At 57.9% G+C, this 56053-nt stretch carries 56 protein-coding genes, 4 tRNA genes and 1 pseudogene (1 of these 61 cut by a window edge); 26 read left to right on the plus strand and 35 right to left on the minus strand.

What is annotated here, in order from left to right:
- The first annotated feature begins 106 nt into the window (after nt 1–106).
- The 3 genes from B9Z45_RS03100 to B9Z45_RS03110 all read left to right on the plus strand — a co-directional run bounded on the left by B9Z45_RS03100 (nt 107) and on the right by B9Z45_RS03110 (nt 2118).
- Nucleotides 107–1399, plus strand: a complete 1293-nt coding sequence (locus B9Z45_RS03100) for an AAA family ATPase (RefSeq protein ID WP_108405780.1) — start codon at nt 107–109, stop codon at nt 1397–1399.
- Between the two features lie 88 nt (nt 1400–1487).
- Nucleotides 1488–1910: a DUF5681 domain-containing protein gene (locus B9Z45_RS03105; RefSeq protein WP_108405781.1), complete on the plus strand. Its 423-nt coding sequence runs from the start codon at nt 1488–1490 to the stop codon at nt 1908–1910.
- On the plus strand, nt 1897–2118 hold the full coding sequence (locus tag B9Z45_RS03110) for a hypothetical protein (protein WP_108405782.1): 222 nt from the start codon (nt 1897–1899) through the stop codon (nt 2116–2118). Before B9Z45_RS03105 ends, B9Z45_RS03110 begins: the two co-directional genes overlap by 14 nt.
- A 206-nt stretch (nt 2119–2324) precedes the next feature.
- On the opposite strand, the gene B9Z45_RS16865 is transcribed toward B9Z45_RS03110, so the two are convergent.
- From B9Z45_RS16865 to uvrC, 9 genes are all read right to left on the minus strand, one after another.
- Nucleotides 2325–2561 carry a hypothetical protein gene (locus B9Z45_RS16865; protein WP_146180869.1) on the minus strand — a complete coding sequence of 79 codons (237 nt, stop codon included), beginning with the start codon at nt 2559–2561 and terminating at the stop codon, nt 2325–2327.
- 279 nt (nt 2562–2840) lie between these two features.
- Nucleotides 2841–2916 (minus strand) — tRNA-His (locus B9Z45_RS03120).
- Nucleotides 2917–2942: 26 nt separating this feature from the next.
- Nucleotides 2943–4874 carry a SurA N-terminal domain-containing protein gene (locus B9Z45_RS03125; protein WP_108405784.1) on the minus strand — a complete coding sequence of 644 codons (1932 nt, stop codon included), beginning with the start codon at nt 4872–4874 and terminating at the stop codon, nt 2943–2945.
- 61 nt (nt 4875–4935) lie between these two features.
- Nucleotides 4936–5011: transfer RNA gene (locus tag B9Z45_RS03130), tRNA-Val, on the minus strand.
- Nucleotides 5012–5027: 16 nt separating this feature from the next.
- Nucleotides 5028–5300 carry an HU family DNA-binding protein gene (locus B9Z45_RS03135; RefSeq protein WP_108405785.1) on the minus strand — a complete coding sequence of 91 codons (273 nt, stop codon included), beginning with the start codon at nt 5298–5300 and terminating at the stop codon, nt 5028–5030.
- Between the two features lie 257 nt (nt 5301–5557).
- On the minus strand, nt 5558–6643 hold the full coding sequence (locus B9Z45_RS03140; protein ID WP_108405786.1) for a tartrate dehydrogenase: 1086 nt from the start codon (nt 6641–6643) through the stop codon (nt 5558–5560).
- 84 nt (nt 6644–6727) lie between these two features.
- A complete protein-coding gene (locus B9Z45_RS03145) occupies nt 6728–7636 on the minus strand; it encodes a DMT family transporter (RefSeq protein WP_108405787.1) in 909 nt (302 codons plus the stop codon).
- Nucleotides 7633–8202 carry a CDP-diacylglycerol--glycerol-3-phosphate 3-phosphatidyltransferase gene (pgsA, locus tag B9Z45_RS03150; protein WP_108405788.1) on the minus strand — a complete coding sequence of 190 codons (570 nt, stop codon included), beginning with the start codon at nt 8200–8202 and terminating at the stop codon, nt 7633–7635. Before pgsA ends, B9Z45_RS03145 begins: the two co-directional genes overlap by 4 nt.
- Before the next feature lie 54 nt (nt 8203–8256).
- Nucleotides 8257–10200, minus strand: coding sequence for an excinuclease ABC subunit UvrC (gene uvrC / locus B9Z45_RS03155; RefSeq protein ID WP_108405789.1), 1944 nt, complete (start codon nt 10198–10200; stop codon nt 8257–8259).
- Nucleotides 10201–10258: 58 nt separating this feature from the next.
- Between uvrC and earP the strand changes: the two genes are divergently transcribed.
- The 5 genes from earP to B9Z45_RS03180 all read left to right on the plus strand — a co-directional run bounded on the left by earP (nt 10259) and on the right by B9Z45_RS03180 (nt 13933).
- Nucleotides 10259–11356, plus strand: a complete 1098-nt coding sequence (earP, locus tag B9Z45_RS03160; protein WP_108405894.1) for an elongation factor P maturation arginine rhamnosyltransferase EarP — start codon at nt 10259–10261, stop codon at nt 11354–11356.
- A gap of 35 nt (nt 11357–11391) precedes the next feature.
- Nucleotides 11392–11865: a YeeE/YedE family protein gene (locus B9Z45_RS03165; RefSeq protein ID WP_108405790.1), complete on the plus strand. Its 474-nt coding sequence runs from the start codon at nt 11392–11394 to the stop codon at nt 11863–11865.
- On the plus strand, nt 11862–12302 hold the full coding sequence (locus tag B9Z45_RS03170; protein ID WP_108405791.1) for a DUF6691 family protein: 441 nt from the start codon (nt 11862–11864) through the stop codon (nt 12300–12302). Before B9Z45_RS03165 ends, B9Z45_RS03170 begins: the two co-directional genes overlap by 4 nt.
- 98 nt (nt 12303–12400) lie before the next feature.
- A complete protein-coding gene (efp, locus tag B9Z45_RS03175; RefSeq protein WP_108405792.1) occupies nt 12401–12955 on the plus strand; it encodes an elongation factor P in 555 nt (184 codons plus the stop codon).
- A 105-nt stretch (nt 12956–13060) separates the two neighbouring features.
- Entirely contained in the window at nt 13061–13933 is an 873-nt protein-coding gene (locus tag B9Z45_RS03180) for a TIGR00730 family Rossman fold protein (RefSeq protein WP_108405793.1), read from the plus strand.
- On the opposite strand, the pseudogene B9Z45_RS03185 reads toward B9Z45_RS03180, so the two are convergent.
- The 11 genes and pseudogenes from B9Z45_RS03185 to B9Z45_RS03235 all read right to left on the minus strand — a co-directional run bounded on the left by B9Z45_RS03185 (nt 13930) and on the right by B9Z45_RS03235 (nt 25682).
- Nucleotides 13930–15092 (minus strand): annotated as a pseudogene (locus B9Z45_RS03185) (MFS transporter). The gene B9Z45_RS03180 and the pseudogene B9Z45_RS03185 overlap by 4 nt on opposite strands.
- A gap of 22 nt (nt 15093–15114) precedes the next feature.
- A complete protein-coding gene (locus tag B9Z45_RS03190; RefSeq protein ID WP_108405794.1) occupies nt 15115–16464 on the minus strand; it encodes a DNA recombination protein RmuC in 1350 nt (449 codons plus the stop codon).
- A complete protein-coding gene (locus B9Z45_RS03195) occupies nt 16461–17447 on the minus strand; it encodes a D-glycerate dehydrogenase (RefSeq protein WP_108405895.1) in 987 nt (328 codons plus the stop codon). The genes B9Z45_RS03190 and B9Z45_RS03195 overlap by 4 nt, the downstream gene beginning before the upstream one ends.
- A complete protein-coding gene (locus tag B9Z45_RS03200; RefSeq protein ID WP_108405896.1) occupies nt 17447–18871 on the minus strand; it encodes a sodium:proton antiporter in 1425 nt (474 codons plus the stop codon). The genes B9Z45_RS03195 and B9Z45_RS03200 overlap by 1 nt, the downstream gene beginning before the upstream one ends.
- A 57-nt stretch (nt 18872–18928) precedes the next feature.
- On the minus strand, nt 18929–20113 hold the full coding sequence (pncB, locus tag B9Z45_RS03205) for a nicotinate phosphoribosyltransferase (protein WP_108405795.1): 1185 nt from the start codon (nt 20111–20113) through the stop codon (nt 18929–18931).
- 77 nt (nt 20114–20190) lie between these two features.
- Nucleotides 20191–20871 (minus strand): ABC transporter ATP-binding protein, encoded by a 681-nt coding sequence (locus B9Z45_RS03210; RefSeq protein WP_108405897.1) that lies wholly within the window; start codon nt 20869–20871, stop codon nt 20191–20193.
- A complete protein-coding gene (locus tag B9Z45_RS03215) occupies nt 20840–21676 on the minus strand; it encodes an ABC transporter ATP-binding protein (protein WP_108405796.1) in 837 nt (278 codons plus the stop codon). Before B9Z45_RS03215 ends, B9Z45_RS03210 begins: the two co-directional genes overlap by 32 nt.
- The gene (locus B9Z45_RS03220) at nt 21673–23544 is read right to left on the minus strand and encodes an ABC transporter permease (protein ID WP_108405797.1); all 1872 of its coding nucleotides are present in this window, start codon (nt 23542–23544) and stop codon (nt 21673–21675) included. The genes B9Z45_RS03215 and B9Z45_RS03220 overlap by 4 nt, the downstream gene beginning before the upstream one ends.
- A 25-nt stretch (nt 23545–23569) precedes the next feature.
- On the minus strand, nt 23570–24307 hold the full coding sequence (locus B9Z45_RS03225) for a nitroreductase (RefSeq protein ID WP_108405798.1): 738 nt from the start codon (nt 24305–24307) through the stop codon (nt 23570–23572).
- The gene (locus B9Z45_RS03230; RefSeq protein WP_108405799.1) at nt 24304–24756 is read right to left on the minus strand and encodes a thioesterase family protein; all 453 of its coding nucleotides are present in this window, start codon (nt 24754–24756) and stop codon (nt 24304–24306) included. Before B9Z45_RS03230 ends, B9Z45_RS03225 begins: the two co-directional genes overlap by 4 nt.
- The gene (locus B9Z45_RS03235; protein ID WP_108405800.1) at nt 24753–25682 is read right to left on the minus strand and encodes a histone deacetylase; all 930 of its coding nucleotides are present in this window, start codon (nt 25680–25682) and stop codon (nt 24753–24755) included. Before B9Z45_RS03235 ends, B9Z45_RS03230 begins: the two co-directional genes overlap by 4 nt.
- A gap of 194 nt (nt 25683–25876) precedes the next feature.
- Here B9Z45_RS03235 and B9Z45_RS03240 point away from each other — a divergent pair, with 194 nt between their 5' ends.
- Complete coding sequence (locus B9Z45_RS03240; protein WP_108405801.1) at nt 25877–26410, plus strand: phasin family protein; 534 nt, start codon at nt 25877–25879, stop codon at nt 26408–26410.
- A 148-nt stretch (nt 26411–26558) separates the two neighbouring features.
- On the opposite strand, the gene B9Z45_RS03245 is transcribed toward B9Z45_RS03240, so the two are convergent.
- Nucleotides 26559–27431, minus strand: a complete 873-nt coding sequence (locus B9Z45_RS03245) for a patatin-like phospholipase family protein (RefSeq protein WP_199221830.1) — start codon at nt 27429–27431, stop codon at nt 26559–26561.
- 176 nt (nt 27432–27607) lie between these two features.
- Between B9Z45_RS03245 and B9Z45_RS03250 the strand changes: the two genes are divergently transcribed.
- The 8 genes from B9Z45_RS03250 to hemP all read left to right on the plus strand — a co-directional run bounded on the left by B9Z45_RS03250 (nt 27608) and on the right by hemP (nt 35083).
- Nucleotides 27608–28651: an extracellular solute-binding protein gene (locus tag B9Z45_RS03250; RefSeq protein WP_108405803.1), complete on the plus strand. Its 1044-nt coding sequence runs from the start codon at nt 27608–27610 to the stop codon at nt 28649–28651.
- A 172-nt stretch (nt 28652–28823) separates the two neighbouring features.
- Entirely contained in the window at nt 28824–31118 is a 2295-nt protein-coding gene (locus tag B9Z45_RS03255; protein WP_108405804.1) for a TonB-dependent siderophore receptor, read from the plus strand.
- A gap of 22 nt (nt 31119–31140) precedes the next feature.
- Nucleotides 31141–31830, plus strand: a complete 690-nt coding sequence (locus tag B9Z45_RS03260) for a Fe2+-dependent dioxygenase (protein ID WP_108405805.1) — start codon at nt 31141–31143, stop codon at nt 31828–31830.
- 25 nt (nt 31831–31855) lie between these two features.
- Nucleotides 31856–32965, plus strand: a complete 1110-nt coding sequence (locus B9Z45_RS03265; RefSeq protein ID WP_108405806.1) for an alpha-hydroxy acid oxidase — start codon at nt 31856–31858, stop codon at nt 32963–32965.
- A 20-nt stretch (nt 32966–32985) separates the two neighbouring features.
- Nucleotides 32986–33723: an energy transducer TonB gene (locus tag B9Z45_RS03270; protein WP_108405807.1), complete on the plus strand. Its 738-nt coding sequence runs from the start codon at nt 32986–32988 to the stop codon at nt 33721–33723.
- A 58-nt stretch (nt 33724–33781) separates the two neighbouring features.
- Nucleotides 33782–34480, plus strand: coding sequence for a MotA/TolQ/ExbB proton channel family protein (locus B9Z45_RS03275; RefSeq protein ID WP_108405808.1), 699 nt, complete (start codon nt 33782–33784; stop codon nt 34478–34480).
- Nucleotides 34470–34883 carry a biopolymer transporter ExbD gene (locus tag B9Z45_RS03280; RefSeq protein ID WP_108405809.1) on the plus strand — a complete coding sequence of 138 codons (414 nt, stop codon included), beginning with the start codon at nt 34470–34472 and terminating at the stop codon, nt 34881–34883. Before B9Z45_RS03275 ends, B9Z45_RS03280 begins: the two co-directional genes overlap by 11 nt.
- The gene (gene hemP / locus B9Z45_RS03285; RefSeq protein WP_108405810.1) at nt 34880–35083 is read left to right on the plus strand and encodes a hemin uptake protein HemP; all 204 of its coding nucleotides are present in this window, start codon (nt 34880–34882) and stop codon (nt 35081–35083) included. Before B9Z45_RS03280 ends, hemP begins: the two co-directional genes overlap by 4 nt.
- Nucleotides 35084–35140: 57 nt before the next feature.
- Here hemP and ahpF read toward each other — a convergent pair whose 3' ends face one another.
- The 3 genes from ahpF to B9Z45_RS03300 form a co-directional block, all read right to left on the minus strand.
- A complete protein-coding gene (ahpF, locus tag B9Z45_RS03290; protein ID WP_108405898.1) occupies nt 35141–36691 on the minus strand; it encodes an alkyl hydroperoxide reductase subunit F in 1551 nt (516 codons plus the stop codon).
- A 192-nt stretch (nt 36692–36883) separates the two neighbouring features.
- Nucleotides 36884–37447, minus strand: a complete 564-nt coding sequence (ahpC, locus tag B9Z45_RS03295) for an alkyl hydroperoxide reductase subunit C (protein WP_108405811.1) — start codon at nt 37445–37447, stop codon at nt 36884–36886.
- Nucleotides 37448–37587: 140 nt separating this feature from the next.
- Entirely contained in the window at nt 37588–38007 is a 420-nt protein-coding gene (locus tag B9Z45_RS03300; protein WP_233252057.1) for a DUF423 domain-containing protein, read from the minus strand.
- A 134-nt stretch (nt 38008–38141) separates the two neighbouring features.
- Between B9Z45_RS03300 and B9Z45_RS03305 the strand changes: the two genes are divergently transcribed.
- Nucleotides 38142–38270: a DUF3149 domain-containing protein gene (locus B9Z45_RS03305; protein WP_199221831.1), complete on the plus strand. Its 129-nt coding sequence runs from the start codon at nt 38142–38144 to the stop codon at nt 38268–38270.
- 10 nt (nt 38271–38280) lie between these two features.
- On the opposite strand, the gene cfa is transcribed toward B9Z45_RS03305, so the two are convergent.
- Nucleotides 38281–39450 (minus strand): cyclopropane fatty acyl phospholipid synthase, encoded by a 1170-nt coding sequence (gene cfa / locus B9Z45_RS03310; protein ID WP_108405813.1) that lies wholly within the window; start codon nt 39448–39450, stop codon nt 38281–38283.
- A 205-nt stretch (nt 39451–39655) separates the two neighbouring features.
- Between cfa and B9Z45_RS03315 the strand changes: the two genes are divergently transcribed.
- From B9Z45_RS03315 to B9Z45_RS03325, 3 genes are all read left to right on the plus strand, one after another.
- Nucleotides 39656–40414, plus strand: a complete 759-nt coding sequence (locus B9Z45_RS03315) for a 3-hydroxyacyl-CoA dehydrogenase (protein WP_108405814.1) — start codon at nt 39656–39658, stop codon at nt 40412–40414.
- Nucleotides 40415–40548: 134 nt separating this feature from the next.
- The gene (locus B9Z45_RS03320; protein WP_108405815.1) at nt 40549–42357 is read left to right on the plus strand and encodes a gamma-glutamyltransferase family protein; all 1809 of its coding nucleotides are present in this window, start codon (nt 40549–40551) and stop codon (nt 42355–42357) included.
- A 127-nt stretch (nt 42358–42484) separates the two neighbouring features.
- On the plus strand, nt 42485–43468 hold the full coding sequence (locus tag B9Z45_RS03325) for a tripartite tricarboxylate transporter substrate binding protein (protein ID WP_370445800.1): 984 nt from the start codon (nt 42485–42487) through the stop codon (nt 43466–43468).
- A 142-nt stretch (nt 43469–43610) separates the two neighbouring features.
- On the opposite strand, the gene acs is transcribed toward B9Z45_RS03325, so the two are convergent.
- The gene (acs, locus tag B9Z45_RS03330; RefSeq protein ID WP_108405817.1) at nt 43611–45572 is read right to left on the minus strand and encodes an acetate--CoA ligase; all 1962 of its coding nucleotides are present in this window, start codon (nt 45570–45572) and stop codon (nt 43611–43613) included.
- A 177-nt stretch (nt 45573–45749) separates the two neighbouring features.
- On the opposite strand from acs, the gene B9Z45_RS03335 reads away from it, so the two are divergent.
- Genes B9Z45_RS03335 through murI form a run of 3 tightly spaced genes read left to right on the plus strand, consistent with a single transcriptional unit; the run spans nt 45750 to nt 48851 of the window.
- Nucleotides 45750–46352, plus strand: a complete 603-nt coding sequence (locus B9Z45_RS03335) for a TIGR00645 family protein (protein WP_108405818.1) — start codon at nt 45750–45752, stop codon at nt 46350–46352.
- Between the two features lie 40 nt (nt 46353–46392).
- Nucleotides 46393–47946, plus strand: coding sequence for a fumarate hydratase (locus tag B9Z45_RS03340; RefSeq protein WP_108405819.1), 1554 nt, complete (start codon nt 46393–46395; stop codon nt 47944–47946).
- 53 nt (nt 47947–47999) lie between these two features.
- Nucleotides 48000–48851 (plus strand): glutamate racemase, encoded by an 852-nt coding sequence (murI, locus tag B9Z45_RS03345; RefSeq protein ID WP_108405820.1) that lies wholly within the window; start codon nt 48000–48002, stop codon nt 48849–48851.
- Here the strand turns inward: murI and B9Z45_RS03350 are convergent, their stop codons facing one another.
- The 5 genes from B9Z45_RS03350 to B9Z45_RS17215 form a co-directional block, all read right to left on the minus strand.
- Nucleotides 48852–50162 carry an MFS transporter gene (locus tag B9Z45_RS03350; RefSeq protein ID WP_108405821.1) on the minus strand — a complete coding sequence of 437 codons (1311 nt, stop codon included), beginning with the start codon at nt 50160–50162 and terminating at the stop codon, nt 48852–48854.
- 20 nt (nt 50163–50182) lie between these two features.
- Nucleotides 50183–50818: a DUF6806 family protein gene (locus B9Z45_RS03355; RefSeq protein ID WP_108405822.1), complete on the minus strand. Its 636-nt coding sequence runs from the start codon at nt 50816–50818 to the stop codon at nt 50183–50185.
- Between the two features lie 19 nt (nt 50819–50837).
- Nucleotides 50838–50929: transfer RNA gene (locus tag B9Z45_RS03360), tRNA-Leu, on the minus strand.
- Nucleotides 50930–50968: 39 nt separating this feature from the next.
- Nucleotides 50969–51361 (minus strand): MAPEG family protein, encoded by a 393-nt coding sequence (locus B9Z45_RS03365; RefSeq protein WP_108405900.1) that lies wholly within the window; start codon nt 51359–51361, stop codon nt 50969–50971.
- 128 nt (nt 51362–51489) lie between these two features.
- A complete protein-coding gene (locus B9Z45_RS17215) occupies nt 51490–51660 on the minus strand; it encodes a hypothetical protein (RefSeq protein WP_199221832.1) in 171 nt (56 codons plus the stop codon).
- A gap of 130 nt (nt 51661–51790) precedes the next feature.
- Between B9Z45_RS17215 and B9Z45_RS03370 the strand changes: the two genes are divergently transcribed.
- Together B9Z45_RS03370 and B9Z45_RS03375 are read left to right on the plus strand one after the other, a co-directional pair.
- Nucleotides 51791–52330 carry a hypothetical protein gene (locus B9Z45_RS03370; protein ID WP_108405823.1) on the plus strand — a complete coding sequence of 180 codons (540 nt, stop codon included), beginning with the start codon at nt 51791–51793 and terminating at the stop codon, nt 52328–52330.
- The gene (locus B9Z45_RS03375) at nt 52321–53106 is read left to right on the plus strand and encodes a hypothetical protein (RefSeq protein WP_108405824.1); all 786 of its coding nucleotides are present in this window, start codon (nt 52321–52323) and stop codon (nt 53104–53106) included. The genes B9Z45_RS03370 and B9Z45_RS03375 overlap by 10 nt, the downstream gene beginning before the upstream one ends.
- Before the next feature lie 173 nt (nt 53107–53279).
- On the opposite strand, the gene B9Z45_RS03380 is transcribed toward B9Z45_RS03375, so the two are convergent.
- The 4 genes from B9Z45_RS03380 to ybgF form a co-directional block, all read right to left on the minus strand.
- A tRNA-Lys gene (locus tag B9Z45_RS03380) sits at nt 53280–53355 on the minus strand.
- A 44-nt stretch (nt 53356–53399) separates the two neighbouring features.
- The gene (locus tag B9Z45_RS03385; protein ID WP_108405825.1) at nt 53400–54188 is read right to left on the minus strand and encodes a ThiF family adenylyltransferase; all 789 of its coding nucleotides are present in this window, start codon (nt 54186–54188) and stop codon (nt 53400–53402) included.
- Nucleotides 54185–55303 (minus strand): YeeE/YedE family protein, encoded by a 1119-nt coding sequence (locus B9Z45_RS03390; RefSeq protein ID WP_233252058.1) that lies wholly within the window; start codon nt 55301–55303, stop codon nt 54185–54187. Before B9Z45_RS03390 ends, B9Z45_RS03385 begins: the two co-directional genes overlap by 4 nt.
- A gap of 14 nt (nt 55304–55317) precedes the next feature.
- Nucleotides 55318–56053, minus strand: partial view of a tol-pal system protein YbgF gene (gene ybgF / locus B9Z45_RS03395; RefSeq protein WP_108405826.1) — the 3' portion only. Its footprint extends 38 nt past the window's final position; only the last 736 of its 774 coding nucleotides appear in the window; the start codon falls outside the window, past its right edge — the gene reads right to left on this strand; its stop codon occupies nt 55318–55320.

Genomic DNA, 56053 nt, shown 5'->3' on the forward strand with positions numbered 1-56053 from the left:
ATGGGCTTACAAGTGGGCCAAGGCGAACAAAAAACGAAGGGAATATCAGAATGCGAAAGGAAAATCAAAAAAATCAAAACCATGCGGGGCGAAATTGCGCTCGCGAATGGGGTATTTCAGCAGCCTGCTAGGCGAGCGTGAGGGCATGGATGTGGTGGCCGCATTGCTGGACAGCGCCCAAGCGCTGCCAACGCCTGAGCCACTGCTGAAGCCCGTTTCGGTGTTTGACGTGCTGACACACCCAGCGCCGCCGCCTGAATTTGTTTGGGCCGATTACATCCCCTGTGGCGTGGTCACATTGATGGGCGCGCACGGAGGCACGGGCAAGAGCACCATTGCCCTCATGCTGGCAGTTTGCGCCGCTGCGGGCAGGCCGCTGTTTGGTACTGAGGTCAAGCCCTGCAAAGTGCTGTTTGCGAGCTTGGAGGACTCAGGGGCCATCGTGCGCCATCGACTGGCACACATTTGCAAGCTGTGGAACATCGACCCGCTGGCGCTGGGCGATTGCCTGCGTATCGTTGACGGTACAGAGTACCCCGAGCTTTTCAGCGCCGAAGGCCGGGGGGCAGGCGAACTGACCGACACCTACAAGGAGCTGAGCACGACCATTCAAACTGAAGGCATTGGGCTGGTGATTGTGGACAACGCCTCTGATGCTTTTGCAGGTGAGGAAATCCAACGCCGCCAAGTGCGCGCATTCATCCGAGCATTGGCCATGGCCGTCAAACCCACCAACGCCGGGTGTCTGCTGCTGGCGCACGTTGACAAGAACACCAGCAAGGCACGCAAAGCCGAAGGGGGCGAGGGTTACTCAGGGTCAACCGCATGGCACAACAGCGCCCGAAGCCGATTGTTTTTGACCCGTGGCGATGATGGACTGCTGACTGTTGAGCACCAAAAAAGCAACCTTGGCAGGATGCGTGAGCCCATAACACTGGAATGGGCAAAGGACGGGTTGCCTCAGTTGGTGGAGCAAGGGACCGGATTTGAAGTGGACAGCCTGAACCAGCGCCAGCAAGGCCGTGCTGATGATGACCGCGCCGCTGCCTTGCTGAAGATGATTGCTGAGTTTGAGGGCCGTAGCCAGTATTGCCATACCGGGCAAACGTCACGAAGTAACCCTTATGCCGTGCTGAAAAGCGAGCCATCATTCCAAAGGCTGAAACTCAACAGCGATGCCACCAAGCGAATAGTTAACCAATGCCAGCGGGCCAAATGGTTAGAGCCGCTTGATTACCGAACGCCAGACAGAAAACCTCATCAAAGATGGACCGTGACGCACGAGGGCAGATTGTTTGCTGGACTGTCTGCGCCAACTGCGCCAACTACAGAAGATGGCACACATGGCGCAAGGGGTGCGCCAACTGCGCCAACTGCGCTAGGGGGTATGGGGGAATAGAGCGCGCACAAAAAGGCCCTGAAGATGGCGCACCTGCTTTGGGTGCGACCACCTGCCCGGGCCTGATTCAGCAAGAAAGGAACACGCCATGAGCAACAAAAAACCATCCAACCTTTGGAAGCCAGGACAGACAGGCAACCCAAAAGGCCGACCGCCGGGCCGTTCACAAATCACCCTGCTGCGCGAATCCATTGCAGGGGACGTGCCCGAGATACTGGCCGGATTAGTAACGGCCGCCAAAGCAGGAGACGTGCAAGCCGCCCGCTTGGTTTTGGAGCGTGTCCTGCCGCCTGTCAAGCCTATTGAGCAAGCCATTGAACTTGACTTGACAGGCGACACACTGACCGACCAAGGCCGCGCCGTGCTGGGGGCTGTATCTGCTGGCGCACTAGCACCCGGGCAAGGTAGCCAACTCATTGCCGCCATTGGAGCGCTGGCCCGTGTGGCTGAGATTGACGAACTGACCGCCCGAATCACCGCATTGGAGGGAAAGCACCATGTCAAGCCTTGACGTTCGACTGAAAGCACTGGAAGCCGAAGCCCTGACCACTGAGCCTGCAAGTGTTGAGCGCATGGCTAGCTATTACCAAAGCATGGGGCTTGAAATGCCGCCCATTAACGACCTGACCACGAACGAGTGGCTGGCGACAGTGCCCACCGACACACTGCGCAACATCCTAAATGACCACACACCAGAGGCCCACCATGCCAAGCCTTGAAACCCGCATTGCTGCCCTTGAGGTGGAAACATCCCCCGCTGAGCCCCTGACCATCATTCGCCGTTTTGTGAGTCCCGGGCAACCACTTTCAGAGCTTCGTGGGTTGCAGGACAACGATGGCAGTGAGTGGCTGCGTTTGCCGGGCGAGACAGAACAGGGATTGATTGACCGAGCAAGCCTTCAAGCTTGGCGCAACCCTTGGGAGGTTACTTGCTTAATTGAACGCCCATGTCATAGATATCCGAACCAACCAGCATCTTGATAGAAAAAAAGTTCGTTCCGTTATGCGTCATGGGTTTGACGAAAAGCGCCGCCTTGGGCCGGTAAGAGTAGCTATAGCTGTAGGTGCGGCATGTTGCAGTCGTGCCATCTTCAAAAATGATGACCCTGTCCCAGTCACACCCCTCAAAGCCTGACTTTTTTTGCTTTTTGTCTTTGTCCATCCAGCCATCAATCGTTTTTACCTTCAAAACGTAGAAGCCCTCTAAGTCTGAAAGTTTGTCTATCGTGTCGGCGCATACTCCTGAGCAGAATAAAAGGCAAACACAAAAGCAGAGTTGACCCCCCGCAGTGCTCAAGTTCAGTATTTTTCTAAGCATCGGGCACCCTTCAAGTGAAAAAAGAGGAGCAAAACCCCCGTGCATAAGGCTACATGGTGGCTACATGAACCAAGGGCCAGAAAGCAAAAAGCCCGGAGAACCGGGCTAAGTGCTTGATTTATTTGGGGTGGCTGATGGGGCTCGAACCCACGACAACAGGAATCACAATCCTGGACTCTACCAACTGAGCTACAGCCACCACAGAGCGTCATTATAGCCTGAAGCTCAAGGCTTCTCGGCTGAAAGCATGCTCAACTTTTTGGGCTTTTCGGCGAATATTTGGACTTTGAAAGTCGACTTCAAACTGTCCAAATAAGCTTGCGATTCAGCCTGTCCCCACAAGCGGGCAAATTGCTGCCGACTTTGCTCAGCCTGCTGAGCCGTGGCCTCTGGGCGGGTCACAATTTTGTTAACCCGGACAACAGCGTAACCTTGTAAACCCAAATCTACACCCACCAATGCGGGTAACTTTGCCGGATCGGCACGCAAAGCCGCATCAATCACGGCCTGTGGCTGCGTTGGTGCTTGATCTCGCGAGACCGTCAAAGCAATACCCAACGGGGCTTGACCGGGATCGGCCTTCCAGGAGGCAAGTCTGGCTTGTCCCTCGGCTTTGGCCAATTCCGATGATTTGGATTGAGTCAACAACCTGCGGACATCTGCCTTGACTTCTTGAAAAGGAAGAACCGTCGCAGGACGGTGATTCACGATGCGTGCGGAAACCAAGGTGTTGGACGCCACCTCGACAGCCGCCGTGTTGCGGCGTTTGGCAATCGCGTCATCAGAAAATACGGCCTGCAACAATTTGGGGTTTGCCAATACAGAATTGCCACCCACTGCGGGTGTTCGGGTCACGCCCTGGGCCTTTTGCAGGGTGAGTTTCAGCTTTTCAGCCACAGGGGTCAAGCTGTCAGACTGCTCATAAACACTGTTGCTGAACGTTTCTGCCAACTCGGCAAACTGACGCTGCGCTTGCTGCTTGCGCAAATCAGATGCCAGTTGAGGGCGCATGGATTCAAATGAAGGCACCTGCGGCAGTTTGATGTCAGTCAGTTGAATGATGTGAAAACCGAAATCAGACTCGACAATGTCACTGATCTGGCCCTTTTCAAGTGCAAAGGCTGCATCTTCAAAGGGCTTGACCATCGCACCTCGCGCAAAAAAGTCAAGATCACCACCACGCGCAGCAGAACCGCTGTCATCCGAGTTTTTACGAGCAGCCTCGGCAAAAGTCTTGGGTGCCTTGCGCACAGCGGCCAGAAGGCCCTCTGCTTTTGCGCGCGCCTTTTGCTTGTCTGCCACTGGCAGGTCTTTGGCCGCGTTAATCAGAATGTGGCTGGCACGGCGTTGCTCTTGGCCTGCCAATCTCTGCAGGTTCTGTTCGTAATAGGTTTTCAGATCTTGCTCGGGCAATTCGATCTTGGCTTGCAAAGCACCAACGTCCAAAACCAGATACTCGATGTCCACATTTTCTACAGAGCGAAAACGATCTGGGTTATCTTGGTAAAAGCGCTGCAGGTCTGCATCAGACACTTCTACCTTGGTGGCGAAATCTGCAGAAGTCCAACGCTTGACTTGGATTTCACGACGCTGCAAATACGCATCCAGAGCCATGTCAGTTTGTCGCTGCGTAGCAAACACGGAACCCTGCAAGCCCGCAAGAACTTGCTGGTTGGAGAGATCACGGCGCACCCGGGCTTCGAGCATCTCGGGCGTCATACCCTGGCTTGCAGCCAATTGCCGATAGCGTTCCATGTCCAGTTTGCCGTCAGCGCCGCGCAAACCGGCGATGGACGGGTCTTGCTGCAAATAGCGCGCCAGACGCTGGTCACTGGTGACTAGCAATTGCTTTTCAGAGGCGCGCGCTATCACACGGTCATTGACCAACCGATCCAATGTGGCGTAACGGGCCTCAGCAGAGTCAAGTAATTTAGGATCAAGATTCGGCATGGATGCGCGAATGCGCTCAACCTCGGCCTGATGCGCAGCATCCCACTCGGACTGATTGATCTTTTGTCCATCCACTTTTGCCACCACGGCACCTTTGTCCTCAAACCGGCTGTACCCCTCCATGCCGAAAAGTACAAAAGAAGGAATAACCAGCAAGAACAGCAACCCCATCAAAATTTTTGAGTTGTTGCGAATGGAATCAAACATGTTTGAAGTCTCTTATTGTCAAAAAAAAGGCGAACACCGGGTTCGCCTTTACTTTGTGGGGTGGTGGGCGCTGACGGTCTCGAACCGCCGACCTACTCCGTGTAAAGGAGCCGCTCTACCAACTGAGCTAAGCGCCCCACCTGAAAAGTGTTGTCAGTTCAATGCATCCTTCAAGGCCTTGCCTGGACGGAACTTTGGAACTTTGGCAGACTTGATTTTAATCGCAGCGCCAGTCCGAGGGTTGCGGCCGACTCGGGCCGCACGTTTGGTCACGGCAAAGGTGCCAAAACCGACCAAAGAAACCGTGCCACCTTTTTTCAAAGTGATTCGCACAGCACTCATGGTGGCTTCCAGTGCACGGCCAGCGGCAGCCTTGGACAAGTCTGCTTGTTTTGCAATGTGTTCGATCAGTTCTGTCTTGTTCACAAGAAGCCTCTTGGAGTTACTAACCGGCTAACCCGGCAATGGACTTGAATGGCGCCAAAGACTGTGGTTCAGTTTCAAACGCGGACTGCACAGGGTCTGGCAAAGCTCACAAGCTTCAGACATTTAAATCTGTCAGCAGCGAAAACTCAGCAACAACGAGTGATGAATTCTAGCCTCGAAAAAGTAAGACCACCAGCGCACAATCTTCTTTTTTCCAACAGAAAGCAGCTCAAGAGCTTGATGTCTCCAGTGCGCCTCTACAAGGCAGCAGCAATGGCTTGACCCACATCTGACGTTTTAGCCGTGCCTCCCAGATCGGGGGGTCGCGGCGCATCAGCACCTGCAGCCAACACCTTTTCAATGGCTGTCAAAACCGCATCGTGCGCGTCTTTATGGCCTAAAAATTCCAGCATCATGGCGCCACACCAAATCTGACCGATCGGGTTGGCGATGCCCTTACCGGCAATGTCTGGCGCAGAGCCGTGTACCGGTTCAAACAGCGAGGGAAACTTCCGGTCGGGGTTCAAGTTCGCGCTGGGGGCAATGCCAATTGTGCCGGTGCATGCAGGCCCCAAATCGCTGAGGATATCGCCAAACAAATTGCTGGCCACCACCACATCGAAAAAATCGGGGCGCTGCACAAAGTGGGCGGTCAGAATGTCGATGTGAAACTTGTCGACGTGGATGCCGGGGTAGGCTTTGGCCATCTCGACCACTCGCTCATCCCAGTAAGGCATGGTGATGGCAATGCCATTGGACTTGGTCGCGCTGGTCAGGTGCTTTTTTGGTCGGGTTTGGGCCAATTCAAAAGCAAACTTCAAAACCCGGTCCACACCAATGCGGGTCATGATGGATTCTTGCATCACGATCTCACGCTCGGTGCCGGGAAACATGCGGCCACCCACACTGGAGTATTCGCCTTCGGTGTTTTCACGCACGATGTACATGTCGATCTCGCCAGGCTGGCGTGCACTGCCATCACGGCGCACCACCGGGGCGATGATGCCCGGCATCAAGCGAGCGGGCCGCAGGTTGATGTATTGGTCAAACTCCCGGCGAAACAACAGCAAAGAGCCCCACAAAGACACATGGTCGGCAATTTTTTCAGGCCAGCCAACTGCGCCAAAGTACAGCGCATCATGGCCGCCGATCTGGTCTTTCCAGTTGTCGGGCAACATCTGACCGTGCTTTTCACAATAGTCCCAGCTGGAAAAATCAAAGTGGTCAAATTGCAAGTCGATCCCGAATTTCCGGGCTGCAGCATCCATGACGCGCAGTCCTTCGGGCATGACTTCCTTGCCAATGCCATCTCCCGGAATCACGGCAATGCGGTGCTTGGTCATGGGTATGTCTTTCTGCTTCAAAGGTAAAAAACGGGCTTAGCCCTAACTGCTGAACAGCTTAACAAGAATGGCCCCCAAGGGCTTTCACAAACGTGACGGCCGAACAACCAGGCTGACGCCCAAAGCTGTCAAAGCCGTGCCCACCAAGGTAGCGGCTGTGATGGTTTCATCGAATAGCAGCCAGGCCAAGATGGCCGTTGTGGGTGGCACCATGTACATGAGGCTGGTGACAGAGGCTGCCGCGCCGCGCTGTATCAGCATGTAAAACAAGGAACTGCCCCCCACGGTCAGGCCAAATACCGACCAAGCCATGGCGCCGGTCAACTCTGCGTTCCAGTGCATCCCCTCTGATTCGGCCAAAGCCAGTGGCAAAGTGACCACGAAGGCGGCCATCAGTTGCACCAAATTGGCCGAGCGCACATCGCAAGGGGTGACAAAACGCTTTTGGTACAGGGTGCCAATGGTGATGCTGAGCATGCCCCCCAGGGCAAAGACCATGTTGAAAGGCGTGACATGGTCCATGGGCGAACCCAGCGTCAACTTGCGCCAAACCACCATCAACAGCCCGGCAAAACCAAGCCACAAGCCCAACCATTGGCGCCGCGACACGCCAGGCTGATCGGAGCCACGCAAGCTGTACGACAGCCAAATCGCTGTGAGCACCGGTTGGAAACCCACGATCAGCGATGTCAGGCCCGAGCCCATGCCCGCTTTAACGGCCACCCAGACGCCTCCAAGATACCCTGCGTGCATGAAAATGCCAGTGACCATCAGGTGGCGCCACTGGTTTGGGTTCTTTGGCCAAGGCACCTTGGCCCAGAAAATCCATACCAAAAAGCACGCCATCGAAAGCAGATAGCGCATCAAAAGGAAAGAAAAAGGCGGTGAGTGTGGCATGCCGTATCGCGCCACAATGAAACCCGTGCTCCAGATCAGCACAAACACCACAGGCACCACCACCAGCCAGGCGCCAGATCGAGGGATTCGGGTCATTTCACCCGAGCTCGTATCTCGGGCAGGGCCTTTTGCATGTAATAAACCATCGACCAGATCGTCAGCACGGAGGCAATCAGGATCAGAACAGCGCCCCAGATGCGTGTGTCGATCACATCAAACAGCATGCCGTCGTAAAGCAGAAAGGGGATGGCCACCATTTGCACCGTGGTCTTGAGTTTGCCCACCATGTGCACCGCCACACTTTTGCTGGCTCCGATCTGGGCCATCCACTCGCGCAGAGAGGAGATGGCAATTTCGCGGCCAATGATGATCAATGCCACCAACACATGTACCCGGTTCATGTGAACCAGAATCAGCAGTGCAGCACAAACCAAAAACTTGTCGGCTACCGGGTCCAGAAAAGCACCAAAAGCCGATGTCTGGTTCAACTTGCGGGCCAAAAAGCCGTCCAACCAGTCTGTGATGGCAAACAACACAAACATGACCGTGGCGATCAGGTTTTGCGTCTCAACCTTCAGGTTCTGCAGGTAATACACGCCAATGATCAAAGGGATCGCGACAATGCGCGTCCAGGTCATGAGGGTGGGAATCGTGAAAAACATGGTCTCGATTGTGGCACGCCAAGCCGACAGCTGCCTGTCAGCCCAGCCGCTGACTCAATGCAAGGCGTTGTAAATGCTCTCGGCCAGTTCACGCGAAATGCCCTCCACGCCCAGCAAGTCCTCCACACTGGCGCTTTCCACGCCACGCACACCACCAAACCGTTGCAGCAATTTGGCCCGTTTGCGCGGTCCGATGCCCGGAATTTCTTCGATCTTGCTGCCGCCCATGCGCACCTTGGCGCGCTGCGCCCGCATGCCGGTGATGGCAAAGCGATGCGCCTCGTCGCGGATCTGAGCCACCAGCATCAGGGCAGCCGAGTCCTTGCCCAGATAAACCTTTTCACGGCCATCGGCGAACACCAGATCTTCCAGTCCCACCTTACGGCCCTCACCCTTTTCCACGCCCACGATGCGCGACAGGTCCAAGCCCAATTGGGTAAACACCTCGCGTGCCGTCGACACCTGTCCCTTGCCTCCGTCAATCAGCACCAGATCGGGCAATCGGGCCGTGCCTTCTGAGCTACCGTCCTGCGTGCGTAAAACCTCGGCCAGCTTGCCGTAACGGCGCATCAGCACCTGGCGCATGGCCGCGTAATCGTCACCCGGCGTGATGCCCTCGATGTTGTAACGACGGTATTCACTGCTTTGCATCTTGTGCTGGCGAAACACCACGCAAGAAGCCTGCGTGTTTTCGCCTGCTGTGTGAGAAATGTCGAAGCATTCGATGTGCAAAGCATCCAGATCGTCCGGGGCCAAATCGAGCGCTTCGGCCAGTGCCCGGGTTCGGGCCTGTTGAGAGCCTTCTTCGGCCAGCAATCGGGCCAGCTGGATGTCGGCATTTTTTTCGCTCATCTCCAGCCAGACCCTGCGGTGTTCCCGCGGGTTGTGCACTGCGGCAATTTTGTAGCCCGCTTGCTGCGACAGTGCGGCAAGCAAGGCCTTGTCCACCATCACGCTGGTGATCAGCGCCGGCGGCACTGGAATGCCAATGTAATGCTGCGCCATGAAAGCCTCAAGAACCTGCACCTCGACGGGTCGCGGTGTCTGATCATCGTCTTCAACCGATTGCAGCGCGTGCGCGTCTTCCACATGCGCTGGAAAGTAAGCCCTGTCGCCCAGGTGCCGCCCGCCGCGCACCATGGCCAGGTTGACGCAGGCACGCCCGCCCTGCACCCGCACGGCCAAGATGTCCACATCGGTGTCGGTGCCGGTGTCCACAGACTGCTGGTGCAACACCCTGGACAAGGCCGACATCTGGTTGCGCACCTCGGCGGCCTGCTCAAACTCGAGCCTGTCGGCGTGCTGCATCATCCGCGCTTCCATCTCTTGCAGCAGCGCCTGAGTCTCGCCCTTCAAAAAGCGCTCGGCGTGCTTCACATCGTCCGCATAAGCCTCAGGGCTGATCAAGTTGACACATGGACCCGAGCAACGCTTGATCTGATAGAGCAAACACGGCCGAGTGCGGTTGGCAAACACCGTGTCTTCACACGTGCGCAGGCGAAACACTTTTTGCAGCAGCTGAATCGACTCCTTGACCGCCCAGGCACTGGGAAAGGGTCCGAAGTAGCGGTGCTTCTTTTCAACCGCACCCCGGTAGTAGGCCACCCGAGGAAAGGTCTGCGGCTCGGGTGCGCCATCCAGCGCCTTTAAAAACAGCGTGCCGTTGCCTGTCAACTTCAGATACGGGTAAGTTTTGTCGTCTCTAAACAAAATGTTGAAACGCGGGCTCAGTGACTTGATCAGGTTGTTTTCAAGCAGCAGCGCTTCGGCTTCGGAACGCACCACCGTGGTTTCCAGGCGGGCAATTTTGCTGACCATGTGGCCAATGCGCGTGCCACCGTGGTCTTTCTGAAAATAGCTCGACACACGCTTTTTAAGCTGCTTGGCCTTGCCGACATACAGCACGCTGCCCTGCGCATCAAAGTAGCGATAAACCCCGGGCAAAGCCGGAAGCGCAGCGACCTGGGCCAGCAAGGATTCATCGTGTTCGGCAATCATGGCGCGTATTGTGCCGTTGTGTGAAGCTGGAAACCGGGGGGCAGGCGACAATCACCTCATGAATTCGCCAAGACTTTGGGACATTTTTTGCGCAGTCATCGACAACCACGGTGACCTGGGCGTTTGCTGGCGATTGGCCCGGCAACTGGCCGAGGCAGGGCAATCGGTGCGCTTGTGGGTGGACGACGACTCTGCCTTGCGCTGGATGGCCACGCAGGAATCGCTCGCCCGTCTGCCCTGCATTCGGGTGCTGCCCTGGGTTGACGCCAGTGACATCGACAAGCTGGCCAGCCTATCCCCTGCTGATGTCTGGATCGAAGCCTTTGGCTGCACCTTGCCCGAAGCCTTTGTGGCACACGGCGTGGCCACGCACAAAACCCCTCCCGCCTGGATCAACCTTGAATACCTGAGTGCCGAAAGCTGGGTGCCCCGCCTGCACGGCCTGCCCTCGCCGGTGATGAGCGGCCCGGCCAAGGGCTGGACCAAGCACTTTTTCTACCCCGGCGTCACACCGGACACTGGTGGCCTGCTGCGCGAGTCTGATCTGATGCTGCGACAGCAAACCTTTGAAAAAAGTAACCAACGGGCCGCATGGCGACATCAACACGCCCCCGGACTGATGGCGGACGGTTTGCTGATCAGCCTGTTTTGTTACGAACCCACTGCCCTGCCCCAACTACTGACACAACTGGTGGGCAAGCCGCACCACCTGCTGGTTACCCCCGGTCGGCCACTGGCCACCGTGCAAAAAAGTTTGACCAACATGCGTGATCAACCAAGTTGGAGCGCCCTGCCCTACACCGACCAGAACGGCTTTGACGAAATGCTTTGGGCCTGTGACCTCAACTTTGTGCGCGGGGAAGACTCGCTGGTGCGGGCCCTCTGGGCAGCCCAAGCCTTTGTTTGGCACATTTACCCCCAGGACGACAATGCCCACCACGCCAAGCTGACAGCCTTTTTGGATTGGCTGCAAGCGCCAGAAAGCCTGCGGCACTTTCACCGGGTCTGGAACGGGGTGGTAGTCGGGCAATTGCCTGTCCTGACCGTCAAAGACCTGCACGAGTGGCGCCATTGCGCTCAAGCGGCAAGAGCCCGTTTATTGACACAAGACAGCTTGCTCAGACAACTCATGACTTTTGCCATGCAGTCAACCTGACGCATCTGACTCCCGGTGCGGGGATAATCTTTTATATGTCCTTTTTCAACACCCTCTTCCCCCTCGGCTGGCAGCACTACCTGCTGGGCGGCATGACCATCGGCGCAGGCGTGGCGCTGCTTTATTTGTTCAACGGCTGGGTCGGCGGCATGAGTTCCGTGTTTTCGAGCAGCTGGTCGTTTTTGTTCAAACGGTCGTTTTTTCAGCAAGCGCGCTTCATCAATACCCGCAGATGGCGGCTGGTCTACGCCTTGGGTGTGGTGCTGGGCGCTCTGGTCTGGCGCTTTGCGCTGGCTGGTGGCGAAGCACAACACACCAGCGTGCCTGCATGGCAATTGCTGGTGGGGGGCTTTCTGGTCGGCTACGGTGCCCGCCTGGGCAATGGCTGCACTTCGGGCCACGGCATCTGCGGCCTGGGGGCATTGCAATTGCCCTCTTTGGGCGCGGTGCTGACGTTCATGGCCACCGCATTTTTAACCGCCAACCTGATGGCCTGGAGCCTGGCATGAACGAACAAACTTTGAACCCGCACACCCTGACCCTGCCCAAGGCCCTGGTCACCTTGCTGGCCGGGGCGCTGTTTGGCTTTGGCCTGTCGCTGGCCACCATGGTTCAACCCGACGTCGTCATCAGCTTCCTGCGCTTTCAGGATTGGGGCCTGATGCTGGTCATGGGCGGGGCCGCTGGCTTGGCCGCTCTGGCCTATAAGGGCTTTCCGCGCTGGTTTGCCCGCCCCGTGCTGGGGGGGCAATTTTTGACCCAACCCGCCCAATGGAACCGTCAGACCGTGATCGGTTCGGCCATTTTTGGCATCGGCTGGGGGCTAAGTGGCGTGTGCCCTGGCCCGGCCATTGCGGCTTTGGGCACCGGCAACACCGACATCCTGTGGGCTCTGGGGGGGATTGTGCTGGGCGGCCTGGCGCATGGGCTGACCGCACAGGATTGATGGACCGGGGCCTTTCAAAGGATAAAAACCCGGCCCCAGAGGTTAGAATAGAGGGCTTAGGCTTCAGGCCACTCCTGTTCATTTCAGACTCAAATCCTATGAAAACCGCTCAAGAAATCCGCGTTGGCAACGTCATCATGCACGGCAAAGACCCCATGGTCGTCCTGCGCACCGAATACCAGCGTGGCGGCCGTGGCACATCCACCGTCCGCATGAAGCTCAAAAGCCTGATCGCCAACTTCGGCACAGAAGTCGTTTTTCGCGCTGACGACAAGATGGACCAGGTTATTCTGGACAAAAAAGATTGCACCTACTCTTACTTCGCCGATCCGATGTATGTGTGCATGGACACCGACTTCAACCAGTACGAAGTCGAAGCGACCAACATGGGCGATGCCCTGAACTACCTCGAAGACGGCATGGAACTCGAAGTGGTGTTCTACAACGAGAAAGCCATTTCTGTTGAGTTGCCCACCAGCGTGGTGCGCGAGATCACTTGGACAGAGCCTGCCGTGAAAGGCGACACCTCCGGCAAAGTGCTCAAGCCCGCGAAAATAGCGACAGGTCTGGAAGTGCCAGTGCCCCTGTTTGTGGCACAAGGTGACAAAATCGAGATCGACACCCGCACAGGCGAATACCGCAAGCGCGTCTGATCTGCGGATCTACCACCTGCAAAAGCCCCGCAAGGGGCTTTTTTTCATGGGTGATTCACTTGCCGAGCTGATTCACACACCACGGTGCAAAGGCACAATGGCTGAATGCAATCGATTCAAGACCTCCATGCGCCATCCCTGCCCCCCGCTTGGGCTGAAACACAAACAGAGTTCCACGATGCAGGCTTGCTGGAACCCCAAGCCAGCCGTCTGGCCTTTGCCGATCCAGAATTTTTATTGCGCCGAGAAACCCGTGGTATCCGTTTCCAGCTGGAGATGCTCAAACCCGACCTGGCCCAGACAGAGGCCAAGATTGAACACACGGTGGTGGTGTTTGGCAGTGCCCGCTTTCCGGACATGGCCACCGCACAGGCCCAACTTCATGCGGCCACACAAAGCGGCCTACAGCAAGACCTGACCCAAGCCGAAACCGGGGTGCGCAATGCACAGCATTACGAAAATGCCAGGGCCTTTGCCCGATTGGTGGCACAGTCTTGCTCATGCCTGCCTGACGATGAAAAGCTTTTCATTTGCACGGGCGGTGGCCCAGGCATCATGGAAGCCGCCAACCGGGGCGCGCAAGAGTCAGGCGCACCCTCTGTTGCACTCAACATCGTGTTGCCCCATGAGCAAAGACCCAACCCTTACGTCACGCCCGAGCTGAGCTTCAAGTTCCACTATTTTGCGTTGCGCAAAATGCATTTCATGATGCGCGCCAAGGCTTTGGTGGCTTTTCCCGGCGGCTTTGGCACGCTGGACGAACTGTTTGAAGTGATGACGCTGGTGCAAACACGCAAGTCCCGTCCCGTACCGATCTTGCTGTTCGGCACCGATTACTGGAAACGCCTGATCAACATGGATGTGCTGGTCGAAGAAGGCATGATTTCGCCAGAGGACCTGAAGCTTTTCAGCTATGTGGACACACCTGAGGTCGCATGGCAAGTCATTTGCGATTTTTACCAGTTGAACGTGGTTTAACCCGGCCGTAAGCGCCACGCTGCACGTGAGCCCAGGCCCACTGCAGCTCCCACCACCCAGAACACCGGGGCCACGCCGGCCACGGCACCGGCAGCCCCAAAGACCACGGGCATGACACGCTAGACGCATTGATGCTCATCAGCCGCAAACCCAAGGCTTCGCCTTGCCGATGCTTGGGGGTGATCTGGTGCAAGGTGCTCATGATCATGGGCTGCACTGCGCCCAGCACCAAACCCAACAAAACAGAACACAAACCCATGCTCAATGGCGTGAGCATGAAGGGGTACAAGCCGAACAAAAGCGCTGTGCAGACCATGGCACCGGTGATGATCTGGTGCTCTTGCACATGGCGCGAAAGCCAGGGCAAACACACCCGGATGAAGGCCGCAGCGATGGCAAATGCGCCGAGTATGGAGCCCACCACTGAGGCGCTGAAACCCCGCTCATGCCCCAGCACCGGCACCACAAAGGTGTGCACATCCCAGCACGAAGACAGCAACCAGTTGACCCCCAGCAATCGCCGCATCATGGGTTCGGCCAGCAGACCCATCGCCCGAAGAGGAGCGCCGCCCTCAGTGGGCTTGGTGGTGTGCAGTTCAGGCACCTTGCGCACCCAGAACCAGGTGCTCAATGGCAAAACTGCCATCGCGAAAAAGGCCCAACGAAAGCCGCTGAGGTGGGCTGGATCCGGGCCGGCATAGTCAATCAGCAGGCCCGCCATCACCGGTCCCAAAAAGTTGGAAATCGCCGGGCCAATGGAGAGCCAGCTGAAGGCCACCTTGAGTTCTGCCGGGTCTTTGGCCATGCGGCCAACGTGCCGCTGCAATGAAATCACGGCCATGCCCGTTGCCCCGCCAGTGGCCAGGGCGCTGATGCACATGACGGGAAATATGGGCCACAGCACCGATAAGCCAGCCCCCACCGAGGACACGATCACACTGATCAACAAAGGCTTCTTGAGGCCCTTGCGATCGGCGTAGCGCCCTGCAGGCAAGGCCAGAAACACTTGGGTCAACGCGAACAAGGCCAGCAATGCCCCCACGGCCATGGCGCTGAAACCTTGCTTCAGAGCCAGCAAAGGGATCGCCATGCGCATCCCCGCCATGCAAGCGTGCAAAAAAACCTGTCCTGCAATCAGCCGGGGCAGCGGGTGCTTCATGCCACGCCTGCTGGCCTCGTCTTCAATTTTCACTGCCGGGCAACAGGGCTTGTGCCTCTGGTTCTGGCAAAGCGTCAACCTGTCGCAAAGCCCGATGCATCACGTTGCTGCGGGTCTGGGCCTGTTCCAGGGTGTTGAGCACGGTCTGGGTCTGGGATTTGACCTTGGCCAGCACCTCGCCAAATTTACCGAATTCGGTCTTGACAGCACCCAGCACCTGCCAGACTTCACTGGACCGTTTTTCAAGTGCCAAAGTCCTGAAACCCATTTGCAGGGCATTGAGCATGGCCATCAGATTGGTCGGACCCGCCAGGGTCACGCGGTGATCGCGCTGCAAGGTTTCCATCAAGCCAGGGCGGCGCAACACTTCGGCATACAAGCCTTCAGTGGGCAAGAACATGATCGCAAAATCGGTGGTGTGGGGTGGCTCCAAGTACTTCTCGGCCATCGACTTGGCTTCGAGCCTGATGCGTGCTTCCAGGGCCTTGGCACACAACTCGGCCTGCACAGGGTCGGCACGACCTTGCGCTTCGAGCAGGCGTTCGTAATCTTCGTTGGGAAACTTGGCATCGATCGGCAGCCAGACCGGATCGCCATTGTCTGAGCGGCCCGGCAAACGGATCGCAAAGTCCACCCGGTTCTTGTCGCCGGGACGGGTGGCCACCTGCACGGCATATTGCTCGGGGGCCAGCACCTGTTCCAGCAAAGAGGCCAGTTGGGCTTCGCCAAACATGCCCCTGGTTTTGACATTGGTCAGCAGGTGCTTGAGGTCGCCCACACCTTGAGCCAGTTGGTGCATTTCGCCCAAGCCTTTGTGCACCTGCTCCAGGCGCTCGGCCACTTGTTTGAAGCTTTCGCCCAAACGGGCTTGCAGCGTGGCCTGCAGTTTTTCGTCCACGGTCTGGCGCATTTCGTCCAGTTTGGCCGAGTTGCTTTGCTGCAGCTGGGCCAACTGCGTTTCCATGGTGCCGCGCATCTCGGTCAGGCGGCGGGCATTGGCCTCAGACAAAGCGTTTACCTGCTGGGCCAGGCTGTCGGTCAGGCTTTTTTGCAGCAAGGCCAGTTGTTGGGCCAGGGCATCAATTTGCTGGTTTTGGGTGCGGGTTGCTTCGGCACTTTGCTGCAGCAGCGATTGCTGAAACAAGGTCAGCGTCTGCATGGACTCTTGACGTCCGAATACGCCAGACTGGCTGATTTCGGTGCGCAGTTCACGCTCAAGCCGTTCTGTCTGGCTTTGCAGGGCCTCGAACATCCTTTCTTGCCGTGCAGCTTGGTCTGCACTGCTGTCTGGTGCCGTTCTGGACTTGAAAACAAGTACCAGCACCAGCAGCAAATTCAAGGCCACCAGCCCCGGTACCAGCATGTCGTTCATGCAGCCGCGCCGTTCAGAGTGTTCAACGGGGTGAGGGCCTGGCCCTTGGTGAAGTAAGCGACCAGGTTGTCAGCAGCCAGCTGCGCCATGGCCCGGCGCGTCTTGACCGTGGAACTGGCGATGTGCGGCGTCAGAACCACGTTGGACACCTTCAACAATTCGGGATGAACTTTCGGCTCACCCTCGAACACATCCAGGCCGGCAGCCGCAATTTGGCCTGCTGCCAAGGCCTTGGCCAAAGCCGCATCGTCGACGATGCCACCGCGTGCAATATTGACCAAGGTGGCGGTGCGTTTCATCAAGGCCAGCTCGGGCGCGCCGATGGTGTGATGGGATTCGGCGCTATAGGGCACCACCAACATGACATGGTCAGCGGTCTTGAGCAGCTCTTCCTTGGTCACATAACGGGCTTTGCACTCGGCTTCGAGGTCGGCGCTCAGGCGACTGCGGTTGTTGTAAGTGACGTTCATGCCAAAACCATGTGCCGCCCGTCGGGCAATGCCCTGCCCGATGCGGCCCATGCCCAGGATGCCGATGGTGGCGCCATGCACTTCGGCACCGGCGAACATGTCGTAGCTCCATTTGGTCCAGTGGCCGGCACGCAAGAAATGCTCACTCTCTGTGATGCGACGGGCGGTGGCCATAAGCAGCGCAAAACCGAAGTCGGCGGTGGTTTCAGTCAGCACATCGGGGGTGTTGCTGGCCAAAACGCCCGCAGCCGTCATGGCCGGTACATCAAAATTGTTAAAGCCCACAGCCATGTTGGCCACCATTTTGAGCTGGGGGTTGGCCTGCAGCAGCATTGCATCGATGCGCTCACTGCCCGTGGTCAAGGCGCCCACTTTGCCCTGCATGCGACGAGTCAGTTCAGCGGCAGACCACACCTCATCGGCCTGGTTGCTTTCAACTTCAAACACCTGCGCCAGAGACTGAAGGACTTCGGGGAAGATGGCCCGGGCCACCAGAATGGAAGGTTTGGACATCATTTGAACCAGATGAAACTCATGACCACAAACAAGGGCAACAAAATGCACCCTGACCAAAGCATGTAGCCAAAGAAGGTGGGCATCTTCACGCCACGGTCTTCGGCAATGGCCTTGACCATAAGATTGGGCGCATTGCCGATGTAAGTGTTAGCCCCCATGAACACGGCACCTGCCGAAATGGCCGCCAGCGTAGGTGCCAAGGTGGTCATCAGCACCTGAGGATCACCGCCAGCCGTGTTGAAGAAAACAAGGTAAGTGGGCGCGTTGTCCAGAAAAGAACTGAGCAGACCCGTGATCCAGAAATACATCATCACATCAGGGCTGCCGTCGGGCTGAGTCACAGCCGAAACCACAGCGCCGAATGGCCCATTTACTCCCGCCTTGAGCATGGCGATAACGGGAATAATGGTTAGAAAAATGCCGGCAAAAAGTTTGGCAACCTCGGCCATGGGCGCCCATCCGAATTGATTGTCTTGGTGGACTTGGGCAGGAGTGATTTTGAGTGACAAGAACGTCAAGGCCACCAAGCCCAGATCGCGCAACACGCCTGGCAACCCCACCTCGGTTCCGTAAATATTGAAAGATACGGGAGATTTCCAAATCCCACTCATCAGCACCAACACCACCACGCCGGCCAGCAGGGCAAAGTTGACCCTGCCGTCAAAACCAATCTGCCTTGAATCGGGCGTGGGGTCAACGGGAATCAAATTTTCACGGCGGTGATAAAACCAGGAATCCAGGGCGAAAAAAATCGCCAGCAAAGAGCCAATCAGGAACAGGCTCTCAGGAAAGATGTTCTTGACGGTCCAGAAAAAATCCACGCCCTTAAGGAAGCCCAAAAATAGGGGTGGATCGCCCAAAGGGGTCAATGAGCCACCCGCATTGGAAACAATGAAGATGAAAAACACCACCACATGGGCCACATGTTTGCGGTTGTCGTTGGCCCGGATCAGCGGCCGAATCAACAACATGGAAGCCCCTGTGGTTCCCATGAAGCTGGCCAACACGGCACCGATGGCCAGGATGGCAGTGTTCAGGCCCGGGCTTCCATGCAAATTTCCCCGGATGTAAATGCCACCCGATACTGTGTAAAGCGCTGTCAGCAAAATAATGAACGGGATGTATTCAGCCAACAACGCATGCACCAGGTTGACGCCCGCGATGCTGACACCAAATACCGCCGCAAATGGCAACAAGAAAGCCAATGACCAAGCCGCTGCCACCTTGCCATAGTGGTGGTGCCAGAAATGGGGCAACAACAGAGGCAGCAGCGCAATTGACAACAAAATACCTGCGAATGGGATGCCCCACAACGCCGTCAGCTCGGTTCCACCCAGGTCAGCTGCACGCGCCCAACCCGGCATAGCAACAAGCGCCAACACCCCCCCACGAATGACACTGCCCGGTGTTGATAACTTCATCTGTTGTCCCTCTTGTTGTTTCATGGACCCGTATGGTACCGGCCCTTGAAGGCGTCATCAGGCCATGGGGGAAATTTCGAAAACTTGCCGCAGATAGGCCAGATACTTTTCGTCGTCGCACATGCCCTTCCCAGGAGAATCAGACAATTTTGCCACTGGCTGGCCGTTGCAACGGGTCATCTTGATGACGATCTGCAAGGGCTCGTACCCCAAGTCATTGGTCAGGTTGGTGCCCACGCCAAAGGCCAGTTGGCAACGCCCCTGGAACTGCCCAAACAACTCGATGGTGCGGGGAATCGTCAGGCTGTCACTGAAGATAAGCGTCTTGGTTTTCGGGTCCACCCGATTTTGCTGGTAGTGGGCGATCATGCGCTCCCCCCAACTGAAGGGGTCACCACTGTCGTGGCGTGCGCCGTCAAACAACTTGCAAAAATACAAGTCAAAGTCCCGCAAGAAGGCATTGAAGCCATACACATCGCTCAAGGCAATGCCCAAATCGCCCCTGTATTCCTTGGCCCACGACTCAAAGGCAAACACTTGGCTATCGCGCAAACGAGGCCCCAGGGCCTGGGCTGCTTGCAAATACTCGTGGGCCATGGTGCCCAACGGGGTCAACCCCAATAAATAGGCATAATAGACATTGCTGGTGCCGGCAAATTGGCCATCGGGCCCGATGCCCAATCGGGCGGACAGGACGCGGAGAACCTCTTCGTGCCAAGCCCGAGAAAAACGTCGGCGTGTGCCGTAATCGGCAATTTTGAGAGTCTCCAACCCAGGGGACTGTAATTGGGCGATTTTGGTGTCCAGACGACGACGGCCTTCCATCAAATCGGGCACCTTCTGGGTGTTTCGAAAGTACACCTCATTGACGATCGCCAGCACCGGAATCTCGAAAAGGATGGTGTGCAACCAGGGGCCCTGTATGGTGATGTCGATTTCGCCAGAGGGCAACGCCGTGACCTGGATGTACTTTTCGCTGAGCTTGAAAAGGTCCAAAAAATCGACAAAGTCACTTTTGATGAAGCGCAGCGAACGCAGATACTGCAATTCGCCTTCATTGAAGCTCAAGCTGCACAGTGAGCGGATTTCCTGCCGGATCTCGTTGACAAAAGGCGCCAAAGCCGAACCTGGATTGCGGCATTTGAATTTGTACTCCACCTGCGCGCCGGGAAACTGGTGCAGCACGACCTGCATCATGGTGAACTTGTAGAGGTCGGTGTCGAGCAGGCTGGTGATGATCATGGTTTTGTCTCTGGCGACTTGGGCCGCTCGGGGTTGTATGTCAGTGTATAGGATGCCTTGAGAGGGACATGACTGACTCAATCCTCTGCTTGAAGGCGCCCGCTGGTCAGCACCAGTACCCGGTCCGCATGCGCGGCCAGAATGTCGTTTTGCTCAGCCACCAGCAAACTCATCCCCTCGCCACGCAGTTGCAAAAGCGCTTCCCGCAGGGCTTGCACCAAGACCGGGGCGATGCCTTCACAGGGCTCGTCCAGCAATAGCAGGCGTGGGCTTGTCATCAGCGTACGGGCGATGGCCAGCATTTGCTGTTCGCCGCCACTCATCTGGCTGGCGGGTCGGCTGAGCATTTGGCCCAGTCCCGGGAAAAGGGCCAGCACTCGGTCAAATTGATGCGCCATGGCGGCTTTGGACTCTGCACGCGCCGCGATCCACAGGTTTTCTTGCACTGAAAGCCCACTGAACAAGCGACGGTCTTCTGCCACAAAGCCCAAACCAGCTTTAGCCCGGCGATGGGCAGGCCAGCCGTCGATGCGCTGCCCTGCCCACTCGATCTGGCCAGTGGCCCTTGGGCCAATACCCATCAGCGACTGGAGCAAACTGGACTTGCCGGCGCCATTCAGGCCTTGTAAGACCACCAATTCACCCGCATTCACGACCAGCGAAACATCGAACAAGGCTTGTGCCTGAACGTACCAGGCGTTCAACTGCTTCACATCAAGCCGGGTGTCAGACACACGTGCCTTCTGTTGCTGATGCATGGGGGTCATTCTGATTGGCCACCTTGGGGGCGTTGAAATCCAAGCCCAGATAATTTTGCCGAACCAGAGGGTCTTGTGCCACATCAGAAGGCAAGCCATCAGCGACCAAGCGGCCTTGCATCAGCACCAGGACACGATCGGCAACACCAAACACGGCGTCCATGTTGTGTTCGGTATAAAGCACAGTGACGCCGCCCGCAGCCACTTGCCGCACCAGCGCCATCATGTCGGAACGCTCTTGCTCAGCCAAGCCAGCAGCGGGCTCGTCCAACAACAACAACGAAGGCCCGGTTTCAGGCAAACCGGCCAGAGCCATGGCCAGCTCCAGACGTTTTTTGGCACCATACGGCAACTCGGCTACGGTGGCATGAGCCAAGGCTTGCAAGCCTACTTGCGCTGCCAACTGCAGTGACCGTTCGGGCTGGCGCTGGTTCAGCCGGTCCCACCAAGACAAGGGTGTGGCATCGCGCAGCACCAACTGGATGTTTTGCAACACGGTCAGCGCTTCAAAAGTCTGGGCCACCTGAAAAGTTCGGGCGACGCCACGGCGCTGACGCTCGGCAGGCGTTTGGCCCAGCAAGGGCTGGCCTTGCCAGAACACCTCGCCCGCTGTGGGTTTTTGTTGCCCGGCCAGGCAAGCAAAACAGGTGGATTTACCCGCCCCGTTCGGGCCAATCAAAGCCACGCAATGACCTGACTGAACCTCAAAACTCACCTCATCCAGTGCACGCACGCCCCCAAAATGCTTGCTCAGGCCAATCGCCTGCAAGAGTGCCTGCCCCCCGGAATTCACCAGCTGCTTCATGCTTTAGGCCCTTGTGGCGAACGCACATGCGCTAGCCACAGCTGCACACCGCCCAGCACGCCGCTGGGGGCCAGCAACATGACGGCCATGATCAGCAAACCCAAAACGCCGCGCCAATAGTCAAGGCCCTGGCCCAGCTCGGCGCCACCCCACACCAACAGGGCACTGCCGACAGCTGAGCCCCACAGTTGGTGCACGCCACCCAGCAATATGACCAATAAAGCATCGACCGACATGGCCACCGAAGCCACCGATGGAAAGACAGCGCCTTTGAATGAAGCCCATAAACCACCGGCCAAACCCGCCAAGGTGGCGCTGCCCACAAACACCTGATAGCGCAAAGCCTGAACGGGTAAACCGCTGGCCGCCGCACGCAAGGGCGCATCGCGCAAAGCCTGCAAGGCCGCCCCACGGCCAGAGTTTGCCACCCTGGCCATGACCACCAGCGACAGCAGCAAAAAGCCGCACAACACAGCATCTGCCAAGGGTCGCCATTCGGGCGCGATCAGTCGCAGCCCAATCAAGCCGTTGTCTCCGCCCGTGAGTCCCACCCATTGCGTGGCGCCCGCCCAGACCATTTGCGCGAGCGCCAAAGAAAGCATGGCCAGGTAAACGCCGCTGCTGCGCACCACCAAGGCCCCAAACACCAACGCCACGGTCAGCGCCAGCACCGTTCCTGCTGTCAGCGCCACGAACAAGCCAGCCCCCGCGTTCAAGTGGGCCAAGGCTGCGCCATAGGCGCCCAATGCAAAAAAGGCCGCATGTCCAAAGCTGACCAGCCCACCCAAGGCCATCATCCACTGAAGGCTCAAGCCAAACAACATCATCACCATCACGTCTTCAACCAGGCTTCGCCCATAGTCGCCTTGACGCCAGGCCAGCAACGACAAGCCCAAAAACACGAATACAAACAAGGCCCTGCCTGCCTGGCCCACCGGCCAAAGCGAGAAAACCGGCACGCTTTCTCGTTGCTCAGCATGGACTGCAGCCCCCGCTAGGCCTTGAGGTCGCCAGACCAGCACAGCAGTCATGGTCAAAAACACCAGGACCAATGTCGCTTGCGGAAAGAAACTCAGGCCCAACGCGTGGATCAAGCCAATCAGCAAGGCCGCCACAAAAGCACCGCCGATGCTGCCCAGCCCGCCAGTGACCACAACCACAAAGGTCTCCACCACCATATTCACATCCATCTGCAAGTGGGCAGGTTCACGCGGCAATTGCAACGCCCCTGCCAATCCGGCCAGGCCGCAGCCAAGCATGACCACCCCCAGCATCAGCGGCGCAGGATTCACGCCCAACGCATCCAGCATGTCACGGTCTTGCGTGGCGGCCTTGACACGCTGGCCCCACAGGGTGCGCGTGAGCAACAGGTGAAGAACCAGCCAGACCAGTGGGCCCAAAACAAGGGTGAACAGTTGCCAAGTCGGGAAAAATGACTCACCTAAGGCCATAGCGCCCTTGAGGCCAGGAAAACGTGGGGCAAAAACCTCCTCAGGCCCGAAGTACCAGCGCATGGCGTCGTGCAGCGCCAGCGTCAGCCCGAAAGTGGCCACCAATTGGTACAGCTGAGGGGCTTGCCGCATACGCTTGAAAAGCAACACCTCGGTGATGGCGCCCAACATGGCAGCCAGGCCAGCCCCCATGAGCATTGCAGCGGCGTAGCCGAAAGCGGAATCACCCCAGGCGGGCCACCAGTTGGTGACGGCGTGTGCCGCCCACAAAGCACCCAGCATGAAAAAACTGCCATGGGCAAAATTAACAATCCGGGTGACGCCAAAGATCAGCGTCAGCCCGGAAGCCATCAAAAACAAGGTGGTGGCATGGCTCAGCCCATTGAGCAGTTGCAACGCCAGAGCATCGAATCCCAAAGCAAGACCTTGCGGGGAAGATGAATCAATCCACCCAGTGGGTGAAATCTTGCGCCTGAACGCGAGTCGTCTCGAAGGTGTTCACCGTTGCCGACTCGTCGGCATAGCCCAGCGACATTCCGCACACCACCATTTCGGACTCACCTGCTCCCACGAGGGGCAAGATGATCTTGGCAAAACCATTCCATGCCGCTTGTGGACAGGTGTGCAGGCCGCGCGAGCGTGCCGCGATCATCAGAGACTGCAGGAACATGCCGTAATCCAGCAAGCTGCCCCGTCCCAGCACTTTGTCGATGGTGAAGATCAGGCCCACGGGGGCATCAAAGAATCGGAAGTTCTTTTGGTGCTGTTCATGCATCCGCCCTTTGTCGCCCTTACCAATGCCCAGCACACCATACAGGCCGAAACCACACTCGCGGCGGCGGTCAATGTAGGGGCTGACCCATTTTTCAGGGTAATAGTCATATGACTCGGTGTATTCAGCAGCCAGCGCCGGGTTGGCGCTGATGGCATCGTGCGCAGCACAGGTTTTGGCCACAAGTTCATCGCGCTTGGCGCCTTGGAGCACATAAACCTTCCAGGGCTGGGTATTGGTACCGCTGGGCGCCCGGGCGGCCAGTTCCAGCACCTCTTGCAGCACGCTGCGGTCCACCGCCCGGGGTAAATAGGCGCGTGTGGAAAAACGGCTGAGGATGGCGGCGTCCACACTGGCGGGGTCGTTCACGCGGGTGCTGACTTGCTGGCCGATCGGCGAAATGCTCATGTCAATGTCTCCAGAAATGTTTTGAATGCGCTGGGCAATGGCACGGGACGACGGGTTTTGCGGTCCACGTAAACATGCACAAAGTGCCCGCGGGCGGCGGTCTTGTCATCGCCTTGTGCGAACAGGCCCACTTCGTAACGGACGCTCGACGTGCCCAGTTTGGCCACTCGAATGCCCGCATCGATGGTTTGGGGGAAGGCCAGCGGTACGAAATAAAAGCACTGGGTTTCCACCACCAGGCCGATGGTTGAGCCTGCATGAATGTCGAGCACACCCTGCTCAATCAATGTGGCGTTCACGGCGGTGTCGAACCAACTGTAATAGACCACGTTGTTGACATGGCCGTAAACATCGTTGTCCATCCAGCGCGTGCCGATGGCTCGGAACACCTTGTAACTGCTGCGCAAGTCGGCTTGGGGTTTTTCGGGGGGCTTGGCGGGTGTGTTCATCGCTTGAGATTGTGCCAGCGTTGCCAGTAGCCCAAAGCCACGGTCCAGGTCTGCATTTGCACCTGAACCGTGGTCTCGATGTCGTGGCCATAACCGCCACCCATGCACAGCACAACGGGCAACTTCCGTTGCCAGGCCCAATCCATGACAGTCCTGTCGCGGGCCTGCATGCCATCTTGCGTCAGCTTCAGTCGACCCAGGCGGTCGCACTCGTGAGGGTCGGCACCGGCCAGATAAATCACAAGATGCGGATCGAACCTGTCTTCCAAGCTTTGCAAAGCCTGGTGAAGCGCGGCCAGATAAGGCTCATCTTTGCAGCCATCGGGCAAGCCCACATCGAGGTCGCTGGGCTCCTTGCGAAACGGAAAATTTTTCTCGCCATGCAACGACAGGGTAAAAACGCTCGGGTCTTTGGCAAATATATGCGCCGTTCCGTTGCCCTGGTGCACGTCCAGGTCGATCACGGCCACATTCAATTTGCGCCGATCATGCCGCCAGGCCTCGGCTTGCATCAGGCGAGCCGTGACGGCGATGTCATTGAAAACACAAAAGCCGCCACCTTTGTGGGCATAAGCGTGGTGCGTGCCCCCAGCCAGATTACCAGCCACACCCTGCACCAACGCATCGCGGGCAGCAGCCACAGTGGCACCCACCGATCTGCGGGCACGCTCGGCCATGGCCAGACTCCAGGGGAAACCGATCTCACGTTGCAAGGCAGCATCCAGTCCCCCTGTGCTCACGCCTTGGATATATGCGGGTGTGTGAACCAACGCCAACTCGCCATTGCTGGCTGCAGGCGCTTTGCACATCTTCACCCCGGGCAGTTCACCGGTCAAACGGTCACGCAATCGGCTGTACTTGCGCATCGGAAAACGGTGACCTTCGGGCAAAGGCAATACAAAGTGATCGGCGTAATAGGCGTGCATGAGTCGGTCTGGAATTTGATGAATTCTAGAAAACCCTCTCTAAACTGAGCAGAGTGGCCTTCAATCCCCTTGTAATGCCTCGTAGAGACCCTAAAATTCAAACCATGCTGCACTGCAACAATGTTGTAAGGCCCCGGCCAGTTACGGCGCAGTCTTCCTTAAACCACACTTTATTTTTTGATCTGGAGATTCTCATGATGACCGCTGAACAAATCGTCGCCTCACACAAAGCCAATGTTGAAACCCTGTTTGGCCTGACCGCCAAAGCCTTCGAAGGCGTTGAAAAGTTGGTTGAACTGAACCTGAGCGCTGCAAAAGCCGCTTTGGACGAGTCTGCCAACAGCACCCAGGCAGTCCTGAGCGTGAAAGACGCCCAAGACCTGGTGGCCATGCAAGCCAATCTGTTCCAGCCCTTGGCTGAAAAGACTGCTGCTTACAGCCGTCATTTGTATGACATCGCATCGGGTACCACGGGTGAATTCACCAAGGCCCTCGAAGTCCAGGCCGCAGCCGCCCAAAAGCAATTCGCCACATTGGTGGACAGTGCCGCCCAAAACGCACCTGCCGGTTCCGAGCAAGCTGTCGCCATGATGAAAGGCGCTGTCACCGCTGCCAACAGCGCATTCGAATCCGTGCAAAAAGCCGTCAAGCAAGCCACCGATCTGGCCGAATCCAATCTGGCTTCTGTGGCACAGACAGCCGCCCCTAAAGCTGGCAAGAAAAAGTAATTTCAAAATCGTCAGGTCTTTAAGCTACCTGATCTTATTGCAAGTTGTCTCCTCGGATCTCTTTGAATTTCATCTGGGAAACAGGGATCCCTTGAGGGCTGATCGCAAGATCAGCCCTTTTTTTGCACTCGACTTTGTTCTCCGTGTGTCAGCGCCCTGCTTCAAAAGCTGCCAGGCGAGCTTTCAAACTCGGCAGCAAGGACTTCATGGCGACACGCCCCGCTTCGATGGAGCGCAATCGGGCACCGAAGTCCGAGCTTTTCACACCCGATAAAGCCGGGCGAACCACAAAGTCGGCATCCTTCAAGGCCAAGGTGTTGATGCTTTTGCCCATGATGGTGAATGTTTGCATCAGGATCTGAAAGGTGTCTCCCGAAGGGTTGCCTTCAGGATCGCTTGAAATATCCACCGCGATCACGAAATTGGCCCCCAAGTCCCGTGTTTGACGGACCGGTACCGGTGAAACCAAGCCACCATCCACATATTCACGATCTCCCACGCGAACGGGCAGAAACACGGCCGGCACTGCGCTCGATGCCCGCACGGCAGAGCCGGTGTTGCCACGACGGAAGGTGATGGATTCACCGCTGCCCAGATCAGTTGCCACGATGCCCAAGGGGATCTTCATCTGCTCCAGGCTGAGCCCACCCACCTGCGTGTTCACGTACTTGGCCAGGGCTTCCCCTCGCAAGGCCCCCCGATTCAATATCGGCAGCATCCAATCCGTGATATCTGCCTCTTGCATGGTCTCAGCCACGCGAACCAGTTCAGCCGGGGTTTTGCCGCTGGCATACAAAGCGGCCACCAGACTGCCCGCCGAGGTGCCCGCCACGTAGCCGGGTCGCAAACCGGCCTCTTCCAGCACCTGAATCACCCCCACGTGGGCAAAACCTCGGGCTGCACCGCCCCCCAAAGCCAATCCCAGGCGAACCTCTCGGCGCTCGGAAGGTGCCGGCCCCCCCCCGGCCCCTGGTGTGGGCGCAGTGCCCAAAGTGCTGCAGGCCACCAGGGTACTCGCCATCAACAACATGGCCAAAGTCTTGAACCACCGGCTTTTCCCCATCCTGGGTCGTGCTGAAGACTCGCACTTAAGCCCATCCCTTGGCAATAAATTCATGTCTTTCCTTTGGTCTTATTGATAATCATTCTCATTTGGGATAAAATTTGGTTAACGCAGAATCATCCAACGCGAAGACCATGAAATTTTTCAAATTCATCTTGAGCATCACTGGGCTTTTGGTCGCTTCAACGGGCATGGCGCAAGACAAAGTCCTGAACATTTACTCGGCCCGCCACTATCCGACCGATGAAGTCATGTACAGCGAGTTCACCAAATCTTCCGGCATCAAGATCAACCGGGTCGATGCCGACGATGCCGGTATTCTCGCCCGTCTGAAGGCTGAGGGCTCGGCATCCCCGGCAGATGTGATTTTGCTGGTGGATGCCGCTCGTCTTTGGCGTGCTGAAGTGGATGGGCTGTTCCTGCCTGTGAAATCGGCCAAACTGGAAGAAGCCATTCCCGCCAACCTGCGCGCGAAACCTGCTGACAATGGCGGCACAGCCTGGTTTGGCTTGTCGACCCGGGCGCGAGTCATCGTTTACGACAAGCTGAAATTCAGTGAAACCGATGTGGACAGCTACGAGAAACTGGCCGATGCCAAATTCAAGAGCAGCCTGTGCATCCGCTCGGGCTCTCACCCCTACAACCTCAGCTTGTTTGGCGCCATGATCGAACACCTTGGGCCCCAAAAGACCGAAGCCTGGCTCAAAGGCCTGGTGGACAACATGGCCCGTAGCCCTAAAGGTGGAGACACTGACCAGATCAAGGGTGTAGCTTCAGGGGAATGCGGTGTCGCCCTCACCAATACCTACTATCTGGCCCGCCTGATGCGATCGTCCAAACCCGAAGACCGCGCAGTGACCGAAAAAATCGCTGTCGTATTCCCCAACCAAAGCAGCTGGGGCACGCACATGAATGTAGCCGGTGGGGCCGTGGCTCGCCACGCAAAAAACACCGACAACGCGGTGAAATTTCTAGAGTACCTGGCCAGCCCCTCCGCGCAAAACCACTTTGCCAACGGCAACAACGAGTGGCCGACCGCCAAGGGGGTGAGCTTCGACAACCCCGCGCTCAAAGCCATGACCGGCGGCAGTTTCAAAAGCGAGCTGATCCCGATCAGCGCCGTCGGCATGAACCAAATCAAGGTGCAGCAGATGCTGGATCGCGTGGGATTCAAGTGAAGCCGGTCAACACCCAGCAGCCTGCCTGATTTCAGTCCTCTGAAATCAGGCCACCCGAATTAGACAGCCAGCCATTCACACCGAGCGCCGCTCGGGTGGTGATAGCCAGCCATTGAACTCAGCGGCAAAACCCCGTTTTGCCATTTCCTCTTTCTCAATGACTCGCATCACCATGACTCAAAGATACAAATCCGCCCAAAACACGCAGCCCCCACCCAAATTGTTGCCTCTGGCGGCCATGATGCTGGCCGGCTCTCTCTCTGCCACGCCTTACGTCATGGCGCAAGACAACAAGCCAGAAGAAAAAACGCTCAAAGCGGTGACGGTGAAAGACAAAGCTGAAGTCGACATGGCTGAAGGCAAAAACAGCGTCCGCGCCACCGAGACACGCATGGGCAAAGGCCAACAGGCGCTACGCAACATCCCGCAATCGGTGACGGTGGTGACCGAAAAGCTCATGGATGACCGCAACTTGGACACCTTCAAAGAGGCCCTGAAAAACACGGCTGGCATCAGCTTTTTGGCGGCCGAAGGTGGCGAAGAAGACATCCGTTTGCGCGGCTTTTCTTTGCAAGCCACAGGCGATGTGTTTGTCGATGGCGTGCGCGACCCGGCTTTTTATGAGCGCGACACGTACAACCTTGACCGCCTCGAAGTGCTGCGCGGCTCGGCCTCCATGTTGTTTGGCCGTGGCTCCACGGGCGGTGCAGTCAACCAAGTCAGCAAAACACCCCGCCTGATGGACGAACACCAAGTGGACTTGACCTTGGGGTCTCACAACCATGTGCGTGTGGTGGGCGATTTCAACAAGCAGACGGGTGAGAGTGCGGCACTGCGCCTGAACGTGATGAAAACCCAAGCCGACAACAACGGCTCGGGCAGCTCTTTGGACAAAGAAGGCGTCGCCGGGGCTTACCGCTGGGGCATTGGTGAGAAGGACGAGTTCCAAGTCGGGCTGTACCACCTGAACAACAACAACGGCATGAACTATGGCTTGCCCTGGATTCGCCCGAACAGCTCGTCCTCTGCACTCGAGTCAACCGTTTTGCCGCTGGACCCCACGGCCTACTACGGTGCCGCCAGCGACTACAACGCTGGCAGTACCACGCATCTGAGCGCGAGCCACACGCACCGTTTTTCGGCCGACAGTGAACTCAAAACGCAAATCCGCAAGGGGCGATACGAACGCGATCAGCGCGCTGGCACTGTGCGGTTTGCCAATGCCGCCAGCCAACCGGGGGGCCAAGCCGTCAGTTTGGCCACCTTCGGCCCCAACACGGTCATCAACCGGGGTAACAACCTGAAGATTCAGGACATGGACACGCTGCATGTGCAAAGTGATTTCAGCAAAAAATTCCAGGCGCTGGGCCTGAAACACGAATTGCTGGCCGGGGTCGACCTGGCCACCGAAGACAAAACTGTGTACGCCGCCCGTACAGCAGGTGTGCAAGGTGGCGTGACCATCACCAAGCCCACCACCACCATTGGCACCCCGAACGATGGGGCCTGGGTGGACGAAAGCACCCGCGTGCTACGTGTGAACAACCAGTACAGCAGCACCGGCTGGGGGGCCTACCTGCAAAACCTGGTGCAAGTGGCACCGCACTGGAAAGTGCTGGGCGGCTTGCGCTACGACAAGCTCAAAGGTGACTACGATCAATTCGGCAACCCCACGAACGCCACCGACAACGGCACCAAAACCAGTTACCAAATGAGGGTGGGCGAGTGGAGCAAACGCGCAGGCGTGCTGTTCCAGCCGAACGATTTGCAGTCCTTCCACTTGTCTTATGGCACGTCGTTCAACACTTCGGGCGACACCTACTCGCTGGGCGCCTCCAATGTGGACACGCCACCTGAGCAATCGGTGAACTGGGAGTTGGGGGCCAAACTCGACTCGGCCGACAAACGCTTCACCACCCGGCTGGCCCTGTTCCGCGCCACTAAGAAAAACGAGCGCAACACCGACCCCTTGTTGCCCGTGGTCACGCTGACCGGCAGCCGCTATGTCTCCGGACTGGAAATCGATGTGGCTGGTCGCTTGACACCGAAATGGGAAGTGTTCGGGTCCTTCACCTGGATGCCCGATGCCAAAGTCAGCAAGGCTGCCCCCTGCCCTGCCACAGGCTCATGCAGCCAAGGCGCGGCAGGTGAACGCGTGGGCGACCGCCCGGCCTTGACCCCCGTGCACAGCGGCAGCGCTTGGACGACATACCAAGTCAGCAGCCAATGGCGTGTGGGCGGTGGCGTCACTTTCCGTGGCCGCCAGACACCGACACGGTCCGAGTTTGAAGTGCGTTCCTTCGTGGTCGGCGACCTGATGGCCGAGTACGCCTACAGCGACGCGCTGAGCTTCAAAGCCAATGTGAGCAACGTCACCAACAAGTTGTATGCCGATGCTTTGTACCCCGGTCATTACATCCCTGGTGCGGGCCGCTTGACGCAAGTCACCGCGTCTTACAAGTTCTAAGTCGCCAAGACCAAGGTTTTTCATGATCCGTTTTCTGCCCGAATTGCTCAACACGGACACTGTGCGCCAGGCCCGCGACCAGTTGCTGGCCTTGCCCGAATCCGACTGGGCCGACGGGCGAGGCAGTGCGGGCCCCCAAGCCCGCACGGTCAAAGACAACCTGCAACTACCGCACGACCACCCGGTGGCGGCGAAAATTCGCCACGCGGTGCTCGGTGGGCTGGACCAGTCGAGCACCTTCTTTTCAGCCGCTTTGCCGCTGAAAATTTTCACACCGCGCATCAACCGCTACACCCCCGAATTCCCCCATTACGGCTGGCACATCGACAACGCCATTCGCCTGCGTGCCGATGGCCAACGCGTGCGCACAGACTTGTCGTGCACCGTCTTTTTGAACGACCCAGGCGACTACGAAGGCGGCGAGCTGAGCGTGCAGGACCAAGAGGTCGTCCACCGCGTGAAGCTGCCCGCAGGCCATGCCGTGCTGTACCCCGGCAACACCTTGCACGAAGTCACACCCGTCACACGCGGCCAGCGGCTGGCTTGCTTTTTCTGGGTCGAAAGCATGGTGCGCTCGGACGAGCAGCGACACATCCTGTTTGACCTGGACATGAACCTACTCAAGCTGCGCGAACATCACGGCGAAACGACCGAAACCACGGCTTTGACCGGGGTGTATCACCAGCTGCTTCGCCAGTGGGCCAACACCTGATCTGCTCTTTGAACCCGCACACACCATGACCACGCCCATCGTCACCCTGCAAGACCACGAACACGCCGCACAAGCGGCGCTGGGCGATGCTGCGTGGGCCTATTTCAGCGGTGGCGCAGCAGACGAAATCACACTGCGCCACAACGTGGCCGCTTGGCAAAACCTGCGCTTGTCGCCCCGCGTGTTGCAAGACCTGCGCGGCGGCCACACCCGATGCAACCTGCTGGGGCGCGAATGGCCCATGCCGCTGCTGGTGGCCCCCATGGCTTACCAGCGCTGGGCCCATGCCGATGGGGAATCGGGCATGGCTTTGGCCGCTGCTGCGCAAGGCTGCGGCATGGTGCTGTCGCACCAAACCAGCACGCCTTTGCACGACGTGGCGGCGCTGGTGGCTTCAGACGCCGAACGTGGTCCCTTGTGGTTTCAGCTCTACTGGCTGGCTGACCGGGGTGCCCTGCGCGAATTGTTGGCACACATCGAAACGGTCGGCTTTGAAGCCCTGGTACTCACGGTGGACGCCCCGGTACACGGTGTGCGAGACCGCGAACGCCGCCACGGCATGCCTTTGCCCGAGGGCGTGAAGGCGGCGCATTGGAAGGCCCCCGACAACGGCCCTGCAAAAAACCACGCCCAAGGCCTGTGCGCTGGCTTGGTCGATGCCGCGCCCACTTGGGCCGATGTGCAGTGGCTCATGGGGCAAACCCGTTTGCCCGTGCTGCTTAAGGGCATCACCCACCCGCAAGACGCTGTGCAAGCGCTGAATCTGGGGGCAGCAGGGGTGATCGTCAGCAACCACGGTGGCCGCGTGCTCGACACCCTGCCAGCCACGGCCGAGTTGCTGCCGCGCATCGTACAAGCCGTTCGCCAATACCAGCCGCAAGCGCTGGTGCTGGTGGACGGCGGCATTCGGCGCGGCACCGACTTGTTCAAGGCGCTGGCGCTGGGGGCCGATGCGGCCTTGATCGGCCGCCCCGCCCTGTATGGCCTGGCCCATGCGGGCGCACGCGGCGCGGCGCATGTGCTGCGCCTGATGCGCGATGAGTTCGAGGCAACCATGGCCCTGACGGGTTGCGCCCAAATCCAAGACATTGGCATCGACCGCTTGTGGTCTCCAGAGCCGGTTTATGTCGCTTGATTTCCTTTGAGCCCCACTTTATGCAAGCAGCCCATTTTGAAGACCCGATGCGTCAGCCCTACCGCATCCACAAAAGCCGCACCTGGCGCGTGACCGGTGCGGTGATGCTGGGCCACGCTGGTGTGGCCTGGTTGGTCAGCAGCGGTGTGTTGACCAGCGTGGTCCCAGCGAGCGCGCCAGACAACGTGATCATGGCCAGCGTGGTCATGGATGCCCCCGCACCACCCGCACCCAAACCGGAGCCGGCGAGACCCCCAATCCAACACCAAACAAAACCAGAACCCAAGCCGCAGACTGTGGCCAAGCCCATCAGCACTCAGGTGCAACCCGCGCCTGTGCTGTCACCCACGGCCCCCAGCAATGTCGCGCCCATCGTGTCAAACGCTGCACCTGCACTGACACCTGCTGCACCCGCCACGCCTACCGCACCGCCGGCAGGCAACCAACGCCCTGCCTCCAACGCCACAGCAATAGCCGTGGTGCTGCCGTCCACAAGCGCCGACTACCTGAACAACCCTGCCCCACCCTACCCACGCCAGAGCAAACGCTTGGGCGAAGAAGGCACGGTTGTCATTCGTGTGTTGATCACGCCCGAAGGCCGCGCCGAAAAAGCCGAAATCCGCACCTCGAGCGGCTATGCCCGCCTGGACGACACGGCCTTAACGACCGTCAAAGCTTGGCGCTTTGTGCCCGGCCAACGCAACGGTCTGCCCGAGGCCATGTGGTTCAACGTGCCCATCCGTTTTGTGCTGGACTGATCTTCACCCCGTCCGAGCCTCACCCATTTTTTCCATCCCATTCACAGGAGTTTTTGTCATGCCCGAATCATTTGGCCTCGCCCACATTTGGACCCAAGGCGACGCGGTCACCCGCCTGATCCTCATCGCCCTGATCGGCATGTCGGTCATCAGCTGGATCGTCATCGTGCTCAAGGCGCTGGACGTCTGGAAACACAAACAAAGCGCCTTGGGCAGCGAACAGTTCTGGCACACCACGAGTCTGGCCGAAGGCCTGGACGTGCTCAGCCACCGCCCGGACAACCTGTTCCACACCCTGGCCCAAGTGGGGCAAGAGGCCACCGAACACCACCAGGCCGCACAAAAACAGTTGCACGACCGCCTGGACATCAGCGACTGGGTCACGCGCAGCTTGCGCAACTGCATTGACGACCACACCAGCCGCCTGCAAAACGGCCTGGCCATCCTGGCGTCCATTGGTTCTACCGCGCCATTTGTAGGCTTGTTTGGCACAGTCTGGGGCATTTACCACGCGCTGGTGGCCATTGGTGCCAACGGCAATGCCAGCATCGACGCCATTGCAGGCCCGATCGGCGAGACCCTCATCATGACCGCGCTGGGTCTGGCCGTGGCTATTCCCGCCGTGCTGGGCTACAACGCTTTGGTGCGCGGCAACAAATTCATCATTGCCCGCATGAACCGCTTTGCACACGACCTGCACGCCTACTATGTGACCGGCACCCGCGTCACCCACAACGGAGGCCAACATGTCGTTTGAAGCCAGTGAAGCACAAGATGAGGTGATGAGCGAGATCAACATGACGCCCTTGGTGGACATCATGTTGGTTCTGCTGATCATCTTCATGATCACCATCCCGGTGGTGCAACATGCCGTCAAGGTCGAGCTGCCGCGCGCCAGCAGCAGCCGCGATAAAACGCCACCCGAAAACCTTCAATTGGCCGTGGATGCACAAGGCCAGTTCTTCCTGGGCAAACAGGCCATTGCGGCGGACGCGCTGGAAGATGCGCTGCGGCAACAAGCCAGCAAAGACCCACAACCCCAGCTGTACATCCGGGGCGACAAAAAAGCGCCTTACGAATTCGTGGCCGATGCCATGACGTCTGCCCAACGCGCCGGACTGGTCAAGATCGGTTTTGTCACCGGAGGCAAACGACCATGAGCCACAGCGATGACGGCCAAGCTAACACGAGCCCAAGGGTACAGCCCTTGCCGATTCAAGGCAGCAGCGCCCCAGCAGGCCTGCGCATCGTGGACAGCAGTGATCTGCTGGCGGGCCATTCGTCGCTGCTCATCCGGCATTTGGGCGAGATCTACCGATTGCAAACCACCCGGCAGGGGAAATTGATCTTGACCAAATAAGCGGCCACAAAAAAACCGGACACAAGGTCCGGTTTTTTTATGCCTGCGCTGGCGCGCTCAAGAGCGAATCAAGTGGTCAAAGGCGCTGAGTGCGGCCTTAGAGCCTTCGCCTGCGGCAATCACGATCTGCTTGTACGGCACCGTGGTGCAGTCACCCGCCGCAAACACGCCCGGCACATTGGTGTGGCCCTTGGCGTCCACCACGATCTCGCCGAACTTGGACAACTCGACGGTGCCCTTCAAGAATTCGGTGTTGGGCACCAAGCCAATTTGCACGAACACACCTGCCAACTCGACATGGTGCTCGGTGCCGGTGGCACGGTCTTTGTAACGGATGCCGTTAACTTTGCTGCCGTCGCCTGTGATCTCGGTCGTCTGAGCGTTGGTGTGCACCGTCACGTTGGGCAAGCTGTGCAGCTTCTTCACCAACACCGCATCGGCTTTGAGTTGCTCGGCGAACTCGATCACGGTGACGTGTTCGACGATGCCCGCCAGGTCAATGGCGGCTTCAATGCCCGAGTTGCCACCACCGATGACTGCCGTGCGCTTGCCCTTGAACAGCGGGCCATCGCAATGCGGGCAGTAAGCCACGCCCTTGTTCTTGTACTCGGCTTCGCCGGGCACGTTCACGTTGCGCCAGCGGGCACCGGTCGACAAGATCACGGTCTTGGCCTTGAGCGTCGCGCCGTTTTGCATCTGGATGCGTACCAAACCGTCGGCCCCTGCGGGCGTCAGTTTGTCGGCCCGTTGCAGGTTCATGATGTCCACGCCGTAGTGGCGCACCTGGGCTTCGAGCGCGGCCGCAAACTTGGGACCGTCGGTCTCGAGCACCGAGATGTAGTTCTCGATCGCCATGGTGTCGTTGGTCTGGCCGCCAAAGCGCTCGGCCGCCACACCCACGCGGATGCCTTTGCGAGCCGCGTACACCGCTGCGGCTGCGCCAGCGGGACCACCGCCTACGATCAACACGTCAAAGGTTTCCTTGGCATTGAGCTTGGCCGCATCGCGGTCAGCGGCACCGGTGTCCAACTTGGCCACGATTTCTTCCACGGACATCCGGCCTGAACCAAACACCTTGCCGTTCAGGAACACCATGGGAACCGCCATGATTTCTCGCTCTGTCACTTCTTGCTGGAAGGCGCCGCCTTCGATCACCACGGTCTTGACCTTGGGGTTCATGATGGCCATGAGGGACAGCGCCTGAACCACATCCGGACAGTTGTGGCAGCTCAATGACATGTAGACCTCGAAGCTGAAGTCCCCATCCAGCGCTTTGATCGCGTCGATCACGTCTTGCTCTACTTTGGGGGGGTGGCCGCCTGTCCACAACAGGGCCAAAACCAAAGAAGTGAACTCGTGGCCCAAAGGCAAACCAGCAAACCGCACACCCTGGGTCTCACCTTCACGGGCGACCACAAAAGACGGCTTGCGGCTGTCCTGGCCTGTGGTGTCCAGTGTGACCTTGTCCGACAGGCTGACAATGGTCTCCAGCAGGCTCTTCATGTCAGCGCCGGTTTCGCTGTCGTCCAAAGATGCAATCAGGCGAATTGGCTGGCGCAGCAAGGCCAGGTATTGTTGCAATTGCGTTTTGAGGGTGTCGTCGAGCATGGTGTTCTCCGGTTTTAGGATGCGGTCGGCTTGGACCCACGCTTTTGACATGGGCCAGTGGACAATGGGTTTGGGGAAATCGTTGAGGGCAACACACGCAAAGCTTGTGACCAGCATGTGCTGCGCTCAACACCCTGCATCGCAGGGGCTCATGTCATGCCGCCCTGGGTAACAGGGCGAGCAACACATTATTTAGATCTTGCCAACCAGGTCGATGGACGGGGCCAAAGTCTTGGCGCCTTCTTTCCACTTGGCTGGGCACACTTGGCCTGGGTTGGCGGCGGTGTACTGGGCAGCGGTCAGCTTGCGCAGGGTTTCTGACACATCACGGGCGATTTCGTTGGAGTGGATTTCCATGGTCTTGATCGTCAACTCAGGGTTGATGATGAAGGTGCCGCGCAATGCCAAGCCTTCTTCTTCGATATGCACGCCAAATGCGCGTGTCAGAGCGTGGGTAGGGTCACCGACCAATGGGAACTTGGCTTTGCCCACAGCTGGCGAAGTCTCGTGCCAAACTTTGTGTGAAAAGTGGGTGTCGGTGGTCACGATGTAGACCTCGGCACCGGCTTTCTGGAAAGCCGCGTAGTTGTCAGCAGCGTCTTCAATTTCGGTTGGGCAGTTGAAGGTGAAAGCAGCGGGCATGAAAATCAGAACGTTCCACTTGCCTTTGAGGCTTTGCTCGGTGACTTCAATGAATTTGCCGTTGTGAAAAGCGTTGGCTTTGAAGGGGTGAACTTGCGTGTTGATCAGGGACATGGTGTTTCCTTGGTTGGTTTTAAAAAAACTATCGAATGAGAAAACTCATTGGTGACAATCATAAGCCAAGCAAGGGTTTCTACTCATGAATAGTTCCTATCGCGCCGATAGGCAAAGCCTTTTGAGCTTTGTGCAAGTCTTCAGGCGGCAGTTTTGCGTGCCGCCGCACTGGCAAAGCCCAACGTCAGGCAAAGCCAGGCCAATAGCCAGGCCCCACCGCCCCAAGGCACCAACGCCCTGAACGCATCAAAACCCAGCACATGGCGGGCATAAAGGTTGAAGCTGAACAGCAGCAAACCTGCCACCATCAGCCAACCCGCCGCCAGCAGCCAACGTGATGCGCCCAAGCAGAAGCAGGACAAACCCACGATCACCAATCCCAATGAATGAAATTGCTGCTGGGTCAAGGCGGTTTGCACCATGACCGGCACGCCCGCAGCAAAAACGGGAAGGTGTGCGAATGCGGCGCTGAAGGCCACGCTGGCGCAACCACTGAGGGAACCCAGACTCAGGAAAATTCGGGCGGATACGGTCAAAGAAGGCTCTGGGGTGAAAGTCATGTGAGGCAGAAACGGGCAAAAAAGACAACAAGGAACATTCAAGCACTTGATTGTGCTCGGGTCTTGACCTTGATCAGCCATTTCCCTTTCGCCAGGGTGCACATTGAACGGTCACAACACGCAAGGACCCCCCCATGAAAATGCTGATTGACCTGTTTTCGACCGACTATGGCCTGATGAGTTTGGCCGTGATCGTGATCACGCTGTTGATGGTCGCCTTCTTTTTGCGAATGTTTGTGCACAAGATGAACAACAACGAGTGAGGGCGACTCATCACATCAATGGCCTGCGGTAACCGCCCGCATGGCCACTGGGGGATAAGACCACTTGCCACAGCTGGTTGTCTCTGGCCCGGAAGGTGCCCGCGCAGCTCAGCAGGTAATAGCGCCACATTCGGTGAAACCGATCGCCATACCGCGGTTGCAGATCAGGCCAAGCCGCCTCAAAGCGGACATGCCAGGCCATCAGGGTCTTGTCATAGTCCTGACCGAAGTTGTGCCAGTCCTCCATGACAAAAGTATCTTCACTGTAAAAAGCGATTTCAGATACCGAGGGCAACACCCCGTTCGGAAATATGTATTTTTCAATCCACGGGTCTATCCCCGCGCCGGCATGGTTTTTACCGATGGTGTGCAGCAAAAACAGGCCATCCTTGTGCAGGCTGCGGCTGGCCATGTCAAAGTAGGCGTGGTAATTTTTGTGGCCCACATGCTCGAACATGCCCACTGAGGCAATTCGGTCAAACCGCTGCTCGCCTCGCGGGTTGAACTGCCGGTAATCGGTCAACTCAAAACGGACCGGCAAGCCCCGTGCTTTTTCTGCACCAAGCCTTGCCTGCTCTTTGGAAATGGTCAGCCCCACACACTCAACGTTGTAGTTCCGGGCGGCAAATAGCATCAAGCTGCCCCAGCCGCAACCAATATCCAGCAGTTTCATGCCGGGCTGTAACTGCAATTTTTGGCAAATCAATTCCAGCTTGGCCTCTTGCGCTTGAGCCAGTGTTTGCGCCGCAGGCCAATAACCGCAACTGTAGGCCATGGACGGGTCCAGCATGGCTTCGTACAAATCGTTGCCCAGGTCGTAATGCACCTCACCGACCTGCCAGGCGCGGTGCAGCGACTGCAGATTGGTCAGCCGTGCCTTCAAGGAAGCCCACAGCCAGCCCGCGCGGCCTACCTGATCATCCAGCCGCGCCCGCAAGATGCGGGTGATAAATTCGTCCAATTGATCGCAGTCCCACCAGCCGTCCATGTAACTCTCACCCAAGCCCAGGCTGCCTCGCGTCAGGATGCGGTCGAACGTGGCCGGATGGTGCACCCGAATATCCCAAGGCCTGCCACCCCCAACCTGGATACCGGCCGTGGCCAGCAACTCCGATGCACGGCGCCAGTTGTCGTCGGTGTGAACCAAGCCCTGTGTATCCCACGTGACGTCTGAAGCCATGCATTTCTCCTGAGGGCAAGCCAAGCGGACAGAGAGCCTGTCTTGAAAGTCATGCTAGGAGATGCCTTGGAATTTGGCTATCCAAGCTTCAAAGTAGTCCACTTACCTTGAAACCCTTAACAAGGGTGTTTAGCGCAGGGCTATTGAGCACGCCAGATGTGCATAATCGAAGTTGACGTTACGTCAATCAATTCAGGAGAAAAGCATGGACATTCAAGGCAAGGTTTTCATCGTCACAGGTGGCGCATCGGGGCTGGGTGAAGGCACGGCGCGCATGCTGGCAACCAACGGTGCAAAGGTGGTGATTGCCGACATGCAAATCGAAAAAGGCGAAGCGGTGGCCAAAGCGCTCAGCGGTGCTTTCGTCAAGTGCGATGTGAGCAACGAATCTGATGGCCAGGCCGTGGTGGCCCAGGCATTGTCGATGGGCAAACTGGTGGGGCTGATCAATTGTGCAGGCATAGCGCCAGCCGAAAAAACTGTCGGTAAAAACGGCGCGCACAACTTGGGTGTTTTCAGCAAGACCATCATGGTCAACCTGGTGGGCACTTTCAACATGATCCGTCTGGCATCTGAGGCGATGTGCAAGAACGAACCCGAAGCCACTGGCGAGCGCGGCGTGCTGATCAGCACCGCCAGCGTGGCCGCCTACGACGGCCAGATCGGCCAGGCAGCGTATGCCGCCTCCAAGGGGGGCGTGGTCGGTATGACCCTGCCCATTGCCAGAGACCTGGCGCGCAATGGCATCCGCAACATGACCATCGCGCCTGGCATCTTTGGCACCCCCATGCTGTTCGGTATGCCGCAAGAAGTGCAAGACGCACTGGCCGCTGGCGTGCCCTTCCCAAGCCGTTTGGGCACGCCTGAGGACTATGCCAAGCTGGCCAAGCACATCATCGAAAACGACATGCTCAACGGCGAAGTCATACGTCTCGACGGCGCAATCCGTCTGGCACCCAAGTGATCTGGAATTTTTGCGTCTGAAGTCAGTGCAGCTTGTCAGGCAAGCTGGATGTGGCTTGTTTCACCTGAAGAGCGAACCATTGCCTCTTGGCTTATTGCGGCTTTGCACCTAGCATGTCAGCTCCTGGAGAAAAAATGAAAAGCACCCTGACCCTGAGTTTCATCACCTTGGCCCTGTTGAGCGCCTGCAGCACCCCACCGCCTGCCAGCACTTGGCGCTACAGCGTGCCCGAGCAGCCCGAGGCCGCCAGCGGCAACACCGACAAACCCGGTTGGGCCTACGCGCGACAAGCTGTAGCGGCAGCCAACCCACTGGCGACGGATGCTGGCCATCAAATTTTGCGTGCAGGTGGTTCGGCCCTTGATGCGGCCATCGCGGTGCAATTGGTGCTGGGACTGGTGGAGCCTCAGTCCAGCGGCATTGGTGGTGGGGCTTTTTTACTCCACTTTGATGGCAGCAAAGTCACCGCACATGACGGCAGGGAAACCGCCCCGGCAGGCGCCAGAGGTGACATGTTTTTGGGTGAGAACGGCAAGCCCTTGTCTTTTGACGAAGCGGTTCTGAGCGGCCACGCCGTGGGCGTGCCTGGCGCGGTGCGCATGCTCGAAGAAGCCCACCGGCAACATGGTGCACTGCCATGGGCCAAATTGTTTGAGCCCGCCATCACGCTGGCAGAGCAAGGCTTCAAGATCAGTCCGCGTTTGCACACGCTGCTGCAGGCCGATTCGCACCTGCGAAAAGACCCGCTGGCACTGCGCTTTTTCTACAACGCACAAGGCCAGGCATGGCCCGCTGGCCATGTCTTGCGCAACCCGGAATACGCCCATGTGCTGCGGGGACTCGCCGTCAAGGGCAGCAGCGCCCTGCACGAAGGGCCTGTCGCCCAAGCCATCGTGGCGCGCTCTGCCCAAACGCCCCGACCAGGCGCCTTGACTCTGCAAGACATGGGCAGCTATCGCCCTAAAGCGCGCGAGGCCTTGTGTTTCGACCACACCGTCACCGCGCGCACGTACCGCATCTGCGGATTTCCACCGCCTTCATCTGGCCAGATCGCCATCGGGCAAATTTTGGGCATCATGGCCAATACCCAGCCAAAAGGCGCGGAACTGGTCAACGACCTGCCCTCCCCCGACTGGTTGCACCGCTACACAGAGGCATCGCGCCTGGCCTTTGCTGACCGGGCGCAATACCTGGCCGACCCGGACTTTGTGCGTGCCCCTGCTGGCGACTGGCGCAGTCTGCTGGCACCCGACTATCTGCGCGAACGCAGCCAGCTGATGGGCGCCCAATCGATGAAGGTGGCCACACCCGGCCAGCCGGGTGGTGCGAAAACAAGCTTCGCACCCATGGCGCCTCAAATCGAATACGGCACCAGCCACATCAGCGTGGTCGATGCCCAAGGCCGCGCAGTGGCCATGACAACGACCATCGAGGCAGCCTTTGGCTCGCGCCGCATGGTGAGCACAGACCCATCGCGACCTGGTGGCTTTTTGCTCAACAACGAAATGACCGATTTCAGTTTTGCACCCACCGATGCACAGAACCGCCCCATCGCCAACCGGGTCGAACCAGGCAAGCGCCCACGCTCGTCCATGTCACCCACCCTGGTGTTTGACAAGCCCACAGGGCAATTGCTATTGAGCGGTGGCAGCCCGGGTGGCGCGCTCATCATTCACTACACGGCCAAACTGCTCACAGGCACGATGCATTGGGGGCTCAACGCCCAGCAAGCCGTCAACCTGCCCAACTTTGGCTCTCTCAATGGCCCGACGCTTCTTGAAGCCAAACGCTTCCCGACCGGCACCTTGGACGCATTGAAGGCCCAAGGCCACGAAGTGCGCGAGATGGACATGACCAGCGGCCTGCAGGCGATCCAGCGCACACCCAAAGGTTGGTTTGGCGGAGCTGATCCCAGGCGCGAGGGTGTGGTGCTGGGCGACTGAGGGGAGACTGAGGCACCTGGAATCCACAGTCGCCACAGCGACGCTCCGCCCGGTTGACCCAAGGTTAGCCCTCTTGCCTTAAGAAGGATCTTCCTTTTGAATGGGACACCATCTAAAGGAGACATGTGTGAAACCCCTAGGCACCAACCGACGCACTTTCGTTCAAGCGACAGCTGCTGCCGCGCTCACTACCGCATTACCTGCATGGGCTCAGGCCCAGAACTTTCCAGCCAAGCCCATCAAACTGATTTGCCCTTGGCCAGCGGGTGGCTCCAGCGATGCGGTGATGCGCGCCCTCGCTGAAAGCGCCAGCAAAGCACTGGGTGGGCAAGTCATTATTGAAAACAAACCCGGGGCAAGCGGCATGCTTGGCCCCAACGAACTGGTTCGCGCTCAACCGGATGGCTACACCCTGTCGCAAGTCACGATCGGCGTGGCACGCCTGCCGCACATACAAAAGATGCAGTTCGATCCGCTCAAGGACTTCACCTACATTGCCTGCCTGACCGGTTACACCTTTGGCATCGTGGTGCGCGCCGATTCCCCTATCAAATCTGTCAAGGATCTGGTCGACTTTGCCAAGGCCAATCCGGGGAAATTCACCTACGGATCGACCGGCAATGGCACCACGCCCCATCTGGCATTTGCCGAATTTGCCAACAAAGCCAAGATCGATCTGACGCATGTGCCCTTCAAAGGCAGCGCCGACGGCCTTCAGGCACTGTTGGGCGGTCACGTCATGTCGCACAGCGACGCCACGGGCTGGGGGCCCCAAGTGGAAGCAGGCACCCTGCGCTTGTTGGCCACATACGGCAGCAAGCGCACCAAGCGTTGGCCCAACATCCCCACCCTCAACGAGTTGGGCTACGACACCGTGTCCGACTCTCCCTTTGGCATTGGTGGCCCCAAAGGCATGGACCCGGCTTTGGTCAAAAAGCTGCACGACGCCTTCAAGAAAACATTGGAAGACCCGGCTGTGCTCGCCAGCTTCGACAAATACGACCAGTCGGTGATTTACATGGGCACAGAGGAATACACCAAGTTCATTCGGGACACCTTCCAGTCGGAAAAGGCGGTCATAGAACGACTTGGCCTTTCGATGAAGACCTGATTGCAGCCATCGTTGGCGGTCTGAGCGTGAGGGTTCAGCCTGCCAAGGTGTCCTTGGGCATTCCCAACAACAACGGCAGCCTAGGCTGCCGTTGTTGTTGCTGAAAGGCCAACGGGCAAGGCCCGCGCCAGATCAGTAAGGATCAGTAAGCCTGGCCCAGCTGACCGAGGATGGCCGGGTTTTCCAAGGTCGAAATATCCTGCGTGATCTCTTCACCTTTGGCCAGTGAACGCAACAGGCGGCGCATGATTTTGCCGGAACGGGTCTTGGGCAGGTTGTCGCCGAAGCGGATGTCTTTGGGCTTGGCGATTGGCCCGATTTCCTTGGCGATGTGTTCACGCAACTGCTTGGCAATCGCCTTGCCTTCTTCGCTGTTGGGCAACGAACGCTTGAGCACAACAAAGGCGCAAATGGCCTCGCCCGTGGTGTCATCTGGGCGGCCCACCACGGCAGCTTCAGCAACCAGCTCGGTACAAGAGACCAGGGCAGATTCGATTTCCATGGTGCCCATGCGATGGCCCGACACGTTCAGCACATCGTCAATGCGCCCGGTGATGGTGAAGTAGCTGGTTTTCTCGTCGCGGATCGCACCATCGCCCGCCAGGTAATACTTGCCCTTGAAATCGTCGGGGTAATAGCTTTTCTTGAAGCGCTCGGGGTCACCCCAGATATTGCGGATCATGGCAGGCCATGGGCGTTTGACGACCAGAATGCCGCCTTGGCCGTTGGGCATGTCCTTGCCGGTTTCGTCCACGATGGCGGCCTCGATGCCGGGGAATGGCAAGGTGCATGAGCCGGGCACCATGGGGGTCGCGCCCGGCAAGGGGGTGATCATGTGACCACCGGTTTCGGTCTGCCAGAAAGTGTCCACAATCGGGCAGCGCCCGCCACCCACATGCTGGTGATACCACTCCCATGCTGCGGGGTTGATCGGCTCGCCGACCGAGCCCAGCAGACGCAGGCTGGACAGGTTGTAACTTTTGGGGTGTACGGCATCGTTGGCTTCAGCAGCCTTGATGAGCGAACGGATGGCGGTTGGCGCGGTGTAGAAGATCGAGACTTTGTGGTCCTGGATCATCTTCCAGAAGCGGCCTGCATCCGGAAAAGTGGGCACGCCCTCAAACACGATTTCGGTACCACCCAAAGACAAGGGACCGTAGGTGATGTAGGTGTGACCCGTGACCCAACCGATATCGGCGGTACACCAGAACACGTCATCCGCCTTCAGGTCAAACGTCCACTTGGTGGTTAATGCGGCGTGCAACAGGTAGCCGCCAGTGCTGTGCTGAACGCCTTTGGGCTTGCCGGTCGAGCCCGATGTATAGAGCAAGAACAAGGGGTGCTCAGCGCCCACCCATTCAGGCTCGCAGGTGGTGGCTTGTTTGTCGGCCAAATCGGCCAGCCACAAATCACGGCCAGCCGTCATGGCGATCTCGGAACCCGAGCGCTTGACGACCAGTACATTTTTGATGGCACCGCAGCCACCCAAAGCCAAGGCATCGTCGACGATGGATTTGAGGGGCAACTGTTTGCCACCGCGCACCTGGTGGTCGGCGGTGATCACAGCCACAGCACCTGTGTCTTCGATGCGGTCACGCAGCGACTGGGCCGAAAAACCGCCGAACACCACCGAGTGGGTCGCGCCGATGCGGGCGCAGGCTTGCATGGCGGCCACGCCGTCAATGGACATGGAGATGTAAATGACCACGCGGTCACCTTTGCGAATGCCCAGGCTCTTCAGGGCATTGGCGTACTGACAGGTCTTGACCAGCAACTGGCTGTAAGTGACCTTGGTGACTTCACCACCGTCGGCTTCAAAAATGATGGCGGTCTTATCGCCAAGGCCTTTTTCGACATTGCGGTCCAGGCAGTTGTAAGACGCATTCAAAGTACCGTCTTCGAACCACTTGAAAAAGGGCGCGTTGGATTCGTCGAGCACCTTGGTAAAAGGGGTCTTCCAGCTGATCAGCTCTCTGGCCAGACGCGCCCAATAGCCTTCGTAATCGGTTTCGGCTTCTTTGCACAGCGCCTCATAGGCGGGCATGCCCGAGATGTGGGCGTTTTTCACGAAATCGGCGCTGGGCTGGTAAATGGTGGAACTCATCAGAATTGTCTCCTCAATGACATAGTCGTTTTTTAACTGATGCAAATGTCTGCTTTCGCTCTTACAAAGCACTGACTGACATCAGGCTTGCATTCAACCGATATTTAATCGCACTTCTACCACCTAAAATCAGGGTTCGCCCCAAGGCACCGCCTTTATGCAACTTCCAGGAAAACCATGTTCAACAAGCAGCCCGCCCCTCAAGGCAAATTGAGCCCCCTGAGCAGCTTTATTTTTGCCAGCCGATGGCTGCAATTGCCTTTGTATTTGGGACTGATCGCCGCACAAGCGGTCTATGTGTTCCATTTTTGGGTTGAATTGGTCCACCTGCTCGAAGCGGCATTTGGCAGCCAGACCGCACTGCAGGCCCTGGTCAGCAGCATCGGCTACAAAGCCGATGCGCCGCTCACTGCCCTGAATGAAACGGTGATCATGCTGGTCGTGCTGGCCCTGATTGACGTGGTCATGATTTCGAACTTGCTGATCATGGTCATCGTGGGTGGTTACGAAACCTTTGTTTCGCGCCTGAACCTTGAAGGCCATCCGGACCAGCCCGAGTGGTTAAGTCACGTCAACGCCTCTGTGCTCAAAGTGAAACTGGGCACAGCCATCATCGGTATCAGCTCGATCCACTTGCTCAAGACCTTTATCAATGCCGCCAACTACGACGAAAAAGTGCTGATGTGGCAAACCATCATTCACATGGCTTTCTTGCTCAGCGCGATCGCCATTGCCTACGCAGACCGGCTGATGTCGCACCACGACAAATCCGGCCACTGATCACACCCCATTCGTCGACCACCCACCGGACCCACTCACCATGACCACCGTCATCCAACAAGCCGACCTGATCGAATCCGTCGCCGCCGCGCTCCAATACATTAGCTACTACCACCCGGCTGACTACATCGCGCACCTCGCCAAAGCTTACGAGCGCGAGCAAAGCCCTGCCGCCAAGGACGCGATCGCGCAAATCTTGACCAACAGCAAGATGAGCGCCACCGGCCACCGTCCAATTTGCCAGGACACCGGTATCGTGAACGTGTTTCTGAAGGTGGGCATGGACGTGCGCTGGGAAGGGTTCACGGGCAGCTTGGACGACGCCATCAATGAAGGGGTGCGTCGTGGCTACAACCACCCGGACAACACGCTGCGTGCATCGGTCGTTTCAGACCCGCACTTCAACCGCAAGAACACCAAGGACAACACGCCTGCGGTGATCTTCACCGAGATCGTGCCGGGCAACCGGCTCGACGTGACCGTGGCAGCCAAGGGCGGTGGTAGCGAGAACAAATCCAAAATGATCATGCTCAACCCCGGTGACAGCATCGTGGACTGGGTTTTGAAAACCGTGCCCACCATGGGCGCGGGCTGGTGCCCACCCGGCATGCTGGGCATCGGCATTGGTGGCACCGCAGAGAAAGCCGTGCTCATGGCCAAGGAAAGCCTGATGGACGACCTGGACATGTACCAGTTGCTCGAAAAATCCAGCAAAGGCGAGAAGCTCGACCAAGTTGAAGACATGCGCCTGGAGCTTTATCACAAGGTCAACGCACTGGGCATTGGCGCCCAGGGTCTTGGTGGCCTGACCACCGTGCTGGACGTCAAGATCAAGATGTACCCCACCCATGCCGCGTCCAAGCCCGTGGCCATGATCCCCAACTGCGCGGCCACCCGCCACGCACACTTTGTGCTCGACGGCTCCGGCCCGACCTACCTGGAAGCCCCATCGCTGGACCTTTGGCCCAACGTGAACTGGGCGCCCGACACTGAAAAAAGCAAACGCGTCGACCTGAACGCACTGACGCCCGCCGAGGTGGCCAGTTGGAAGCCCGGCCAGACCTTGCTGCTCAACGGCAAGATGCTGACCGGCCGAGATGCCGCGCACAAACGCATACAAGACATGTTGGCCAAGGGCGAGTCACTACCGGTTGACTTCACCAACCGCGTGATTTACTACGTTGGTCCGGTGGACCCCGTGGGCGACGAAGCCGTGGGCCCTGCAGGCCCCACCACGGCCACCCGCATGGACGGCTTCACGGAAATGATGCTGGCCCAGACGGGCCTGATCGCGATGATCGGCAAGGCCGAGCGCGGCCCGGTCGCCATCGAAGCCATCAAGAAGCACAAATCAGCTTATCTGATGGCTGTGGGCGGTGCGGCTTATTTGGTGTCCAAGGCCATCAAGCACGCCAGGGTGGTGGGCTTTGCCGACATGGGCATGGAAGCCATCTACGAATTTGACGTGGTCGACATGCCTGTCACGGTGGCCGTGGACTCGGGCGGTACAAGCGCGCACATTACGGGCCCAGCCGAATGGCAAAAGCGCATCGCCACAGGCGAGTTCAAAGGCATTGGCGTGACCGCTGCCTGAATGAGATCGGTGGTGGCCATTGACCCCACCGAAAACCGACTCATGACCGACTCATGATCGAATCCCCCATCGGCGTTTTTGACAGCGGTATCGGCGGCCTGAGTGTTTTGCAGTCGCTGCAGTTGGCTCTGCCTGCTGAACACTTTGTCTATTGGGCCGACAGCGGGCATGCGCCTTATGGTGAAAAATCCGATTTGTTTGTGCGCCAGCGCAGCCTGGCCATTGCCGACCACCTGATCCGCCAACACCACATCAAGGCTTTGGTCGTGGCCTGCAACACGGCCACGGCAGCAGCCATCCATGCGCTTAGGCAGCAGCATCCCCACCTCATCATTGTTGGGGTCGAGCCCGCCTTGAAACCTGCCTTGAAAATAAGCCAGACCGGGCACATCGGTGTGATCGGGACTCGCGGCACGCTGGGCAGTGAGAAATTCCACCGCTTGCTGAGCAGCCTGCAAGGTCATGCCCACTTCACAGTGCAAGCCTGCAAGGGGCTGGCGCTGGCGATTGAGCAATCGACCGATACGGCATCTGGGAACCAGGCTTCACAACGAATCACCCAACTGCTGGAAAGTTACACTGGCGAAATGGGTCAATTCGGGCAAGGCCCTGGCCAAATCGACACCTTGGTACTGGGTTGCACGCACTATGTATTTGCCCAGAACGAGTTGCAGCATGTGCTTGGCTCGAAAATTCATCTGGTGTCTACCGGAGAGCCCGTGGCACGGCAAACCCGGCGATTGCTCGAAGCCGCATCGCTGTTGCGCGAGGGCCCTGGTCCCCAAGCGCTTTCAGCACGCATCAGCTTGCTGAGCAACGGTGATTTGATCGGCCTGCAAGCGGCGGCGACCCGTTGGCTGGGTCTGCCGCCATCAAATTGCCAACGGGCAGATTCCCATGTTTGATCAGCCCTGACCACGCACTTGAACCGGCTCCTGAGCCATACGGCGCCCACGTTCCACGTTGACCGGCATGAGCAAAACCAGACCCAGGACGAACAACAGCGATGTCGAGCCAATGGCGATTCGCTGATTGCCGCCGCTGAGCCAGGTGATCAGGCCATAGCTCAAAGGCCCCAGAATGCTGGCCAGCCGAATGGCAAAAGTCCACAGGCCGAAGAACTCGCCAAGGCGTGCGGACGGGATCATCAGGCCAGCCATGGCACGCCCCGACGACTGGCTGGAGCCCATGCAGACCCCGGCAATGGCAGCAGCCCACCAGAACACCTCTTTGGTGCTCGACAAAGCAGCGATCACGCAAGTCAGGATCCATCCCAGCAAGGTCAAGGACAAAGCCAGCTTGTGACCGATCTTGTCTTGCGCGTAGCCAAAGATAAAAGCACCCACAAAAGCGGCCAAGTTCAGGACAAAGATCAAGACCATGGTTTCTTGCGGTTGAAACCCGATGACTTGCTCGGCGTAAATGGCCGCCAATGAGATCGCCACAGCCACCCCGCCCTGGTAGGCCACGGCGCAAGCCATCAAGCGCGTGAAGTCCTCATAGGGACGGGCATCACGGAATGTTTTTTGAAGGCCTCGCAAACTTTGCAGCATGCCGAGCACAGGCGCGTTGGGCTGAGGCACGGCGTGCTCTCGCATCAGGGAAAAAGTCACACACGCCGCAGCGCCGTAAACAAGGGCGGTGATCACCATGGTCACTGGCACAAATTGGCTGCCCGTTTCACCGTGGGCTTGAGCCGCCAGCACATAAGCCAGGCAAGCGCCAAGGGTCAGCATGCCGCCAACGTAGCCCATGGCCCAACCCCAACCGCTGACGCGCCCCATGGCATGGGGTTTGGCGAGTTCGGGTAAAAACGAAGCGGTCAAAGACTCGCCGTAAGAGAAAAACGTGTTGGAAACAACCAAGAGCAGTAATCCAAGCGCCACCTGCCCCGGCCCAACCCATGCCAAGGCCGCCGTGCTCAACACACAAGCAACCGTGACAAGCACCAACAATCGTTTTTTACCGGCTGTGCGATCGGCCCAGGCACCCAAACCGGGCATGGTGAGCATGACGATCGCATAAGAAACGCTCAACCCCGCAGTCCAGGCCAACGTAGCCCAAGCAGCGCCATCGGCCACCCCCCCGACAAAATAGGCTGCAAAGACAGCGGTGATGACCACGGTGGTGTAGCCCGAATTGGCAAAGTCGTACATGGCCCAGCCAAAAACCTCGCGCCAGAGAACACCAGGGTTAAGGGCCTCACGCGAAAACATGGCGGGCTTGGCAGTCAATTTCAGTGGAGATGGCGTGGTCGGCGACCGCCGCCACCACCGCCATGGCCGCTGCTGCTGCCACCCGAACCCCGTGGCGGCTTGCCCAACTCGAGCGAGCTGACCAAATTGTCAAAACGCTGACTGAATAATTTGTCGATCTCTGCCACAACGCCAGACAACTCGGAGCCATCAAAATGGCGCTCCATCATGTTCACCACATCATGGATCAGCAAGTCACGCTGGGCTTGCATGATCGCGCCAGGATCAGGACCGACAAACAGCATCACAAAATCATCTCGTGATTCAGCGCCGCTGGCTTCATCTTCATCGTCAAATTCAGTGTCGTAAAAAGTGACTTCTATTTGAGCGCCTGCGACCGACAAATCATTGAGGTTCATGCACAGTTCGTCCATGACCATGCGGAAATCATCTTCCCCACGAACTGTCCAGCACATTTGAAGCCGATGCAGACTTGCGTCAAAACGAATACCTGGCTCTTCCTCGTAAAGGCTGGTCGAACCCTCGCTCAGCGTGCGAGCGCCAGCGTAATGCCATAGCGGCTTGAGTGCTTCCTGAATGGCTTTGATGTCGGTGCCTGGCTTGATCGGCACATCACCATGCACATGAATTTCAAGCGTTGCATTGTCGTTTGTCATGATGGTGTTTTGGTAACAATGGTGCCCCGAGCCGGAATCGAACCGGCACGCCCCTTTTCAGGAAGCAACGGATTTTAAGTCCGGTGTGTCTACCGATTTCACCACCGGGGCAGAAACTCTATTGTGCCTTGATAAACCCGATTTACGGGCTCAATCCATCTGCAAGTTCTGCATGGCCAATACAAAAAACGTCACCACACTCAGGTAGCCGACCGTCCAAAAAATTGTGCGGAACAGCGCCTTGTCGGCCAGGTAACACGCCACATAGGCCACCCGTGTCGCCACAAACAAAGCGGCCAAAAGGTCAACCATAAAAGGATCGACACCCGTCAGCAGCGCCAACAGCACACCCACCGCAAAGAAAGGAAAAGCCTCAAAGCAATTGGCCTGGGCCGCATTGGCTCTCGCTCTGTAGCCACCTTGGTGCGACAACCAGGCGCGGGGGTCGTGGTTGTCATAGCCTTTGGCACCCGCCTTGGCAATGCCGGCACAAACCATGGGCATCAAACCCGCCACCAACACGGATGCGTAAGAAATCACCATCACAGACTCCATTGACTGTTCAACCTAACAAATTGAGCCACGTCATTTTTGACAGCCCCAACAAAAAAGCCACTGAACTTCAGTGGCTTGGGCTTAAAAGGCCCGGCACAAGCCAGACCCAACCGCAATCAACCGCCTTTTTTGGAGCGCTTGCCTGGGTTTTTCTTGCTGCGTGTCGCCACACCTCGCTCCAGGCTGACGCGCTGACCACGGCCAGCCGTGCGCAGGTTAACGCCAGGCAATGCGGGCAGTGGCTGAGTGAATTTACGGTCTGCTTCGGTGACGATTTTGTTGCCCATCTACGGCTCCAGATAAATAATGCAAAGCGGTATTAAGCCACAAGATCTGGCCATTTTGAACAGATGTCCTTTCAAGTTGGCCTGAATGCACCCAGGAAGGCGACATTTCAACTGGCGATAAACTGGCCCCATGGACTTCACCACCCTGCTGATCGTGGCCTATTTCGGCTTGCTGGCGATAAACCTTCGCAAACGCTGGGGCATTCTCGATGGCCCTTGGCTATTTTTCTTTCGGGCGTTCTTTCCAAATTGGAAGTTTTACCACGGGATCAGCCAAGCACCCCGTCTGTATGTTCGGGGCCAAACTGCCCCTGGGGCCTGGACCGACTGGCGCCTGGTCTACCCCAGACTGACAAGACGGGGATGGCACTTGGTTCACAACCCTGCGGTCAATTTGGCGCTGACACATCAAAATTTGGTCGATCATCTGGCCAACGACATCAACGACCTGCCCGATGGCGCCGACATCCGAGAGCGGGTCACCTACCAACTGGTCAGCCGACTGGCACAGCAAGCCATTGCAGGGGCCTGTTGGGGCAATCAACCCATGATCGCGCAAGAACCGGTGCACCCTCTTTTGGCTTTTCAATTTGAAGTGAGGATGGAACTCCCTGAAGGTCAACGCAGTGAACTCATGCTCCAGTCTCCAGCGATAACCACATGGAATTAACGCTGGCCATTCGGATTTTCGAGGTGCTCTTGGGCTGGAGCCTGTGTTTGCAGACGCTGGAATATTTGCGCGTGGCATCTTTAGACCGCATCACCCTCTGGCCGACTCTTCGAAAGGAAATCCCCGTCCACCCTGCATGGATGAAGGCCGCACTTGACAAGATTTTCAAGCCCGGGGTCTATGCTGCCATATTGGCACTGCGCCTGTTACTGGCCATCGCTTTGATGTTGGGCCACCTCGGTTTGGTCGGAGCCATGCTGCTCTTCCTGACGGCGCTGCTGCTGCTTTTGCGCTGGCGTGGTGCATTCAATGGTGGCAGTGACTTCATGACCTTGGTTGCCATCACGGGCTTGCTGTTGGCACAGCTTGCAGGGTTCCTGGTGGATGCCCCCTGGGGTTGGCGCGCAGGATTTTGGTACATCACGCTGCAAACGGTGAGTTCTTATTTTGTCTCTGGCTGGGTCAAATTATTGCGCCCGGAATGGCGCTCAGGCAAAGCCTTGACGCTTTTTCTGGACAGTGGTGTTTATGGTCCTTTGCCGGCAAACAGTTTTTTTCGACGCCCGCAAATTGCGTTGTTGTGCTCCTGGTCATTTACCCTGTGGGAAGGCTGCTTTCCATTGGCGTTGCTGGATGTTCGACTGGCCCTGATCTGGTGTGCTGTGGCCGCCTTGTTCCATTTTCTGGTGTTCTGGTTTTTTGGACTCAATCGGTTCTTCTGGGCATGGATCAGTACATTTCCAGCGGTCATCTACTGCGCTGGCAACACTTGGTGATGCGTGGTGTTGCGAACTGAGAATGCGCGCCTATTTCAGGCCATAACCACTCCAGGAACCCGGAAAAGTGCCTTGAACCGATAAGGTGAACACAAAGCTTGGCAAGCTCTAACCTTTGTACGCGCGAAAAAAAACACCCCGTACTTTCGTGCGGGGTGTTCTTACTTGATGACTGGTGGGACCAGCGGGGGTCGAACCCACGACAAACGGATTAAAAGTCCGCTGCTCTACCAACTGAGCTATGGTCCCTATGCTGCAGTTTTAGCCACTCCAGCAAGCCTTGAATTATAGCGTTATTTTCCAGCCCTCAAATTCGGGGCGGCCAAAAAATTCAAAATCTCAGATGCAGCGCACATGCCGAAGGTTGCAGTGACGCTGACCACGGACCCATAGCCATGGCAATTGAGCGAACCATCGCTTTCGATGGCGCAAGAGACATCAGGCGGTGCCACGGCCTCTCGGCTGAATACGCCTTGAACGCCTATACGCTTGCCCTCTTTGGCTGCACCGTGGTGCTTTCGCAATCGGTAGCGCATCTGTGACAACAAGGGATCATGTGTGATTTTGGACAAATCATCAACATCTACTTTGTGGGCCAAACGCTTGCCACCCGCTGCCCCGACCGTGATGAAACCCGCCTTGTTTTGCATGGCCCACAAGGCCATGGCCACCTTGGCCTTGACCTGGTCACAGGCATCGATGACCGCATCAGGAAGACAAGGTAAAACGGCAGGCCAGTTTTCAGGGGTGACGAATTCATCGATTGCATCGACCTGGCACTCAGGATGGATCAAGGCAATGCGATCACGCATCGCCTCCACCTTGGACTGCCCTGTGGTGCTGGTCAGCGCGTGAATTTGGCGGTTGATGTTCGACTCGGCAATATGGTCCATGTCGATCAAGCTCAAACGGGCCACACCGCTGCGAGCCAGGGCCTCTGCCACCCAAGAACCCACACCACCGATGCCTACCACCGCCACATGTGACTGACGTATGTTCATGGCGCCCTGCAAACCGTAAAGCCGTTGCAAGCCCCCAAATCGCCGCGCTTCAATGGATGCCTGAAGCAGTAAATCTGTCACAAGGAAGACTCCGCTCGATGCAATTGCCACTGCAGGGCCAAAACGGCCCCCAGTGCAGTGCCCAGAACCGCGATGAAACTGCCCAGACTGAGAGTGGACAAGCCCGACAGCCCCTGCCCCACAGTGCAGCCCATGGCCATGACACCCCCCATGCCCATCAAGCTGCCCCCCAGCAAATGCATCCCCAGATCGGAAGTCTGTGTAAAACCCTCCCAACGGAAAGTGCCTTGCAGCAAGGCACTGCAAAAAGCGCCCAGGAGCAAGCCAGCCACCACCGCCATGCCCAGTGTCAACCGTTTGCTGCCATCGCTGAAATACATGAAGGCGTCCCACCAGTAAGCCACGGGTGCGGTGAAGCTCATCGACTCCATGCGGCCGCTTGAAGTGGCCAAGAAAACCGACTCCAGCGTTTCGGGGTGCTCGGGCACAAAGCCCATGACACCACTGACCCACCAAAGTGCGACCACAATGGCCCCTATCCCTGCACCAGACACGATGATGGAACGGGCAATGGGCTGGCGATCTTTGAAAACCCAAAGGAACAGCAGGCCCGAAAACACACAGGCTGCGATCAGCCAGGCCAAGGGCAAGGCCGTACCTGTGCCAGCGGCCAGCCACTGACCCACAAATGGGCCAGGCCCGGTGCCCACTGTCACTTGATCAATTGAATTGACCCGCCACACGGCAGTCAACCCTCTCAGGGTGGCCAAAGCAGAAATGCCCATCGCCATCAAGACCACCAGCGATTTCAAGTTGCCGCCTCCCAACCGAATAAGCGACTTGCTGGCGCATCCGGATCCCAGCACCATGCCGACACCAAAAAGAACACCCCCCCACAACAAGGAGAGCCACATCAGTTGGCTGCTGGCGTAAATGGTGTTGAGCGGGCTGACCCAGCCTCGCCAGGCCATCAGGCCGAAGCCCAAAACAGCCACAGCCATCGCCAGCCCCCACTGTTTGGCACGGGTTTTGTCACCCATGATCACCCAGTCACTGATGGCACCCATGGTGCAGAAATGGCTGCGATGAAACAACACACCTGCGGCCGTGGCCAGCAAAAAAGTCAGCCCCAGAACTGTGTATGTCTGGAGCTGAAGTTGCTCTAGCGTGATCACCCGTGTCCTAGGGGTCAGCGCAAACGCGTCAGGCGCTCACGGGCTGTTGCCGCAGTTTCTGAAGCGGGGTAAGACTTGATCAAATCGTCCATCGTTTTGCGGGCCCCCTTGAGGTCCTTCAGTTCGATCTGGACATTGGAGATGGCCAGCATGGCTTCAGGTGCACGCAGGTGAGCAGGTGCAGACTTCAGCATTTGCTGGAAAGTCACCATGGCCTCTTTGTAATCCTTGTTGGCGTATTGGGCATTGCCCAGCCAGAACATGGCCGAAGGCGCATAACCGCCAAGGCGGTAACGCAGAACGAATTGCCCCAGGGCCTCTTGGGCTAAAGCAAAATCGCCCTTGCGAAAGACGTCCATAGCGGCTTCATAGTCGCGCTTTTCAAAAGGCTCGGCCATGAATTCATTGCCATCGACTGTGACCTTCAGGGGTTCAAAACGGCGCAGTCGCTGGTCCACGACGGTCACCACGTCTTTTTGGCGCATTTGGACTTCTGACAACTCGCGGGCCAGTTGTTCATGGGCACCGCGACCTTGAGACAATTCAGCCTTCAGACCCTCGATCTGACCTTGAAGATCAAGCAGGGATCGGCGCAACTGGGCGTTTTCGACACCCACACCCTTGATCGCCATGTTCGCCTGCTCGACACGCTGGCGCAAATCCAGAATGGCCTTGCGGGCCTCATCGTCTTCAAAAAGACCCGCATGCGCTGTGCCCAACAAAGTGCAAAGCGCCCAAACCAGAACGAAC

Origin of the sequence: Limnohabitans sp. 2KL-17 (assembly GCF_003063415.1) — a bacterium.
In the GTDB taxonomy this organism is placed as follows: Bacteria; Pseudomonadota; Gammaproteobacteria; order Burkholderiales; family Burkholderiaceae_C; genus Limnohabitans_A.

Coding starts and splice junctions, on each gene's coding strand:
- B9Z45_RS03100 (WP_108405780.1), top strand. CDS start 107: ATGGGGTATTTCAGCAGCCTGCTAGGCGAGCGTGAGGGCATGGATGTG.
- B9Z45_RS03105 (WP_108405781.1), top strand. CDS start 1,488: ATGAGCAACAAAAAACCATCCAACCTTTGGAAGCCAGGACAGACAGGC.
- B9Z45_RS03110 (WP_108405782.1), top strand. CDS start 1,897: ATGTCAAGCCTTGACGTTCGACTGAAAGCACTGGAAGCCGAAGCCCTG.
- B9Z45_RS16865 (WP_146180869.1), bottom strand. CDS start 2,561: ATGGACAAAGACAAAAAGCAAAAAAAGTCAGGCTTTGAGGGGTGTGAC.
- B9Z45_RS03125 (WP_108405784.1), bottom strand. CDS start 4,874: ATGTTTGATTCCATTCGCAACAACTCAAAAATTTTGATGGGGTTGCTG.
- B9Z45_RS03140 (WP_108405786.1), bottom strand. CDS start 6,643: ATGACCAAGCACCGCATTGCCGTGATTCCGGGAGATGGCATTGGCAAG.
- B9Z45_RS03145 (WP_108405787.1), bottom strand. CDS start 7,636: ATGACCCGAATCCCTCGATCTGGCGCCTGGCTGGTGGTGGTGCCTGTG.
- pgsA (WP_108405788.1), bottom strand. CDS start 8,202: ATGTTTTTCACGATTCCCACCCTCATGACCTGGACGCGCATTGTCGCG.
- uvrC (WP_108405789.1), bottom strand. CDS start 10,200: ATGATTGCCGAACACGATGAATCCTTGCTGGCCCAGGTCGCTGCGCTT.
- earP (WP_108405894.1), top strand. CDS start 10,259: ATGAATTCGCCAAGACTTTGGGACATTTTTTGCGCAGTCATCGACAAC.
- B9Z45_RS03165 (WP_108405790.1), top strand. CDS start 11,392: ATGTCCTTTTTCAACACCCTCTTCCCCCTCGGCTGGCAGCACTACCTG.
- B9Z45_RS03170 (WP_108405791.1), top strand. CDS start 11,862: ATGAACGAACAAACTTTGAACCCGCACACCCTGACCCTGCCCAAGGCC.
- efp (WP_108405792.1), top strand. CDS start 12,401: ATGAAAACCGCTCAAGAAATCCGCGTTGGCAACGTCATCATGCACGGC.
- B9Z45_RS03180 (WP_108405793.1), top strand. CDS start 13,061: ATGCAATCGATTCAAGACCTCCATGCGCCATCCCTGCCCCCCGCTTGG.
- B9Z45_RS03190 (WP_108405794.1), bottom strand. CDS start 16,464: ATGAACGACATGCTGGTACCGGGGCTGGTGGCCTTGAATTTGCTGCTG.
- B9Z45_RS03195 (WP_108405895.1), bottom strand. CDS start 17,447: ATGTCCAAACCTTCCATTCTGGTGGCCCGGGCCATCTTCCCCGAAGTC.
- B9Z45_RS03200 (WP_108405896.1), bottom strand. CDS start 18,871: ATGAAGTTATCAACACCGGGCAGTGTCATTCGTGGGGGGGTGTTGGCG.
- pncB (WP_108405795.1), bottom strand. CDS start 20,113: ATGATCATCACCAGCCTGCTCGACACCGACCTCTACAAGTTCACCATG.
- B9Z45_RS03210 (WP_108405897.1), bottom strand. CDS start 20,871: ATGCATCAGCAACAGAAGGCACGTGTGTCTGACACCCGGCTTGATGTG.
- B9Z45_RS03215 (WP_108405796.1), bottom strand. CDS start 21,676: ATGAAGCAGCTGGTGAATTCCGGGGGGCAGGCACTCTTGCAGGCGATT.
- B9Z45_RS03225 (WP_108405798.1), bottom strand. CDS start 24,307: ATGAGCATTTCGCCGATCGGCCAGCAAGTCAGCACCCGCGTGAACGAC.
- B9Z45_RS03230 (WP_108405799.1), bottom strand. CDS start 24,756: ATGAACACACCCGCCAAGCCCCCCGAAAAACCCCAAGCCGACTTGCGC.
- B9Z45_RS03235 (WP_108405800.1), bottom strand. CDS start 25,682: ATGCACGCCTATTACGCCGATCACTTTGTATTGCCTTTGCCCGAAGGT.
- B9Z45_RS03240 (WP_108405801.1), top strand. CDS start 25,877: ATGATGACCGCTGAACAAATCGTCGCCTCACACAAAGCCAATGTTGAA.
- B9Z45_RS03245 (WP_199221830.1), bottom strand. CDS start 27,431: ATGGCGAGTACCCTGGTGGCCTGCAGCACTTTGGGCACTGCGCCCACA.
- B9Z45_RS03250 (WP_108405803.1), top strand. CDS start 27,608: ATGAAATTTTTCAAATTCATCTTGAGCATCACTGGGCTTTTGGTCGCT.
- B9Z45_RS03255 (WP_108405804.1), top strand. CDS start 28,824: ATGACTCAAAGATACAAATCCGCCCAAAACACGCAGCCCCCACCCAAA.
- B9Z45_RS03260 (WP_108405805.1), top strand. CDS start 31,141: ATGATCCGTTTTCTGCCCGAATTGCTCAACACGGACACTGTGCGCCAG.
- B9Z45_RS03265 (WP_108405806.1), top strand. CDS start 31,856: ATGACCACGCCCATCGTCACCCTGCAAGACCACGAACACGCCGCACAA.
- B9Z45_RS03270 (WP_108405807.1), top strand. CDS start 32,986: ATGCAAGCAGCCCATTTTGAAGACCCGATGCGTCAGCCCTACCGCATC.
- B9Z45_RS03275 (WP_108405808.1), top strand. CDS start 33,782: ATGCCCGAATCATTTGGCCTCGCCCACATTTGGACCCAAGGCGACGCG.
- B9Z45_RS03280 (WP_108405809.1), top strand. CDS start 34,470: ATGTCGTTTGAAGCCAGTGAAGCACAAGATGAGGTGATGAGCGAGATC.
- hemP (WP_108405810.1), top strand. CDS start 34,880: ATGAGCCACAGCGATGACGGCCAAGCTAACACGAGCCCAAGGGTACAG.
- ahpF (WP_108405898.1), bottom strand. CDS start 36,691: ATGCTCGACGACACCCTCAAAACGCAATTGCAACAATACCTGGCCTTG.
- ahpC (WP_108405811.1), bottom strand. CDS start 37,447: ATGTCCCTGATCAACACGCAAGTTCACCCCTTCAAAGCCAACGCTTTT.
- B9Z45_RS03300 (WP_233252057.1), bottom strand. CDS start 38,007: ATGACTTTCACCCCAGAGCCTTCTTTGACCGTATCCGCCCGAATTTTC.
- B9Z45_RS03305 (WP_199221831.1), top strand. CDS start 38,142: ATGAAAATGCTGATTGACCTGTTTTCGACCGACTATGGCCTGATGAGT.
- cfa (WP_108405813.1), bottom strand. CDS start 39,450: ATGGCTTCAGACGTCACGTGGGATACACAGGGCTTGGTTCACACCGAC.
- B9Z45_RS03315 (WP_108405814.1), top strand. CDS start 39,656: ATGGACATTCAAGGCAAGGTTTTCATCGTCACAGGTGGCGCATCGGGG.
- B9Z45_RS03320 (WP_108405815.1), top strand. CDS start 40,549: ATGAAAAGCACCCTGACCCTGAGTTTCATCACCTTGGCCCTGTTGAGC.
- acs (WP_108405817.1), bottom strand. CDS start 45,572: ATGAGTTCCACCATTTACCAGCCCAGCGCCGATTTCGTGAAAAACGCC.
- B9Z45_RS03335 (WP_108405818.1), top strand. CDS start 45,750: ATGTTCAACAAGCAGCCCGCCCCTCAAGGCAAATTGAGCCCCCTGAGC.
- B9Z45_RS03340 (WP_108405819.1), top strand. CDS start 46,393: ATGACCACCGTCATCCAACAAGCCGACCTGATCGAATCCGTCGCCGCC.
- murI (WP_108405820.1), top strand. CDS start 48,000: ATGATCGAATCCCCCATCGGCGTTTTTGACAGCGGTATCGGCGGCCTG.
- B9Z45_RS03350 (WP_108405821.1), bottom strand. CDS start 50,162: ATGTTTTCGCGTGAGGCCCTTAACCCTGGTGTTCTCTGGCGCGAGGTT.
- B9Z45_RS03355 (WP_108405822.1), bottom strand. CDS start 50,818: ATGACAAACGACAATGCAACGCTTGAAATTCATGTGCATGGTGATGTG.
- B9Z45_RS03365 (WP_108405900.1), bottom strand. CDS start 51,361: ATGGTGATTTCTTACGCATCCGTGTTGGTGGCGGGTTTGATGCCCATG.
- B9Z45_RS17215 (WP_199221832.1), bottom strand. CDS start 51,660: ATGGGCAACAAAATCGTCACCGAAGCAGACCGTAAATTCACTCAGCCA.
- B9Z45_RS03370 (WP_108405823.1), top strand. CDS start 51,791: ATGGACTTCACCACCCTGCTGATCGTGGCCTATTTCGGCTTGCTGGCG.
- B9Z45_RS03375 (WP_108405824.1), top strand. CDS start 52,321: ATGGAATTAACGCTGGCCATTCGGATTTTCGAGGTGCTCTTGGGCTGG.